This is a genomic window from Streptomyces sp. (assembly GCF_031181555.1).
Lineage (GTDB): Bacteria > Actinomycetota > Actinomycetes > Streptomycetales > Streptomycetaceae > Streptomyces > Streptomyces fimbriatus.
Genome location: NZ_JAPSKQ010000046.1, coordinates 1 through 40,705, shown reverse-complemented (window position 1 = coordinate 40,705; position 40,705 = coordinate 1). Strand labels below are relative to the sequence as shown.

Sequence of the window (40,705 nt, the reverse complement as noted above, 5' to 3'; positions counted from 1 at the left end):
GGAGCCGCCTTCGGGATTCGAACCCGAGACCTACGCATTACGAGTGCGTTGCTCTGGCCATCTGAGCTAAGGCGGCGCGCTGCCCGCACCATGGTGCGATCGGCAACGTCGGTAAGTCTACACAGTTTCCGAGGGTGCTTCGTACCGGCCCCGGAGGCGGGCCGGAGCGCCCGCCTCCGGGGATGGCGGCACCGGTTATGAGCAGCGCTTTCCGTCCGCGGGCGGGGTACCGCGGAGCAGATAGGCGTTGATCGTGGAGTCGATGCAGTCGCTGCCCCGGCCGTAGGCGGTGTGGCCGTCGCCCTCGTAGGTGAGCAGGCGGGCCGAGGACAGCTGGCCGGCCAGGGCCTCGGCCCAGCGGTACGGGGTCGCCGGGTCGCGGGTGGTGCCGACGACGACGATCGGGGCCGCGCCCTTCGCCTCGATGCGCTGCGGCTCGCCCGTGGCCCGCACCGGCCAGTACGCGCAGTTCAGCGCCATCCACGCGAAGCCCTCGCCGAAGACCGGGGACGCCTCCTCGAAGTCGGGGAGCGCCGCCCGCACCTCGTCCGGGGAGCCGAAGGCGGGCGGGAGGTCCAGGCAGTTCACGGCCGCGTTGGCGAACATCAGGTTGGTGTAGCCGCCGTCGGCGTCGCGTTCGTAGTAGCTGTCGGCCAGGAGGAGGAGTCCGGCGCCGTCGTTCTCCTTCATCGCCGCCGTCAGCGCCTCGCGCAGCTGCTGCCAGGCGCCCTCGTCGTACATCGCCGCGATCACGCCGATGGTCGCCAGCGACTCGGTGAGCCTGCGGCCGTCGGCGTCACCGGTGGGGATCGGCCGGGCGTCGAGGTCGGTGAAGAACGCCTTGAGGTTCTTGCCGACCTGCCCGGGAGGGGTGTTCCGGCCGCCGAGCGGGCAGTCGCCGTGCCGGACGCAGTCCTTCGCGAAGGCGGTGAACGCCGTGTCGAAGCCGGCCGTCTGCTCGAGGTTGAGCCGCCGCGCGGGCAGCGAGGGGTCCATCGCGCCGTCCAGCACCAGCCGGCCCGCCCGGGTCGGGAAGAGCCCGGCGTACGTGGCCCCGAGGAAGGTGCCGTACGAGGCGCCGACGTAGTTCAGCTTCTCGTCGCCCAGCGCGGCCCGCACGATGTCCATGTCGCGGGCCGTCTCGACGGTCGACACATGGCGCAGCAGCTTCGGCGCGTCCGCTCCGCAGCCCTCGGCGAACTCCTTGTACGCCGCGACCAGCGCGTCCGTCTCCTTCGCGTCGTCCGGTGTGACGTCGGTCTGCGTGTACGCGTCCATCTCGGGCCCGTCCAGGCACTCGACGGGTTCGCTGCGGGCCACGCCCCTCGGGTCGACGGCCACCATGTCGTAGCGGGCGCGCACCCCGGCCGGGTAGCCGATCCCGGCGTACGACTGGAGGTAGCCGATCGCCGAGCCGCCGGGGCCGCCGGGGTTCACCAGCAGCGAGCCCAGCCGCTTCCCCGGGCCGGTGGCCTTCTTGCGGGCCACGGCGAGACGGACGTCGCCGGCGGACGGATCGGCGTAGTCGAGCGGGGCCTTCACCGTGGCGCACTGGAAGCCGGGGACTCCGCAGTCGCGCCAGGACGGCTTCTGCTCGTAGTACGGCGTGAGCGCCGCCGGCGTGGAGCGGGGCAGCGCGGCCAGCGCCGTCGTCCTCTCCTCCGCCGCCGAGCTGGCGGTACTCGGCGTGCTCCCGGAGGAGCAGCCGGATACCAGCAGCGCGGCGGCGAGCAGGCAGCCTGCGGTGCGGGTCCTACGGAGGGTGCGCCTTGTGTGCATGGTGCGAGCGTAACTCTGCGCGACGGAATGGGTGCCCTACGCGCACGCCGTGCCTCGTACGAGTTACGGCGTCAACCGTCGGACGGCCGTGGGGCGGGCGTCGGCCGGGGGTTCGTCAGCCCGCTCTGAGGGCCATCGTCATCGCCTCCACCGCGAGGAGCGGGGCCACGTTGCGGTCGAGGGCCCTGCGGCAGGCGGCGATCGCCTCGATGCGACGGAGCGTGGACTCCGGCGAGCTGCCGCGGGCCAGGCGCTCGAGCGCGTCCTCGGAGTCCGCGTTGGCGAGGGCGATGCGGGAGCCGAGCTGGAGCGCGAGGACGTCGCGGTAGAAGCTGGTCAGGTCGGTCAGGGCGACGTCGAGGCTGTCGCGCTGGGTCCGCGTTCTGCGGCGCTTCTGCATGTCCTCCAGGTCCTTGACCACGCCGGCCGTGCCGCGCGGCAGCCGGCCGCCCTGGGACGCGCCGAGCGCCGCCTTCAGTTCCTCGGTCTCCTTGGCGTCCATCTCCTCGGCGAGCTGCTTGGCGTCCTCGGCGGCGGCGTCGACGAGTTCCTGGGCGGCCTTGAGCGCCCCGCCGATGTCCTCGACCCGCAGCGGCAGCTTCAGCACGGCGGCGCGGCGCTCCCGGGCCGCCGGGTCCGTGGCCAGACGGCGGGCGCGGTCGACGTGGCCCTGGGTGGCACGGGCCACCGCCGCGGCGACGTCCGGCTCGATGCCCTCGCGCCGTACGAGCATGTCGGCTACGGCGTCCACGGAGGGCGTCGTCAGGTTGAGGTGGCGGCAGCGGGAGCGGATGGTCGGCAGGACGTCCTCGATGGAGGGGGCGCACAGCAGCCAGACCGTGCGGGGGGCGGGCTCCTCGACGGCCTTGAGGACGGCGTTGGCGGATTTCTCGTTCAGCCGCTCGGCGTCCTCGACGAGGATGACCTGCCAGCGGCCGTTCGCCGGCGCGGTGAACGACTTGCGCACGGTGTCGCGCATGTCGTCGACGAGGATCTGGGCGCCGACGGCGGCGACCGTGGTGACGTCGGCGTGGGTGCCGATCAGCGCGGTGTGGCAGCCGTCGCAGAACCCGCAGCCGGGGGCTCCGCCGAGCGCACGGTCGGGACTGACGCACTGCAACGCGGCGGCGAAGGCCCGCGCCGCCTGGCTGCGCCCCGCGCCGGGCGGGCCCGTGAACAGCCAGGCGTGCGTCATCTTGGACGTCTCGGGCGGGGGCGCGTCGGCCGCCGCCGCGGTGACGAGCGCGTCGGCGTCCCGGGCGGCCGCGGTGAGCTGCTCGCTCACCCGTTCCTGCCCGACGAGGTCGTCCCACACGGTCATGGGTCACGCCGCCCTTCGTTCACAGACCACAGCTCACAGCTCGCCTTCGGCTCGCGGGATCCATTGTGCGGGTGGGCACTGACACCACCGGACCGACGGGCACCACCGGACCGACGGAGGCGGGCCGGCGGGGCGGGTCGGCGGGGCGGGTCGGCAAGACGGGCCGGGCCCGCGAGGCCGTCCCACGGCCACCGGTCGCCGGTCACCGGCCCCTCATCCGTCGGGGACGGAATCGGTCCGACGCGCGGCCGCGGGATCGGCGGGGCAGGACGCGGGTCGTCCCGTGCCTGTCCCCGTACCCGGCCCGCGGCCGGAACCGCGGCCGGACCGGACCGCCCCGCGACCGGCCGTCCGATCCCGCCTCGGCCCGCAGGCCGTGTCAGCGTCCCCGGCGCCGGCCCCGGCCGCCCTCGTCGCCGTGCTCGTCCTCGTGCGGGCCGAGCAGTTCGTCCGCCAGCGTGGGCAGGTCGTCCAGCGGGGTCTCCTCGGCCCAGTCGGAGCGCTGCCGGCGCCGGCGGGGCGTGCCCTCGGGGTCGATCTGCGGCAGCTCGCGCGTGCGGTCCTCGAGGCCGTGACCGTCGGATCCGCTCGCCGGACGCTCGTCCCGGAAGTAACCGGGCGGAACCCGGTCCGCGTGCCCCCGGCTCTCCTCCCGCACCGGAGGCAGCACCGCCGTCTCGTCGGCCGCGCCCGGCGAAACCGGCGGCACCGGCAGCTCGGCCGTCACCTCGGAGTCGGAGACCCGGGACCGGCCGGACCGCTGCCCGTCGCCCGCGTCCTCGCCCGGCACCCGGGGCAGTACCGCCGTCTCGTCCACCGGCCCGCCCGACGCGTTCGTCGGCGTCACGACCGGTGTCGGCACGGTCACCGCGTCCTCGGCCGCCGACCGGGAGGCCCGGGGCGCGGAGGGACGCGCAGGACCGGGAGCACCGGGCGCGGAGGGACCCGGGGCCTCGGGGACGCCCGTCGCCCTCGGTCCCGCCTCCGCCGCGGCCGCCGCCTGTTCCGCGATCCGCCGGGCCTCCTCCGCCCGCAGCAGGGCCTCCTCGGCCTTGCGCTGCTTCTCCAGGCGCAGCGCCTCGGCCTCGGCGCGCAGCCGCGCCTCCTCCTCGGCCTGCTTGCGGCGGCGCTCCTCCTCGGCCCTGCGGCGGGCCTCCTCCTCGGCGCGTGCCCGCTCCTCGGCGAGGAGCCGCTGACGTTCCTCCTCGGCGCGCCGGCGTGCCTCCTCGGCGCGCTGCCGGGCCTCCTCCGCCTGCCGTTCCGCCTCGCGCCGCTGCGCCTCCTCCAGCTCGCGCCGCTTGCGCTCCTCCTCCTCGGCACGCAGCCGCGCCAGCTGTTCCTGGCGCTCGCGCTCCAGGCGCTCCTCCTCCGCCTTGCGGGCCGCTTCCTCCTCCGCCTTGCGGCGGGCCTCCTCCTCGGCCTTGCGGCGCGCTTCCTCGCAGGCCCGGATCTCGGCCTCGGACAGCGGCAGCACCTGGTCCAGCCGGTGCCGGATCACCGTGGTGACGGCCTCCGGTTCCTGGCCGGCGTCGACCACCAGGTACCGGCCCGGGTCGGCGGCGGCCAGGGTGAGGAAACCGGCCCGCACGCGCGCGTGGAACTCGGCGGGCTCCGACTCCAGCCGGTCCGGCGCCTCGGTGAACCGTTCCCGCGCGGTCTCCGGCGCCACGTCCAGCAGCACCGTCAGGTGCGGGACCAGTCCGTCGGTCGCCCAGCGGTTGATGCGGGCGATCTCGGTCGGCGACAGATCGCGTCCGGCGCCCTGGTAGGCCACGGAGGAGTCGATGTACCGGTCGGAGATGACGACCGCGCCGCGCTCCAGGGCGGGCCGTACGACGGTGTCGATGTGCTCGGCCCGGTCCGCCGCGTACAGCAGCGCCTCCGCGCGGTGCGACAGACCGGCGCTCGACACGTCCAGCAGGATGGAGCGCAGCCGCTTGCCGACCGGCGTCGCCCCGGGCTCCCGGGTGAGCACGACCTCGTGGCCCTTGGCCCGGATCCACTCGGCGAGCGCCTCGGCCTGGGTGGACTTCCCGGCCCCGTCGCCGCCCTCCAGGGCGATGAAGAAGCCGGAGGCGGCGGGCGTCTGCTCGGGGTCGTCGCCGCCGAGCAGCGCGTCGCGCAGGTCCTGCCGCAGCGGCACTCCGGAGCGGTCGTCGACCTTGGCCAGCACCAGCGCGGCCACCGGCAGCAGCAGCGCGCCCACCAGCATCAGCGTGAACGCGGCGCCGCCGTGCGCGAAGACGAACCGGCCGTTCTCCAGCCGGTGCGGCCCGATGGCCGCGGCCACCAGGGGGGCGATCAGCGCACCGAGCGCCACGAAGACCCGGACGACCGCGTGCAGGTGGTCCGTCGTACGGGCCCGGCGCTGGTCCTCGGTCTCCTGGTCGAGCAGCGCGTGCCCGGTGTTGGCGGCGATGCCCGCGCCGGTGCCGGCCAGCGCCATGATCAGCAGCACGCTGGTGACGTCCGGCACCAGTCCCGCGGCCAGCAGCGCGACACCGGTGAAGGCGAGCCCCAGCGCGAGCAGCCGGCGCCGGGACAGCGACGGCAGCAGGGCGGGTGCCGTACGGATGCCGACGACGACGCCGCCGGTCAGCGCGCCCACCAGCAGGCCGTAGAGCACGGGGCCGCCGCCGAGGTCCTTGGCGTGCAGCACCGACACGGCGACCGCGGCCGACACCGCGGCGGCGACGGACGCGGACGCGAGCACCAGCAGCGGCAGCGCACCGGTGCGGCCCTTGTCGGCGCCGGCGGCGGTCCTCGGGCGGCGCAGCCCCTCCAGCGGCGACCGCGCGCGGGGGGTGCGCGTCTCGGGCAGCTCCAGAAAGGCCAGCACGGACAGCGACGCGGCGAACAGCCCGGCCGCGACGTACGACGCGAGGGCCGCCTGGTGCTCGGCGAACCAGTCGATCCCCGTGCCCAGCAGGTTGTTGAACAGGGCCGCGACGACGAGCGCGACGGCCGCGAGCGGTATCGCCACGAAACCCGTGCGCAGCGACAGGCGGCGCAGCGCGTCCATGTGGTCGGGCAACGGCCGTACCGTCGCGCCCTCCGGGGGCGGTGCGGGCAGCAGCGCGGGCGCCGCGCTCTCCCGGCACACGGTCCAGAAGCGCTCGGCGACCGACGCCACGAAGGCGGTGACGAGGAGGACGGCCAGGGCGTTGTCGGGCGTCCAGTCGATCCACAGCGGCGCCACGATGAGCAGTGCGGCCCGCAGTCCGTCCGCGCCGACCATGGTCCAGCGGCGGTTCAGCGGGCCGTCCTGCGAGGTGAGCGCGGTGAGCGGGCCGAGGAGGACGGCACCGAACAGCAGGGTCGCCAGGACGCGCACTCCGAAAACGGTCGCCACTGCGAACGCCACGCCCCGGTAGCCACCGCCGAAGGAACCCTCGGCGATCGCCGCCTGAAGGGCGAGGAGCACCAGCACGAGGAGGGCGAGGACGTCGCCGACCCCGCCCACGAGCTGCGCGCTCCACAGCCGTTTCAGCCGCGGTCGGCGCAGCAGGGCGCGGACGGCGCGCTCGCGGGAGTCCGCGACCAGGGCGTCGTCGGGGGCCGGTTGGGGGGCCGTTGGCTGCTCGGCTCGCGTCATGCGTTCAGCCTATCGGCCCGTGCCGACAGCACGGGGCGACGCGCCTGACATGCACACGCCCCGGCACCGAAGTGGTGCCGGGGCGTTCGCATTCCGAACCCTGGGTGAAGATCCCGGGCGGAGGTCCCGGGGCGGAGGTCCCGGGGGGGTCCTCAGTCCTCCGTCGCGTTCGAGGCGGTCGCCTTCTTGGCGGTGGCCTTCTTCGCCGTCGCCGTCTTCTTCGCGGTCGTGGTCTTCTTCGCCGCGGTCTTCTTGGCGGCCGCCGTCTTCTTCGCCGGAGCCTTCTTGGCCGTCGTCTTCTTGGCGGTGGCCTTCTTCGCGGTCTTCTTGGCGGGGGCCTTGGCCCGCTTCTCGGCGAGCAGTTCGAAACCGCGTTCCGGCGTGATCGTCTCGACGCTGTCACCGGAGCGCAGGGTCGCGTTGGTCTCGCCGTCGGTGACGTACGGGCCGAAGCGGCCGTCCTTCACCACGACCGGCTTGCCGCTGACCGGGTCCTCGCCCAGTTCCTTCAGCGGCGGCTTGGCGGCCGCCCGACCCCGCTGCTTGGGCTGGGCGTAGATCGCCTGCGCCTCCTCCAGCGTGATCGTGAAGATCTGGTCCTCGGACTGCAGCGACCGCGAGTCCGTGCCCTTCTTCAGGTACGGGCCGTAGCGGCCGTTCTGCGCGGTGATCTCCTGGCCGTCGGCGTCGGTGCCGACGACGCGCGGCAGCGACATCAGCTTCAGGGCGTCCTGGAGGGTCACCGTGTCCAGGGACATCGACTTGAAGAGCGAGGCCGTGCGCGGCTTGACCGCGTTCTTGCCGGTCTTCGGGGTGCCCTCGGGGAGGATCTCCGTGACGTACGGGCCGTAGCGGCCGTCCTTGGCGACGATCGTGTGGCCGGTCGCCGGGTCGGTGCCCAGCTCGAAGTCGCCGCTCGGCTTGGCGAGCAGTTCCTCGGCGAGCTCGACGGTCAGCTCGTCGGGTGCCAGGTCGGCCGGGATGTCGGCGCGCTGGTGCTGCTCGGTGTCCTTCTCGCCGCGCTCGATGTACGGGCCGTAGCGCCCCACCCGCAGCACGATGCCGTTGCCCACCGGGAACGACGACACCTCGCGCGCGTCGATCGCGCCCAGGTCGGTCACCAGCTCCTTGAGGCCACCGAGGTGGTCCCCGTCGCCGTTGCCCGCCTCGGCCGCGCCGCCGTTGTGCGTGCCCTCGCCGAAGTAGAACCGCTTCAGCCACGGCACGGCCTGCGCCTCACCGCGCGCGATGCGGTCGAGGTCGTCCTCCATCCTGGCGGTGAAGTCGTAGTCGACGAGCCGCCCGAAGTGCTTCTCCAGGAGGTTGACCACGGCGAAGGAGAGGAAGGACGGCACCAGGGCCGTGCCCTTCTTGAACACGTAGCCGCGGTCGAGGATCGTGCCGATGATCGACGCGTACGTCGACGGGCGGCCGATCTCCCGCTCCTCCAGCTCCTTGACCAGACTGGCCTCGGTGTAGCGGGCCGGGGGCTTGGTCGCGTGGCCGTCGACCGTGATCTCCTCGGCCGTCAGCGCGTCGCCCTCGGCGACCTGCGGCAGCCGGCGCTCGCGGTCGTCGAGCTCGGCGTTCGGGTCGTCGGCGCCCTCGACGTAGGCCTTCAGGAAGCCGTGGAAGGTGATCGTCTTGCCGGACGCGCTGAACTCGACGTCCCGGCCGTCGGCCGCCGTGCCGCCGATCTTCACGGTGACGGAGTTGCCGGTGGCGTCCTTCATCTGGGAGGCGACGGTCCGCTTCCAGATCAGCTCGTACAGCTTGAACTGGTCGCCGGTCAGACCGGTCTCGGCGGGCGTGCGGAAACGGTCGCCCGAGGGACGGATCGCCTCGTGCGCCTCCTGCGCGTTCTTGACCTTCCCGGCGTAGGTGCGCGGCTGCGGGGGCAGGTAGTCGGAACCGTACAGCTGCGTGACCTGGGCGCGGGCGGCGGAGATCGCCGTCTCGCTCAGCGTCGTCGAGTCCGTACGCATGTAGGTGATGTAGCCGTTCTCGTACAGCTTCTGCGCGATCTGCATGGTGGCCTTCGCGCCGAAGCCGAGCTTGCGGCTGGCCTCCTGCTGCAGCGTCGTCGTACGGAACGGGGCGTACGGCGAGCGGCGGTACGGCTTGGACTCGACGGAGCGCACGGCGAACCGCGTGTTCTCCAGGGCGGCGGCCAGGGCGCGGGCGTTCGCCTCGTCGAGGTGGAGGGTGTTCGCGCTCTTGATCTGCCCCAGGGAGTCGAAGTCGCGGCCCTGCGCGACCCGCCTGCCGTCGACGGTCTGGAGACGGGCGACCAGGGACGACGGGTCCGAGGCGTCACCGGCGCGGCCGGTCGCGAAGGTGCCGGTCAGGTCCCAGTACTCGGCGGAGCGGAACGCCATGCGCTCGCGTTCCCGCTCGACCACGAGCCGGGTCGCGACGGACTGGACGCGGCCGGCGGACAGCCGGGGCATGACCTTCTTCCACAGGACCGGCGAGACCTCGTAGCCGTAGAGGCGGTCGAGGATGCGGCGGGTCTCCTGGGCGTCGACCAGCTTCTGGTTGAGCTGGCGCGGGTTGGCCACGGCCTCGCGGATCGCTTCCTTGGTGATCTCGTGGAAGACCATCCGCTTGACCGGGATCTTCGGCTTGAGGACCTCCTGGAGGTGCCAGGCGATGGCCTCGCCCTCGCGGTCCTCATCGGTGGCGAGGAAGAGCTCGTCGGACTCCTTCAGCAGGTCCTTGAGCTTCTTGACCTGGGCGCGCTTGTCCGCGTTGACCACATAGATCGGCTGGAAGTCGTGGTCGACGTCCACACCGAGGCGGCGGACCTCACCGGTGTACTTCTCCGGCACCTCCGCGGCACCGTTGGGAAGATCGCGAATGTGCCCGACGCTCGCCTCGACGGTGTAGCCAGGGCCGAGATAGCCCTTGATCGTCTTCGCCTTGGCAGGCGACTCGACGATGACGAGTCGGCGGCCGCCCTTCGCGGTCTCGCTGGTCGGGGACAACTTCGCTCTTCTCTCCGGTCGACGCTGGGGCCTCCCCAGGCGGTCTCCCCGGGGTCGGGTCATGGTGACGCTGCGGAGTGTGACGGTACATCCCGCCCCCGTGTCAAACGGGAAAAGCCCGCAACGGCCACTCGAACGGTAACCCGACTACCGCCGTTCCTGCCGCCCGGAGTGTCCAGTCCCTGCCCGCGCTTATGCGGAGCGCTATCTACCGGTTACCCGGGACCGAGGCGTCCATCCGCTCTTCAGAGGCGGGTGAGGCACCATGCGCCGAGGGCCAGGAAGATCACTGCGGCGAGTCCGGCGACGGTGGCCGATGCGACAGGGCTCACACCGTGGGCGACGGGGCGATGCTGCCGTACGCGGGTCGCGGTCCAGGCCAGCAGACCGCCTCCGAACAGGCAGAACACCAACCCCGCGAAGATCGCCGGTCCGCTCTCCATGGTCCCGCGAGCCCCTCTCCCCCGTCCGCCGGTACCGGTCCGGGGGTGACGCTGCCACGCCCGGGCGGCGCACGGGCGAACCGGAGGTGAACGCGGAGGCGACGGGTCGGTGCGAGCCGGGGCCGGCCCTGTGCGGGGCCCGTCGGGGAGATTCCGGATCGACGCGAAATGACACGGTCGCGGGACGGGACCGGCGGCCCCGCGACCCACGCGCGTCACTTCTCCACCACCGCGAACTCGCACCCCACGCCCCACGCGCACATCCGGTGCCCCGCGCCCCGATCAGTCGGCCGGCTCCAGGAATCCCTGTTCCACCAGCAGCCGGATCTGTGCGGGCGTGCGGTCGCGGAGCAGCACGGGGTCCTCGCCGAGGAGCTGGGCGATGGCGTCGAGGATGCGGCCCGCGCTCATCGTGCCGTCGCACACCCCCGCGAAACCCGCGCCGATCGTGTCCACCTTGGTGGCCCGGCGCATCCCGCGGTTCTGACGCAGCACGACGTGCTCGGGGTCCTCGGCGCCGGGCAGCCCGACCTGCTCCTGCACGACCTCGGCGGCCAGCCGGAAGCGCGCTGCGAGCAGCGCCGCGTCATCGTGCGCCCGCAGGTAGTCGAGCCGGTCGAAGTGTGCCCGGACCGTCTCGCCGAGCGGCTGCTCGACCGGGTGCGGCCACTCCTCGACCGTGACCGACGGCACGGCGGAGCCCGACCTGCGCAGGGTGATCCAGCCGAAGCCGACCGCCCTCACCTTGCGCGCCTCGAACTCGTCCAGCCACGCGTCGTACCGCGCCAGGTACTCGGCCGTGTCCCCGCGGTGGTCGCCCGCGTCCCGCAGCCACAGCTCGGCGTACTGGGTGACGTCCTGCACCTCGCGCTGCACGATCCAGGCATCGCACCCGCGAGGCACCCATGACCTGAGTCTGTCCTGCCAGTCCTCCCCCTCGACGTGCTGCCAGTTGGCGAGGAACTGCGCGAACCCGCCCTCGTTCAAGCGGTCCCCCGCCTGCTGAACGAGCGTCCGGCACAGATCGTCCCCGCCCATCCCGCCGTCGCGGTAGGTGAGCCGCGCGCCCGGCGAGATCACGAAGGGCGGGTTGGACACGATCAGGTCGTACGTCTCGTCGTCCCGGACGGGCGCGAACAGCGACCCCTCGCGCAGATCGGCGGCCGGGGCCCCGGAGAGGGCCAGGGTGAGCGCGGTGATGTGCAGCGCGCGCGGGTTGACGTCGGTGGCCGTCACGCGCGTGGCGTGCCGGGCGGCGTGCAGCGCCTGGATGCCGGAGCCGGTGCCGAGGTCGAGCGCGGAGGAGACGGGCGCACGGACCGTGATCCCGGCCAGGGTCGTGGACGCCCCGCCGACGCCGAGGACGACCCCCTCGTCGCGGCTGCCGATGCCCCCGGCTCCGCCGACCGCGCACCCCAGGTCGGAGACGATGAACCAGTCCTCACCGGCCGGCCCGCCGTACGGCCGCACGTCCACGGTCGCGGTGAGGTCGTCCGCGCCGGCACGCGCCAGCCACCCGCTCTCCAGGCAGGTGTCCACGGGCAGCACGTCCGCCACGCGCGCGTGCGGCACGGGCTGCTGCAGCAGGAACAGACGTACGAGCGCCTCCAGCGCCGTGTCCCCGCGGGTCGCCCGGAGGGCGGGAACGATCTCGCTGCGGGCCAACGCCGCGTACGCGGGGGCGCCGAGCAGTTCGAGCAGTCCGTCGGCGGTGAAGGAGGCTTCGAGCAGCGCGTCCCGCAGCCGGGCGACGGCGTCGGGACGGTCGGACGAGGGCAGGGGCGGCAGGCCGGTGTTACTCACGCCCCCATTGTGGCCGCCGCCCTCGCCCCGCGCGTGCCGCGGTCACTCCCGCCGCGCCCGCCCCGCGTCCGCGGCGGCTGCCGCTGCGTCAGCCCTTCGCGGCCGACGCCGACGCGGTGGCCGTCTTGCAGCTGGCCTGCCGGGCCATCGCCTCGCCGACCTCGCCCTCCTCCAGATCGTTGAGGGCGTCGTTGCCGCTCTTGCTGAGCTTGTCCAGCTCGGTGGCGATGTCCTTCAGACCGTCGGCGAACTTCGCCTGGTCGTCGGTGTCGAGTCCGTCGACCTGCTTCTTCAGGGAGGCGTACGACGCGGAGATGCCGTTGAGCTCCTTCACCGCGTTCGACAGCTTCTTCTCGCCGTCCTCGACGTCCGGCGCCCCGGCCCCGCTCACAGCGGCACCGATCGCCTTGTAGGCCTCGGACATGTCCTGGAAGGCCTTCGAGTCGGCCTTCTGGACCTCCTCCGGAGTGCTGTTGTCCGAGGTCTCCTTCTGGATCGCGGCGTTGGCCGACTCGATCTTCCTGGCCTGCGGCTGCACCGCGTCGCAGACCTCCTTCGCCCAGGCGTCCAGCTTCTCGTTGCCGTCGTCGCTGCCGCATCCCGTCAGCGCCAGTACCAGTACCGCACCGCCGGACAGTGCGGCCGCGAGCTTCTTGTTCACCGGATTGGTCCCTTCCATGGCTCTCGGCCCCGGAACATACACGCCAGATGGGCGACACCCACCTGCCGGACGTCCGCCAAGACACTTTTGAAGCCATTTGCACCAAGCGAGAGAAGGCTCACGCGGAGGGCCTCACAGGGAACGGGCGGACACCGCGCCAAGACGCGCCGTCCGCCCGCGTGTTGTTCCGGTTCTCGCCTCCGGTCCCTAGGAAACCACCGCCGGATCGGCCGACTTGGGTTCCGGTTCGGAGTTGCCCTCGTCCCCCATGGCGATGCCGCGCCGCTTGGACACGTACACCGCGCCGACGATCACCACCAGCGTGAGGACCGCGATCAGCACCCGCACCCCGACGCTCTTGTCGGCGCCGTAGGAGAACTTGATGACCGCGGGCGCGATGAGCAGCGCCACCAGGTTCATCACCTTCAGCAGGGGGTTGATCGCGGGACCGGCGGTGTCCTTGAAGGGGTCGCCGACGGTGTCGCCGATCACGGTGGCCGCGTGGGCCTCGCTGCCCTTGCCGCCGTGATGCCCGTCCTCGACGAGTTTCTTCGCGTTGTCCCAGGCGCCACCGGAGTTGGCGAGGAAGACCGCCATCAGCGTGCCCGCGCCGATCGCGCCCGCGAGGAACGCGCCGAGGGCTCCGACGCCGAGCGTGAACCCGATGAAGACGGGGGCCAGCACGGCGAGCAGACCGGGTGTGGCGAGCTCGCGCAGGGCGTCCTTGGTGCAGATGTCGACGACCTTGCCGTACTCCGGTTTCTCCGTGTAGTCCATGATCCCGGGCTTCTCACGGAACTGCCGCCGCACCTCGTAGACCACCGAACCCGCCGACCGCGACACCGCGTTGATCGCCAGCCCCGAGAAGAGGAAGACGACCGCCGCGCCCGCGATGAGCCCGACGAGGTTGTTCGGCTGCGAGATGTCCATCATCAGACTCAGCGGCGCGCCCTCGCCGCTGAGCGTCTCGCCCACCTCCCGCGCGCCGGTGGTGATGGCGTCCCGGTACGAGCCGAACAGCGCCGCCGCCGCGAGCACCGCCGTGGCGATGGCGATGCCCTTGGTGATGGCCTTGGTGGTGTTGCCGACCGCGTCCAGGTTGGTGAGCACCTGGGCGCCCGCGCCCTCGACGTCCCCGGACATCTCGGCGATGCCCTGCGCGTTGTCGGAGACCGGTCCGAAGGTGTCCATCGCGACGATCACACCGACCGTGGTGAGCAGGCCGGTGCCGGCCAGCGCCACCGCGAACAGCGCCAGCATGATCGACGTACCGCCGAGCAGGAACGCCCCGTAGACACCGAGGCCGATCAACAGGGCGGTGTAGACGGCGGATTCGAGACCGACGGAGATACCGGCGAGGACGACGGTGGCCGGGCCGGTGAGCGAGGACTTGCCGATGTCCTTCACCGGACGCCGGGTCGTCTCGGTGAAGTAGCCGGTGAGTTGCTGGATCAGTGCGGCGAGCACGATGCCGATGGCCACCGCGGCGAGCGCGAGGATCCGCGGATCGCCGTCCTTGCCCTGGATCGCCGCGTCGGTGACGCCGTCGAGGTCGGCGTAGGACGACGGCAGGTAGGTGAACACCGCGATCGCGACCAGCACCAGCGAGATCACCGCGGAGATGAAGAACCCCCGGTTGATCGCGCTCATGCCGCTGCGGTCGGCGCGCCTCGGGGCCACCACGAAGATGCCGATCATCGCGGTGAGGACGCCGATCGCCGGCACCAGCAGCGGGAAGGCGAGCCCCGCGTCGCCGAACGCCGCCGAGCCCAGGATCAGCGCGGCCACCAGGGTCACGGCGTACGACTCGAAGAGGTCGGCCGCCATGCCCGCGCAGTCGCCGACGTTGTCGCCCACATTGTCGGCGATGGTCGCGGCATTGCGCGGATCGTCCTCCGGAATGCCCTGCTCGACCTTGCCGACCAGGTCGGCGCCGACGTCGGCGGCCTTGGTGAAGATGCCGCCGCCGACCCGCATGAACATCGCGATCAACGCGGCCCCGAGACCGAACCCCTCGAGCACCTTCGGCGCGTCGGCCGCGTACACCAGCACCACGCAGGAGGCGCCCAGCAGGCCGAGACCGACGGTGAACATGCCGACGACGCCGCCCGTACGAAAAGCGATCTTCATCGCTTTGTGCGAGACCGCGGTGAGATCCTTTTCCGGCTCGCCCTTTGCCGGAGTGGCTTCGCGCGCCGCCGCCGCGACCCGCACATTGCTGCGCACGGCGAGCCACATACCGATATAGCCGGTGGCCGCCGAGAACGCCGCTCCGATCAAGAAGAACACCGACCGTCCGGCACGCTGATTCCAGTCGTCCGCGGGCAGCAGCATGAGCAGGAAGAACACGACCACGGCGAATACGCCGAGCGTGCGCAACTGACGGGCCAGATAGGCGTTCGCGCCCTCCTGGACCGCTGCGGCGATCTTCTTCATGCCGTCGGTTCCCTCGCCGGCCGCGAGCACCTGGCGCACCAGGAATCCGGCGACCACCAGCGCCGCCAGCGCCACGACGCCGATGACCACCACGAGCAGGCGGTTGTCGTCGGTCAGCACGGCGGCTGCGAGGGATGTGGGTTGCCCCGACTCATATGAGATGGAAAGCCCCGCCATTCGTCCTCCTTGACGCTTGGGCTGAGCTCAAGATGTGGACGGGATTGTAGGTACCGGAACCTGATCAAAACAGAGCGCGTGAAATACAAATGGCCTGCACTCGCTCTTCACCCAATGATCGCCGGGCGGCCAGGAACCCGAAAGCGGTAATGCCTTTGACGCATTCACGTGATCGCACTTCCGTGACGCAATTGATCGTGAATGAATTCACGCGATCAACCGCACGAGACCACTGTAAGCGCGGGCGCCGGCAGCCGCACATGACGAAGGGCCCCACGAGTGGGGCCCTTCGTCCGAAAGGGTCACTGTCCGGGTGAGCCGGCTCAGACCGGGAAGGTGGCCGGCGGCGTGGTGGGCCACCTCATGCGGATCGACCCGCCGTGCTCCCCGGCACTCACCTCGACGTCGTCGACGAGGCCGCTGATGACCGCGAGGCCCATCTCGTCCTCCTCGGTCCCGACGTCGGCGTCGCCGGGCCCGTCACCGGGCGCGCGCCCGCCGGGAACCGCGTGGGGCGCCTCGTCACCGACCTCGATGGAGAACTGCTTCTCCTCCTCGATCAGCAGCACCTTCACGGGTGCCGAGATTCCGCCGTTCTGGTGCAGCCCCACGGCTCGTGTGCACGCCTCGCCGACGGCGAGCCTGACCTCGTCGAGGACGGCCTCGTCCACTCCGGCCCTGCGCGCCACCGCCGCCGCCACGAGCCGGGCGGTCCTCACATGCTCGGGCAGCGCGCTGAAGCGGAGCTCAACGGTGGCCATGCATCCCCCTCGCAACTACGGGCGTGCTGTGGAGGGGCCGGGCCGCCGAAGAGCCCGGTCCCCCTCGTGCTTCACTTCTGCCGCCCGGGCGCGCCGGCCCGGGGCCGCTGGTCAGTCGGTGGCCGCCACCGCTTCCTCGACCGAGGTGTGGATCGGGAACACCTTGGTGAGGCCGGTGATACGGAAGATCTTGAGAATGCGCTCCTGGTTGCAGACCAGGCGCAGCGAGCCCTCATGGGCACGGACGCGCTTCAGGCCGCCGACCAGCACGCCGAGTCCGGTGGAGTCGAGGAAGTCCACACCTTCCATGTCGACGACAAGGTGGAAACTGCCGTCGTTCACCAGCTCGACCAGCTGCTCGCGCAGCTTGGGCGCGGTATATACGTCGATTTCGCCACCGACCCTGACGATCGTGCGATCGCCCATGGTCTCGGTCGACAGGGACAGGTCCACGGATCCTCCAGCACCTAGCTATCGAGCGGTCGCCCTTGGGGCATCTCGGCTCAGCCCCCGGGACGGTTCGCCAGCCGCGATGGCATTCAATCACTTACCGGCAGGCGTGCACGACGCCTTGGCCCCATTGTCCGTCACGCCAGTGACACACTCGGTGCCGATGGCCAAGAATCACCGATCCGATCGACCCCCGACGGACACCGCGTCCAGGCCCGCACCGGGCACGGTCCTGGACCGGCTCGCGTCCGGACCGAGCCGGGCTTCGCGCATTACTCATACGGAGCACTTGCCCCCGCGCGCGGGTCGCCATGCCGTCTGGCCGGACCGGATCCGCGCGGAGGTCGTCGCCGCCGTGCAGGCCGCGGGCATCGACCACCCCTGGGCCCACCAGGCACGCGCCGCCGAGCACGCCCTGGACGGCGAGTCGGTCGTGATCGCCACCGGCACGGCCTCCGGCAAGTCCCTGGCGTATCTCGCACCGGTTCTGTCGGCGCTCCTGGACGGTGCCGAGGCCTCGAACGGCCGCGGCACGACCGCCCTCTACCTCGCGCCCACCAAGGCCCTCGCGGCGGACCAGTGCCGGTCCGTGAAGGAACTTTCACACCCTCTGGGCCATTCGGTGCGTGCGGCGGTCTACGACGGCGACACGCCGTTCGAGGAACGCGAGTGGATCCGCCAGTACGCCAATTACGTGCTGACCAACCCGGACATGCTGCACCGGGGCATCCTGCCGTCCCACCCCCGCTGGTCCTCCTTCCTCAAGTCGCTGAAGTACGTCGTCATCGACGAGTGCCACACCTACCGGGGCGTCTTCGGCTCGCACGTCGCCCAGGTGCTGCGCCGGCTGCGGCGCCTGTGCGCCCGTTACGGGGCCTCGCCGGTGTTCCTGCTGGCCTCCGCGACCGCCGCCGAGCCCGCGGTCGCCGCCCGCCGCCTCACCGGCCTGCCGGTGGCCGAGGTCGCCGACGACGCCTCACCGCGCGGTGAACTGGTGTTCGCCCTCTGGGAGCCGCCGCTGACCGAGCTGCACGGCGAGAAGGGCGCACCCGTCCGCCGTACCGCCACCGCCGAGGCCGCCGACCTGCTGACCGACCTCACCGTGCAGGGCATCCGCTCGGTCACCTTCGTACGCTCCCGGCGCGGCGCCGAGCTGATCTCCGTGATCGCCCAGGAACGCCTCGCCGAGGTCGACCGTTCCCTCGTCCGGCGTGTCGCGGCGTACCGGGGCGGCTATCTCCCCGAGGAGCGCCGCGCCCTGGAACGGGCCCTGCACTCCGGCGAGCTCCTCGGCCTGGCCGCGACCAACGCGCTGGAGCTCGGCGTGGACATCTCCGGCCTGGACGCCGTGGTGATCGCCGGATACCCGGGCACCCGGGCTTCCCTGTGGCAGCAGGCCGGCCGCGCGGGACGGTCCGGGCAGGGCGCCCTCGCCGTCCTGGTCGCCCGCGACGACCCGCTGGACACCTTCCTCGTCCACCACCCCGAGGCCCTGTTCGACCAACCGGTGGAGTCCACCGTCCTCGACCCCGACAACCCCTACGTGCTCGCCCCGCACCTGTGCGCGGCGGCCGAGGAACTGCCCCTGACGGACGAGGACCTCGACCTGTTCGGCCCCGCCACCGGGGAACTCCTCCCGCAACTGGAGGCCGCGAAGCTGCTCCGCCGCCGGACCAGGGCCTGGCACTGGACCCGCCGGGAGCGGGCCGCCGACCTCACCGACATCCGCGGGGAGGGCGGCCGGCCGGTCCAGGTCGTCGAGGCCGGTACCGGCAGGCTGCTCGGCACGGTCGACGCGGGCGCCGCCCACACGAGCGTCCACGAAGGCGCGGTCCACCTGCACCAGGGCCGCACGTATCTCGTCCGGTCCCTCGACCTGGAGGACTCCGTCGCCCTGGTCGAGCGGGCGAACCCGACGTACACGACGGTCGCCCGTGACACGACGTCGATCTCCGTGCTGGAGACGGACACCGAGATCCCGTGGGGCGACGGCCGCCTGTGCTACGGCTCCGTCGAGGTCACCAACCAGGTGGTCTCCTTCCTGCGTCGGCGTGTCATGACCGGTGAGGTGCTGGGCGAGACGAAGCTCGACCTCCCTCCTCGTACGCTGCGCACCCGCGCGGTGTGGTGGACGGTCACCGAGGACCAGCTGGACCGGGCCCGGATCAATCCGGAGATCCTCGGCGGTGCCCTGCACGCCGCCGAGCACGCGTCGATCGGCATGCTGCCGCTCTTCGCGACCTGCGACCGCTGGGACATCGGCGGCGTCTCGGTCCCCCTCCACCCCGACACCCTGCTGCCCACCGTCTTCGTCTACGACGGCCACCCGGGCGGCGCGGGCTTCGCGGAACGCGCCTTCCACACCGCCCGCGCCTGGCTCACCGCCACCCGCCAGGCCATCGCCTCCTGCGAGTGCGAGGCCGGCTGTCCGTCCTGCATCCAGTCCCCCAAGTGCGGCAACGGCAACGACCCCCTGCACAAACGGGGCGCGGTACGGCTGCTCACGGTGCTGCTGGAGGGGGCGCCGCCGGGGATTCCGCCGGGCCCGCAGGCCCCGCCCGCGCCCTGACCTCCGCCGTGAACGGGCCCCGGCCCGACGCCACCGACACGTCCGAGACCTCGCCGACGACCACGCACCGCACGAGCCGCGTTCCCTGTGCCCGGGCCACCCGGTCCGCCCGGGCACAGGCGGCCGTACCGCCCCGCGTCCAGTGGTCCGCCGCCGCGAGCGCCGCGAGGTCCGCGCCCCCGGCCGCGCGGTGCCGGACCACCACCGCGTGCCCGAGAGCCAGGACGGCACCGAAGACGACACACAGCACGGCGATCGCCCCGACACTCCAGACGGTCGCGGATCCCCGGTCGGCGGAGCCCCGGTCGGGGGTCCGGCCGGACCGGTGATCGGGGTCCGGGCCGGGCCCTCGCCCGGACCGGCCGCACCGGGGCCCTCGCCCGGGACACCGGCCGGCCCCGGGCCCTCGCACCCGGTGTCCGGGTCTCATGGCTCCTCCCCCGCCGTCTCCTCCACCGCCGCCACGGCCTCCTCCCGTACGTCGAAGGGCAGCCCGTTCAGCAGCGGGGGCCTGGCCACGACGACCACCCGGACGCGCCCGGCCTCCCTGCTCACCGTGACCCTCGCGCCGGGCGGTGCCGCCTCGCGGGTCACCTCGACGACCGCGCCGGGCGGGTCCTGCCGGGCCGCCGCGCGAGCGCCCGTGCGCGCCGCGTCCACGCACTGGATCTGTGCCGCCACCACCAGCAGCCCGTAGACCAGCGCCGTCGCGAACATCACCAGCACGGGCAGCACCATGGCCGACTCCGCCGTCACGAACCCCCGGTCGCGGCCCCGCTCACATCCGGCCATCGAGTGCCTGCTGCACGATGTTGCGCAGTGCCGTGCTGACCGGCCCGCTCGTGACCACCTTGTAGAGCACCACGGCGAACGCCACCGCCGCCACGATGCCCATCGCGTACTCGGAGGTCACCATTCCCGCGTCCCTCCGTACCGCACGCACCTTGCACACCAGGGCACGCAGCCGTGCCCGTACCGCCTGATACATCTCAACCCCCATGAGGAAAGGTCCTGTCGGAACATCACGTGAAGCACCACGTGAAACACCACTCGTCTGCGCGGCCCGCTCACCGGCCGCCCGTCCGGTCACCGCCCGTCAGCCGGCACCACCCCCTCCCAGCACCCCGCCCGCGAGCCCGATCACCACGGGCAGCACGCCGACCGCGACGAACGCGGGCAGGAAGCACAGGCCCACCGGCGCGCTGACCATGACGGCCGCCCGCCGGGCCCGCGCCGTCGCCGCGCGGGCCCACTCCGCGCGGGCCTCGGCGGCGAGCCGGGCCACGGGGGTGGACAGGGGGAGCCCGGACACGTCGGCCCGTTCCAGCAGCCGGGCCAGGGCCACGGCGCCCGGCACCGAAGCCAGCCGCTGCCATGCCGCACCCGGCTCACCACCGAGCCGTACCTCCGCCGCGCCCCGCGCCAGCGCCTCCCCGACCGGTCCGCCCAGGGCGTCTCCGACGGCTTGGGCGGCCGTCACCGGGCCGGCGCCCGCCGCGATGCAGGCGGACAACAGGTCGGCAGCGAGGGGAAGCCGACGCGCCGCCTCGGCCGCGAGGCGCTCCCGTTCGCGTGTGCGCGGGCCGTCCGCCGTCCGCCGCCGGCGCCACCGCCACAGTCCGGCCGCGGCGATCAGCCCCACAGCGACTCCGGTAGGGCCGCCCACCAGTGCCCATCCGGCACACGCCACACACGCGTGCGGCAGCCAGTTCCGCGCGGTGCCCGGCACCGTGAGGCGCGGGGCGGCCACCGCCGGCTCCAGGGCCAGCATCCCGGCCAGCCGCCGCCGTGCCCTCCGCCCGCGTCGCGTCCGGTCCCACCACCGCACCAGCCACGCCAGCGCCGACACCGTCCCCGCCACTGCCCCCAGCCCGTGGACGACGTCCCCGTTCATCCCGCCACCTCCTCGGCGCCCCGCATGATCCGCAGCGCCCACCACAGCCCCAGTCCCTCCAGCACCCCGCCGACCGCCAGACAGCCCAGCCCGGACGGTGTGTGCAGCAGGATGCGCAGCGGGTCGGCGCCGAGGGCGGTGCCGAGCGCGAGCCCCACCGCCGGGAGTCCGGCGAGCATCACCGCCGTGGCACGGGCACCGGCCAACTGGGCGCGCAGGTCGGCACGCTGGTCGCGTTCGGCCCGCAGTGCCGCTTCCAGCCGGTCCAGTCCGTCCGCGAGCCCGGCACCCTGGTCCACCGCCACCCGCCAGCACGCGGCGAGTCCTCGCAGCCCCCCGGCGCCCGGCTGTCCCGCCGCCGCCGCGAGCGCCTCCGGAACGTCCCCGCCGAAGCGCGCCGCCGCCAGCACGGCGGCCTGTGCGTCCCCGAGCCCGCCGGAGTCCCGCGCGGCCGACAGCAGTGCCGCTCCCGGCTGCCGGCCCGCACGCACCTCCCCGGCGAGCGCGCCGCACAGCGCGATCACCGCGTCCCCCCGGCCCTCGCGCACCCGGCGCTCCCGGGCGGCCAGCCGCACACGCCGCAGCAGCGGCACCCCGGCCGCCCCCGCGACGACGGGCAGCACCGACGAACCCAGCACCGCCAGCACCACCCCGGCGGCAGGCGACCACCACTCCGCGTGCAACCGCTCACGGACCCGCTGCCACTCGCGGGCCACGCGGGGCCGTCCCGGTGGCCCGCTCCCGGCCGCTGCCCCGTCGGCCAGCAGCAACCGCGCCCGCCGGGCCCCGGACCGCCCACCGGCCAGCAGCCAGGCCGCGGCCCCCAGGCACGCCGCGGCCACGCCCGTCGACATCCCGGTGCTCATCCCGGCCGTCATCCCGATCGCCCCGTTCATCCCCCGGCCCCCTCTCGTGGTCCGCGGCCGCGGTCCGTGGTCCGGAGCAGCCCCCGCAGCCGCTCCCACCCCCGCTCGTACGCGAAGGCCTCCGGGCCCCACCGCAGCGCCGGCACCGTCCGCACCAGTCCCGACGGGTCCCGTTCCAGCACGTGCACCTCCGCGATCCGCCGCCGCCCGGCCCGGTCGCGTACGAGGTGCAGCACCACCGAGAGGGCCGCCGCCAGCTGGCTGTGCAGCGCGAGCCGGTCGAGTCCGGCGGCCGTACCGAGCGCCTCCAGCCGGGCCGGTACGTCGGCGGCGGCGTTGGCGTGGACAGTGCCGGAACCGCCTTCGTGCCCCGTATTGAGGGCGGCCAGCAGATGGACCACCTCCGAGCCGCGCACCTCGCCCACGACCAGCCGGTCCGGCCGCATCCGCAGCGCCTGCCGCACCAGGTCCTCGAGGGTGACGAGCCCGGCGCCCTCCTGGTTGGCGGGTCTGGTCTCCAGGCGCACGACGTGCGGGTGATCGGGCCGCAGTTCCGCCGAGTCCTCGGCCAGCACGATCCGCTCGTCCGGCCCGACCAGCCCCAGCAGGGCACTCAGAAGGGTCGTCTTGCCGCTGCCGGTGCCCCCGCTGACGAGGAACGACAACCGGGCGTCCAGCAGTGCCCGCAGCACGCGGTCCCCGCCCGGCGGCACCGTCCCGGCCGCCACCAGCTCATCGAGCGTGAAGGCGCGGGGCCGCACCACCCGCAGCGAGAGGCAGGCACAGCCGACGGCCACCGGGGGCAGCACCGCGTGCAGCCGTGTCCCGTCGGGGAGGCGCGCGTCGACCCAGGGCCGGGCGTCGTCCAGGCGCCGGCCGGCGACGGCGGCCAGCCGCTGTGCGAGCCGCCGGACGGCCACCGCGTCGGGGAAGGAGACGTCGGTGAGCTCCAGCCCTCCGCCCCGGTCCACCCAGACCCGGTCCGGCGCGGACACCAGCACGTCCGTCACCGACGCGTCGGCGAGGAGCCGTTCCAGCGGCCCGCTGCCGACCAGTTCGGAGCGCAACTGCTCCGCCGCTCCCAGCACTTCGGCGTCCCCGAGCACCCGCCCCTGGTCCCGCAGCGCCTGCGCCACCCGTGCGGGCGTCGGCTCGGCCCCGCTCTCGGCCAGCCACCTCCGCACTCCGTCGAGCAGACCGGGCGGCATCCCCGCTCCGGTCACCGCCGGCCTCCTCATGCCGCCCTCGCCTCCACCAGCGCCCGCTCCCAGAACTCCTTGCAGAAGCGGGCCAGGGGACCCCGGCCCGACGCCCCGGGCGGTTGCCCCGTCCCGTGCGGGCGCTGCAGGGCGGGTTCGACGGGCACGTCTCCTGCCAGGGGCAGTCCGAGCAGCCGGGCCACCTCACGGTCGTCCAGGCCGGGCGCGTACGGCCCGCGGACCGCCACCCGCAGGTCGCGCAGGACCATGCCCACGGCGGAGGCGACGCGCCCCGCCGCCGCGACGGCGCGCAGTTCCGCGGGGACCACGAGGAGCCCGAGGTCGAGCTGGGCGAGGACCTCGGCGACCCCGTCGTCGACGCGGCGCGGCAGGTCGACCACGACCGTGCCGCCCCCGCGCCGCGCCGCGGCGAGCACCGCGCGTACGGCCTGGGGCGGTACGGCGACGCAGTCGCCGCGGTCCCAGCTGAGCACCCGCAGGGAGTGCAGTTCGGGCAGCGACTCCTCCAGGGCACCGCCGCCGACCCGCCCGCGCGAGGCGGCGAACGCGGGCCAGCGCAGTCCCTCGGCCGTCTCGCCGCCGAGGACCACGTCGAGTCCGCCGCCCAGCGGATCCGCGTCCACGAGGAGTGTGCGCAGTCCCTCCCGCGCGGAGGTGACGGCGAGCGCGCACGCGAGCGTGGACGCTCCCGCCCCGCCCCGGCCGCCGATGACGCCGACCGTCAGGGCGGGCCGTCCGACGCCCTCCGCCACGTCGGCGATGCGGTCCACCAGCCACTGCTCGCCGTCGGGCAGCATCAGCACGTGGTCGGCGCCGATCTCGACGGCCCGCCGCCAGACCCCGGGATCGTCCTGGTCGCGGCCGATCAGCACCACTCCTCGTCGCCGCGGGGCCCCGCGCACGCGCCGTGCGGCGTCGTCACCGACGAGGACGAGCGGCGCGGCCTCCCAGCCGCTTTTCGGCTCCGGCACCCCGTGATGGACCTCCGGTGTGGCGCCGGCCGCCGCGCACAGGCGCAGCAGGTCGTCGAGGAGTCCGGCGTCCTCGGTGACGATCAGCGGTGCGCCCTGGCGGCCTCCTCCGGCGGCGGGCAGCGGATCGCGCGTGACGGTTCCGGCCATGTTCGTCCCCTTTGCTGCATCTCTCGCGCAGCCCCTGCGGCCCCGCGATTCCCGACGTGTGATGAGCCGGCGAGCGATCTGTCCGGGGAAGGCAGACGGAAACCGGCCATACGCGACCCGACAAACGACAAACCGGGCGTGAACTCGCGGCGAGCGGGTCGCGTTGGAATCACGGTGCAGCGATCGGGAAAATCGCGTGGATCTTGGTCGAAAACCGTGGATACCTCGACCGTTGTGAATATCGCCGTCACCCATACCGGTGAACCCCGCACATCTCCCGCGGGAATCCCGCAGAGCAATCCTACGGCTACCCACAGTTACATCTCATGCCCATGACAATCACTTCCCGCCCGCGGCACCGGAACGGCACCCGGCCGCGGGGAAGAGTGTGGAAAACCCACCCGGACATGCGACGACCCCCGCCGGGGGGGAGAGCGGGGGTCGTCTCCACGGCCGACTCGGGGGGGGAGGAGTCGGACCGGGTTAGCACGGTCGCGAACGATCCGTGACTTCCATGGTGTACCCGAGAGGCCTCTCAGGCAAACCCACACACCCACCTTACGCCGAATGGGCTGCCCCTATGCTCAAGGGCGTGGAAAACCACTCGTCGCCCCGCACAGCCGCCTTCTTTGACCTGGACAAGACGGTCATTGCGAAGTCGAGCACGCTCACGTTCAGCAAGTCGTTCTACCAAGGCGGCCTGATCAACCGCAGAGCGGTCCTGCGTACCGCATACGCCCAGTTCGTCTTCCTGGCCGGCGGCGCCGACCACGACCAGATGGAGCGGATGCGCAAGTACCTGTCCGCGCTGTGCCGCGGCTGGAACGTCCAGCAGGTCAGGGAGATCGTCGCCGAGACGCTGCACGACCTGATCGACCCGATCATCTACGACGAGGCCGCCACCCTGATCGAGGAGCACCACACCGCGGGCCGCGACGTCGTGATCGTGTCCACCTCCGGCGCCGAGGTCGTCGAGCCGATCGGCGAACTGCTCGGCGCCGACCGGGTCGTGGCCACCCGCATGGTCGTGGGCGACGACGGGTGTTTCACCGGCGAGGTGGAGTACTACGCGTACGGCCCGACGAAGGCCGAGGCGATCAGGGAACTGGCCGAGTCCGAGGGCTACGACCTGGCCCGTTGCTACGCCTACAGCGATTCGGTGACCGATGTGCCGATGCTGGAGTCCGTGGGCCACCCGCACGCCGTGAACCCCGACCGCGCGCTGCGCCGGGAGGCCCTCGCGCGCGCGTGGCCGATCCTGGACTTCCACCGGCCCGTCCGGCTCAAGCAGCGCTTCCCGGCGTTCTCCGTGCCGCCGCGCCCCGCCCTGGTCGCGGCAGCCGCCATAGGGGCCGCGGCGGCCACCGCGGGCCTCGTCTGGTACACCAGCCGGCGCCGCGCGTCAGCGGCCTGACCGCGTCACGGCAGACGCTCCGCGCGTGGCCGGCCGCCGCCGCACGTATCGGCGCCCGTTTCGTACGTCTTTGAAGCCAAAAGTAAAGAAGCAGGGCCAGGACTTCCGCTCGCTTCACTCCTGGAGTACAAAGGACTCAACGGCCCGCGAGACCAAGGACATCCGAGAGGATCACCTTCAGAACGCATTCTGGCCCCACGGACCGAGCATGGACACCGGGCACCCACGCGACGTCGACCCGTCGATTACGGGCCAGCCGCACCAGGTGACGGGCAAAGTCCCGACCTGATGGGCACATATCGAGGACGCTTGGTACCCCGGTGGACATGCCAGCGGCGGTACGAGTCCTCGTACCGCCGCATCTCTGCACGGCCCCTTCGCGTGACCCTTCCCCTTCTCCCGCCCTCACACCACGCGCGCGCGTCACGCCGCCCCGCGCTGGAGCGCCTCGCACACCGCCGTCGACTCGCGCGCCCCGAGCTCGATCGCGCGCCCGCAGTGGACGATCCAGGCGGCCACACCCTCCGGCGTGCCGGACACATAGCCCTCCAGCGCCGCCAGATAGGCGTCGCGCCCCAGTTCGGCGTGTCCGACCTCGGCCGGGCAGACCGCCTTCGGGTCGAGGCCACTGCCGATCAGGACGATCCGTTCGGCGGTCCGTGCGACCAGGCCGTTGTGGGAGACGAAGGGGCGCAGAGCGAGGAGCTCGCCGTGGACGACGGCGGCCGTCACCAGCGCCGGGGCGGAACCGCCCGCGATGATCAGCTCGGACAGCCCTTCCAGCCGGCCGTGCGCCTCCGCCGCGCTCGGCAGCCCGAGCCCGATCAGGGGCTCGTCGACCGCCTCGCCCTCCTTCCGGGGCCGCCCGACCTCCTCGGCCTTGTCGGCCGCCGCCACCAGGTGCAGCCTGGCCAGCACCCTCAGGGGCGACTGCCGCCAGATGGACAGCAGCTGGCCCGCCTCGGCGGTCAGACGCAGGGCCGCGCCCATCGTGCGCGCTTCGGCGTCGCCACCGAAGTCGCTGCGCCGGCGCACCTCCTCCAGGGCCCAGTCCGCGCCCGAGAGCGCCGCCGAGCCGCGGGCGCCGCGCAACGCCGCCTCGGAGGTGATCTCGTTGCTCCGCCGCCGCATGACCCGGTGTCCGTAGACCCGGTCCACGGCCTTGCGCACGGACTCCACGGAGTCGGCCACTCCAGGCAGGGAGCCCAGGGCCGCGAGGGGGTCACCCTTGCTCGCGTTCTCCCGGGAGCTCGGGGGAGGATCGGCGGTCGCGCCAGTCGTACTCATGAGTACGACACTACGCACCCCCGGCGCCGGCTCCACGATGGAGTGGTCTTCTTCACGCCCGGCTGCCACACACCGTCACAACTCAACTACCTTTAGTGAACATGAAAGTTGCTTTCGTGGGGAAGGGCGGCAGCGGAAAGACGACCCTGTCCTCCTTGTTCGTCCGTCACCTCGCGGCCGAGGGTGCCCCGGTCGTCGCGGTCGACGCCGACATCAACCAGCACCTGGGAGCCGCGCTGGGCCTCGACGAGGCGGAGGCGGCCGCGCTGCCCGCGATGGGCGAGCACCTGCCGCTGATCAAGGACTACCTGCGCGGCACCAACCCGCGCATCGCGTCCGCCGAGACGATGATCAAGACGACGCCGCCCGGTGCGGGCTCCCGGCTGCTGCGGGTGTGCGAGGACAACCCGGTCTACGACGCCTGCGCACGGCCGGTGGAACTCGACGAGGGGACCGTCCGTTTGATGGTCACCGGCCCCTTCACGGACGCCGACCTGGGGGTCGCCTGCTACCACTCCAAGACCGGAGCGGTGGAGCTGTGCCTGAACCACCTGGTGGACGGCCCCGGTGAGTACGTCGTGGTGGACATGACGGCCGGCTCGGACTCCTTCGCCTCCGGCATGTTCACCCGCTTCGACATCACGTTCCTCGTGGCCGAGCCGACCCGGAAGGGGGTCTCCGTCTACCGCCAGTACAAGGAGTACGCCCGCGACTTCGGCGTCACCCTGAAGGTCGTCGGCAACAAGGTGCAGGGGCCGGACGACCTCGGCTTCCTCCGCGCGGAGGTCGGGGACGACCTGCTGGTGACGGTGGGGCACTCGGACTGGGTCCGGGCCATGGAGAAGGGCCGGCCGCCCCGCTTCGCACTCCTGGAGGAGCCGAACCGCCACGCCCTGCGCCTGCTGCACACGGCCGCCGACGCGACGTACCGGCTGCGCGACCGGGAGCGCTACACCCGCCAGATGGTGCACTTCCACCTGAAGAACGCCCGGTCGTGGGGCAACGAGCGCACCGGGACCGACCTCGCGGCGCAGGTCGACCCCGGCTTCGTGCTCGACGAGAGCGTCACGGCGACCGCCTGAGACTCACCGCTTCGCCGCCGGTGCCCCGGGCACGCCCTTGGGGGCCGGGGCGGGGGCGGCGGACAGGAAGGACTTCCAGCCCTGCTCCGGGGCCTCGCCGACGCCCAGGGTGCGCAGCTTCGCCAGCGTCTTCGGATCCTGGGCGTCCAGCCAGTCCACCAGCTGCCGGAAGGAGACGCAGCGCACCTCGGACCTGGTGCACACCGCCTCGACGACCTCCTCGACGGCGCGCATGTAGGTGCCGCCGTTCCAGGACTCGAAGTGGTTGCCGATGATCAGGGGCGCGCGGTTGCCGCGGTAGGCCCGCTCGAAGCCCTGGAGCAGGCCGTCCCGCATCTGGTCGCCCCACAGCTCGTGCTTGGCCGGGTCGCCCTGGGTGGTGGTGCCGGACTGGTTGACCATGAAGTTGTAGTCCATGGTGAGCTGCTCGAAGGAGTGCCCGGGAAAGGGCACGAGCTGCATCGACAGGTCCCACAGGCCGTGCTTCTTCTTCGGCCACACCTGGTTGTTGACGCCGCTGGTGTCATAGCGGAAGCCCAGGTCGCGGGCGGCCTTCATGAAGTTCTTCCGCCCCTCCAGGCACGGGGTGCGGGCGCCGATGAGCTCCTTGTCGTAGTCGAAGGGCAGCGGGGCCGCGTTCTTCATGCCGGTGTTGGTCTTCCAGGTCTTCACGAAACGCTTGGCCTGGGCGATCTCGTCCTTCCACTCCGCCACCGACCACTCGCCGACCCCGCCGCCGCTGCCGCAGAAGTGCCCGTTGAAGTGGGTGCCGATCTCGTTGCCCTCCAGCCAGGCCAGGCGCAGCTGCTTCACGGTGTCGGCGATGCCCTGCCGGTCGTTGAAGCCGATGTCGGAGCGGCCCGGGGAGTGCTGCGGCGGGCGGTACAGGTCGCGTTTCTCCTCCGGGAGCAGGTACACGCCGCTCAGGAAGTACGTCATGGTCGCGTTGTTCTCCTTGGCGACCTTGCGGAAGTGGGAGAAGAGCTTCTGGCTGTCCTCGCCCGCCCCGTCCCAGGAGAAGACGACGAACTGCGGGGGCTTCTCGCCCGGCTTCAACCGCTCGGGCCGGGGCAGGTGCGGCTGCGCCCCGGTGTACGCGGTGGAGCCGTCGCCGATCAGCCGGACGACGTTCTTCGGCGCGGGAGCCGGCTTGGCCTTCTCCTGACCCCTCTCCTGCTCGTCGGTGCCGTCGGCGCCGGCCCCGCAGCCGGCGAGCGAGACGACGCACACCGCGGCGACCACGGCGCCCGCGGCGATCCTGTGGGTGGCGGCCATCCGCCCACCTTCTTCCTTCTCTCGGGCCGACCTCGATGGGGCGATGTCTGGTGCTGTGCCGGTCCGGGCCGACAGCGCCGCCAACGTCGCACGGAACTGAGAAGGAATAAGTACGACAAGCCGATGAAATGCCCGCTTCCCTCGCGAGAATGATTGATTAGCCCATTTGCCCGGAAAGTCTATGCCCGCCCTTTACTCTGAATTACGATCCGTTTACTGATTGTTGATGAATCCCACTGCTTCACGCCGTGCCCCGCGGCCGCGACCCCCCGCCGCCGCGCGGGACCCACCCCTTCCGCACCGCGCAGACCCGGAGGAGACGGGAGACCATGTCAGCCTGCGTTCCCGCCCGTGCCGCCGACTCGGATCGGACCGAGCGCGCCCATCCGCCCCACAGCCCACCGCCGACCGGGCCACGGCGCTTCCGCATCGCGGGCGCCGATCTTTCGGCCTCGATCGCGGTCTTCCTGATCGCCCTTCCCCTGTCCCTCGGCATCGCCCTCGCCACCGGCGCGCCACTCCAGGCCGGACTGGTCGCCGCCGCAGTGGGCGGACTCGTCGCCGGGCGCCTCGGCGGCTCGCCGCTCCAGGTCAGCGGCCCGGCCGCCGGGCTCACCGTCGTCACCGCCGACCTCATCCAGCGCTACGGCTGGCGGACGACCTGCGCCATCACCGTCCTGGCCGGGCTCGCCCAGCTCGGCCTGGGCTGTCTGCGGGTGGCGCGCGGCGCGCTCGCCGTCAGCCCCGCGATCGTGCACGGCATGCTCGCCGGCATCGGCGTCACCATCGCCGTCGCCCAGCTGCACATCGTCCTCGGCGGCACCCCGCAGAGTTCCGTCCCCGACAATCTCCGCGCGCTCCCCGCCCAGTTGGCGAACCTGCACCCCGCGGCCCTGTCGGTGAGCGTGCTGACGCTGGCGCTGCTGCTGCTCTGGCCCCGGCTGCCCGGCCGGGCCGGACGGGTTGCCCGCACGGTCCCGGCCGCGCTCGTCGCCGTCGCCGGAGCCACCGCGGTGGCCGCCGCGGCCGGCCTCCTCCTGCCCAAGGTGGACCTGCCGTCCTGGCGCAACCACGCCCTGGCCGGGCTGCCCGACGGTCCGGTGCTCGGCCTCGCCGCCGCCGTGCTCACGACGACGCTGGTGTGCAGCGTGCAGTCGCTGCTCGGCGCGGTCGCCGTGGACAAGCTGGTGTCCGGCCGCCCCGGTCCCGCCCGCGTCGGGCGGTCCGACCTGGACCGCGAACTGCTCGGACAGGGCGCGGCCAACATCGTCTCCGGCTCCCTCGGCGGACTGCCCGTGGCCGGAGTGGCCGTCCGCAGTTCCGCGAATGTGCGCGCGGGTGCCGTGAGCCGGAACTCCACGATGCTGCACGGCGTTTTCGTAGTGATCGCCGCGCTGCTGATGGTCCCGCTCCTGGAGCTCATCCCGCTCGCCTCGCTCGCCGCCCTGGTGATGGCCGTCGGCATCCAGATGGTGTCCCTGCACCACATCCGCACGGTGACCCGTCACCGGGAAGTCCTGGTCTACGCCGTGACCACCCTCGGCGTGGTGTCCCTCGGCGTCCTGGAGGGCGTGGCGCTGGGCATCGCCGTGGCCGTCGGCGTGGCCCTGCACCGCCTCACCCGCACCCGTATCACGCACGAGGAGAAGGAGGGAGTCCACCACGTCCACGTCCGAGGCCAGTTGACGTTCCTCGCGGTGCCGCGACTCAGCCGCGCCCTGCATCTCGTCCCCCACGGGGCCGATGCCGTGGTGGCGCTGGACGGGTCGTTCATGGACCACGCGGCGTACGAGACGCTGCAGGACTGGCAGAGCACGCACATCGCGCGGGGCGGCACCGTGGAGATCACCGGCCGCCGTGCCGGGGTCCGGATCGCCGAGCCCGAGGCCCTCACCGGCCACCGCCCGGCGGACGGGACCGAGAAGGCCCGCGCGTCCGGCGCCGGCTGCCGCTGCCGCCCCTGGACGGCCTGGCGCAACCACCAGTGCGAACGCCCGCAGCCCGTGGCGGGCGGCGACGGACGGCCGAGCGCGCCCGGCGAAGGCGAGCCGGAGCCGTCCGGCACCGGCGGGCGCGAACTGGTGCGGGGCATCAGCGCGTTCCAGCGCGACACCGCTCCCCTGGTGCGCGGCGAACTGGCCCGGCTGGCGCGCGAGGGACAGCGGCCCACGCAGCTGTTCCTGACCTGTGCCGACTCCCGGCTGGTCACCTCGATGATCACGTCCAGCGGTCCGGGGGACCTGTTCGTGGTGCGCAACGTCGGCAACCTCGTGCCGCCCCCCGGCGAGGAGAGCGGCGACGACTCGGTGGCGGCCGCCATCGAGTACGCCGTGGAGGTGCTGGCAGTGCGGTCGATCACCGTGTGCGGCCACTCGGGGTGCGGTGCGATGCAGGCACTGCTCGACTCGGCGCCGGGCGGCGTCGACACACCGCTGAGACGGTGGCTGCGGCACGGACTGCCGAGCCTGGACCGCATGGGCGACGCGAGCAGGTCCTGGGCGCGACTGACCGGACGGGCGCCCACCGACGCGGTCGAGCAGCTGTGCCTGACGAACGTGGTCCAGCAGCTGGAGCATCTGCGCGCCCACCCATCGGTGGCCCGGGCCCTGAGGAACGGGACCCTGGAGCTGCACGGGCTCTACTTCCACGTGGGCGAGGCGCAGGCGTATCTCCTCACGGAGCGGGACGGGGAGGGGGTGTTCGACCGGGTGCGAGCGGTGGACCTGGCGGTGTGAGGGGCCCGTCCGGTGTGAGAGGCGTTACACCCCTTGAACCGGCTTGCTCCGGGGGCCGTGGGAACGGGTGACCAGGACGACGGCGATCCCAACACCCCTTCGCTCAACAGGTCTAAACCATTTTGCCGTCGACCCTTGTCAGCGCACCCCCAGGTCTGATGAGCTGTGGCCTGGGACACAACGGACACCCCGGGAAAGGCAGATGCCGTGAGCAATGAAAGCCTGGCCAACCTTCTGAAGGAGGAGCGTCGCTTCACTCCCCCCGCCGACCTGGCCGCGAACGCCAACGTCACGGCAGAGGCGTATGAACAGGCCAAGGCTGACAGGCTCGGCTTCTGGGCCGAGCAGGCCCGTCGGCTGACCTGGGCCAAGGAGCCCACGGAGACCCTCGACTGGTCGAACCCGCCGTTCGCCAAGTGGTTCAAGGACGGCGAGCTCAACGTCGCCTACAACTGCGTCGACCGGCACGTGGAGGCCGGTCACGGCGACCGGGTCGCCATCCACTTCGAGGGCGAGCCGGGCGACAGCCGCTCCCTCACCTACGCCCAGCTCAAGGACGAGGTCTCCAAGGCCGCCAACGCCCTGCTCGAGCTGGGGGTCCAGAAGGGCGACCGGGTCGCCGTCTACATGCCGATGATCCCGGAGACGGCGATCGCGATGCTGGCCTGCGCCCGCATCGGTGCCGCGCACTCCGTCGTCTTCGGCGGCTTCTCCGCGGACGCGCTCGCGACCCGCATCCAGGACGCCGACGCCAAGGTCGTCATCACCGCCGACGGCGGCTACCGGCGCGGCAAGCCCTCCGCGCTGAAGCCGGCCGTGGACGAGGCCGTCGGACGCGTGGAGAACGTCGAGCACGTCCTCGTCGTCCGCCGCACCGGCCAGGACGTCGCCTGGACCGAGGGCCGCGACGTGTGGTGGCACGACCTGGTCGAGCGGCAGAGCGCCGAGCACACCCCGGAGGCGTTCGAGGCCGAACACCCGCTGTTCATCCTCTACACCTCGGGCACGACGGGTAAGCCGAAGGGCATCCTGCACACCTCCGGCGGCTACCTCACCCAGACGGCGTACACGCACTGGGCCGTCTTCGACCTCAAGCCGGAGACCGACGTGTACTGGTGCACGGCCGACGTCGGCTGGGTCACCGGGCACTCGTACATCGTCTACGGCCCGCTCGCCAACGGCGCCACCCAGGTCATGTACGAGGGCACGCCGGACACCCCGCACCAGGGCCGCTTCTGGGAGATCGTGCAGAAGTACGGCGTGACGATCCTCTACACGGCGCCCACCGCGATCCGGACGTTCATGAAGTGGGGCGACGACATCCCCGCGAAGTTCGACCTGTCCTCGCTGCGGGTGCTGGGCTCCGTCGGTGAGCCGATCAACCCCGAGGCGTGGATCTGGTACCGCAAGAACATCGGCGCGGACCGCACCCCGGTGGTGGACACCTGGTGGCAGACCGAGACCGGCGGCATCATGATCTCGCCGCTGCCCGGTGTGACCGCCGCCAAGCCGGGCTCCGCCCAGACCCCGCTGCCCGGCATCTCCGCGACCGTCGTCGACGACGAGGCGAACGAGGTGCCCGACGGCGGCGGTGGCTACCTGGTGCTCACCGAGCCGTGGCCGTCGATGCTGCGCACCATCTGGGGCGACGACCAGCGGTTCATCGACACCTACTGGTCGCGGTTCGAGGGCAAGTACTTCGCGGGTGACGGCGCCAAGAAGGACGACGACGGCGACATCTGGCTGCTCGGCCGGGTCGACGACGTGATGCTCGTGTCCGGGCACAACATCTCCACCACCGAGGTCGAGTCCGCGCTGGTCTCCCACCCCTCGGTCGCCGAGGCGGCCGTGGTCGGCGCCGCGGACGAGACGACCGGCCAGGCGATCGTCGCCTTCGTGATCCTGCGCGGTACGGCGGCGGAGACCGAGGACCTCGTCGGCGAGCTGCGGAGCCACGTGGGCGCCACGCTCGGCCCGATCGCCAAGCCCAAGCGGATCCTGCCGGTGGCCGAGCTGCCGAAGACCCGCTCCGGCAAGATCATGCGCCGCCTGCTGCGGGACGTGGCGGAGAACCGCCAGCTCGGTGACGTCACCACGCTCACCGACTCCACGGTGATGGACCTGATCCAGGCCAAGCTGCCCCAGGCGCCCAGCGAGGACTGAGCGGGCACGGGACGGTCACCGAACCGATCACGCGTCTGACCACCGTCCGACGGGGCACTCGGCACACGCCGGGTGCCCCGTGTGGTGTGCCGGTGGGACGCGACCGGGAGTGCTCCTGGTGCGCCCCAGGAGCACGTTAGATAGGCTAAAGATAAAATCTGCCTCATGGAGCGCCGGGAAGTCTGGTCGGCACGCGTTTCGTGCTGCCCCGACAACCAGAGGATCCACCTGTGACCGCGCCCCGCACCCCCTCCCCCGACCCCCGCAAGGTTTTCGGACGCCTCTCCCTGCCCGAGCGGACGTTCGTCACGGACGCGCTGCGCACCGAGACCGTCGGCGGCGTCCTGCTCCTCCTCGCCGCCGTCACCGCGCTGGTCTGGGCGAACGTGCCCGCGCTGCACGACAGCTACGAGAGCGTCAGCCACTTCCACTTCGGCATCGGGGCCCTCGGCCTGGATCTGTCCGTGGCGCACTGGGCGGCCGACGGACTGCTCGCGATCTTCTTCTTCGTCGCCGGGATCGAGCTCAAACGCGAACTCGTCGCCGGTGATCTCAGGGACCCCAAGGCGGCCGCGCTGCCGGTGGTCGCGGCCCTGTGCGGCATGGCCGTCCCGGCGCTCGTCTACACCTTCACCAACGTCGCCGGCGGCGGCTCGCTGGCCGGCTGGGCCGTGCCCACCGCCACCGACATCGCCTTCGCCCTCGCCGTGCTCGCCGTCATCGGCACCTCCCTGCCGAGCGCGCTGCGCGCCTTCCTGCTCACCCTCGCCGTCGTCGACGACCTGTTCGCGATCCTGATCATCGCGGTCTTCTTCACCGACGACCTGAACTTCGCCGCGCTCGGCGGCGCGGTCGCGGGCCTGGCCGTCTTCTGGCTGCTGCTGCGCAAGGGCGTCCGCGGCTGGTACGTGTACATCCCGCTCGCGCTCGTCGTGTGGGGGCTGATGTACAACAGCGGCATCCACGCCACCATCGCCGGTGTGGCCATGGGCCTGATGCTGCGCTGCCACCGTCGCGAGGGCGAGGAGCACTCCCCCGGCGAGCACATCGAGCACCTCGTCCGGCCGCTCTCGGCGGGCCTCGCGGTCCCGTTGTTCGCCCTGTTCAGCGCGGGTGTGACCGTCTCCGGCGGCGCGCTCGCGGACGTGTTCACCCAGCCCGAGACGCTCGGTGTCGTGCTCGGGCTCGTCGTCGGCAAGACGCTCGGCATCTTCGGCGGTACCTGGCTGACGGCCCGTTTCACCCGGGCCTCGCTCAGTGACGACCTCGCCTGGGCGGACGTGTTCGCCGTGGCGACCCTCGCCGGGATCGGCTTCACCGTCTCGCTGCTCATCGGCGAACTCGCCTTCGAGGGCAACGCGGCCATGACCGACAGCGTCAAGGCCGCCGTGCTGGTCGGCTCGCTGATCGCCACCGCCCTCGCGGCGGTGCTGCTGAAGATACGGAACGCGAAGTACCGCAGGCTGACCGAGGAGGAGGAGCGCGACGAGGACCTCAACCAGGTCCCGGACATCTACGAACAGGACGACCCGGCGTACCACCTGCGCATGGCGGAGATCCACGAGCGCAAGGCCGCCGAGCACCGGCGACTCGCCCGGGAGAAGGCCGCCGAGCGGGACGGGCTTGCCGAAGTGCCGGGCAGGACGGGCGAGGACCACGACGGTCCGGCATGATCTGACGAGACGGTACAAAAGACAGGACCGCGCCGGCCGGACGGAGGCAGGCGGAGGCAAGCGGTCCTGCACGGACCGTCGGACGGCAGACTGAACCGTACGCGCAGGCACGCAGAAGTACGCAGAAGAGGGAGACCGCGATGAGCGCACCCGACGGCAGCCCGGTCGGCGCCGAACGCAGCATCGGCCAGCTGTTCGCCTCGGCGACGGCGGACATGTCGGCGCTGGTGCACGACGAGATCGCGCTGGCGAAGGCGCAGCTCAAGCAGGACGTCAAGCGGGGGGCGACCAGCGGCGGCGCGTTCATGGCGGCCGGCGTGCTGCTCCTGTTCTCCCTGCCGATGCTGAACTTCGCGCTGGCCTACGGCATCCGCACCTGGAGCGACTGGAACCTCGCGCTCTGCTTCCTGCTCTCCTTCGCGGCGAACGTCCTGATCGCGCTGGTCCTCGCGCTGATCGGCGTCGCCTTCGCGAAGAAGGCCAAGAAGGGCCGGGGACCGCAGAAGGTCGCCGCCTCGGTGAAGGAGACGGCGGGCGTACTGCAGAAGGCCAAGCCGCATCCGCGTCCCGAACTGCCGGAAGACCGGGTCCCCCCGGCCCTCGAGGCTGTGGCACGCTCGTCCTCATGACGGGCTCCTCCATTCCTCCGGGACCATCCCCTTCGGCGCAGCCCGGCTCGGCCGTACGCCTCGGCATCCCCGGCGGCGCCGAGGTGACCCACCGGGACGTCGCCGCCAACGGCGCCCGCTTCCACATCGCGGAACTGGGCGAGGGACCGCTGGTCCTGCTGCTGCACGGCTTCCCGCAGTTCTGGTGGACCTGGCGGCACCAGTTGACGGCGCTCGCCGACGCCGGGTTCCGGGCCGTCGCCATGGACCTGCGGGGCGTCGGCGGCAGCGACCGCACACCGCGCGGTTACGACCCGGCCAACCTCGCGCTGGACATCACCGGGGTGGTCCGCTCCCTCGGCGAGCCGGACGCCGCGCTCGTCGGCCACGACCTGGGCGGATACCTGGCGTGGACGGCGGCGGCGATGCGCCCCAAGCTCGTACGGCGGCTGGCGGTCGCTTCCATGCCGCATCCCCGGCGCTGGCGGTCGGCGATGCTCTCCGACGCCCGGCAGACGGCCGCCATGTCGCACATCTGGGGATTCCAGCGGCCCTGGATCCCGGAGCGCCGGCTCACCGCGGACGACGGGGCACTGGTGGCCGAGCTCATCCGGGACTGGTCCGGGCCGCGGCCGCCGGACGAGGAGGCGCTGGCCGCCTACCGGCGGGCCATGTGCATCCCGTCCACGGCGCACTGCTCGATCGAGCCGTACCGCTGGATGGTGCGCTCCCTGGCCCGCCCGGACGGCATCCAGTTCAACCGCCGGATGAAGCGGCCGGTGCGGGTGCCGACGCTGCATCTGCACGGCTCGCTGGACCCCGTGGTGCGCACGCGCAGCGCCGCCGGGTCCGGGGAGTACGTCGAAGCGCCGTACCGCTGGCGGCTGTTCGACGGGCTCGGGCACTTCCCGCACGAGGAGGACCCGGTCGCCTTCTCGACCGAACTGATCAACTGGCTGAAGGATCCCGAACCGGATCGGTGAGCGAACGGACGCTCCCGGTACCGCCCGTGCCCTCGCCCTGTGTGGCCGCCGGTGCCGTCCCGGCGCGCACGCCCGAACACCCGTCCCGCACACGGCCACTTGCCCGGCGCATAGGCCAATTGGGGTCCCGTGAGGCGGTTATCGACCATGGGGCGGGGGCAGACGTCGGGGTATGGGCTGGACGCACGACTACAGTGACGCAAGCCGTACTCGCCGCTCGGCGGGCGGTATGGGTTCCCACCAGCGAGGCGGTGCACCGCAGATGGCAGGTACGGACCTCAGGGTGGGAATTCCGCGCATCCTCCGCCGCCGGGCCCGGTGGGTCTCGGTACGTCTGCGTCATCCGCGCGGCTGACCGGGCGTCCGCTCGAGCGGCCGGCGTCCGCCGACCGTCCGGCCACGGGCGTTCCCGGCGTTCCTAGAGCGCACAGCTGTCGCTGTCCACCTGCCGGTTGGCGGTGCGGCCCTTGGCGATGTCCTCCTGGATCTCGTCCACGGTGAGGGCGTACCCGGTCTCCGCGTCGTCCAGGGACTTCGCGAAGATCACGCCGTAGACCCTGCCCTCGGGAGTCAGCAGCGGGCCGCCGGAGTTGCCCTGACGGACAGTCGCGTACAGGGAGTACACGTCACGGCGGACCGTGTCCCGGTGGTAGATGTCCGGGCCGTTGGCCGTGATGCGCCCCCGCACGCGCGCGGGACGGACGTCGTACGCCCCGTTCTCCGGGAAACCGGCGACGATCGCGCCGTCGCCGCTGCTCGCGTCCTCGGTGGTGAAGCGCAGCGCGGGCGCCTTCAGGTCGGGTACGTCGAGGACGGCGATGTCGCGCCTCCAGTCGTAGAGGACGACCGTCGCGTCGTACTTCCTGCCCTCACCGCCCACCTGCACGACCGGCTCGTCGACACCGCCCACGACGTGCGCGTTGGTCATCACGCGGCGGTCGTCGAAGACGAAGCCGGTGCCCTCCAGGACCTTGCCGCAGCCGGTGGCGGTGCCCGTGACCTTGACGATGGAGCGCTGGGCGCGGGCGGCCACGGCGCTGTTCGCGAGGGCCGGGTCCGGGGGCCGGACGTCGGTGATCGGCTCGTTGGCGAACGGGCTGAAGACCTGCGGGAAGCCGTTCTGCGCGAGGACGGAGGAGAAGTCGGCGAACCAGGTGTCGGCCCGGGCGGGCAGCGCCCGGGAGACCCCGAGCAGCACCTTGGAGCCGCGGACCTCCCTGCCGAGCGTCGGCAGCGTCGTGCCGGCGAGGGCCGAGCCGATCAGCCAGGCGACCAGGAGCATGGCGACGACGTTGACCAGGGCGCCGCCGGTGGCGTCCAGCGCGCGGGCCGGGGACCAGGTGATGTAGCGGCGCAGTTTGTTGCCGAGGTGGGTGGTCAGGGCCTGGCCGACGGAGGCGCAGACGATGACCACGACGACCGCGACGACGGCGGCGGCCGTGCCGACCTCGGAGTTGTCCGTCAGGACGTCCCAGATGACGGGCAGCGCGTACACGGCGGCGAGACCGCCGCCCAGGAACCCGATCACCGACAGGATGCCGACGACGAACCCCTGCCGGTAACCGACGACCGCGAACCAGACGGCGGCGACCAGCAACAGGATGTCCAGCACGTTCACCGCTTCACGCCTCGCCTCGTCATTCCGGTCGCTCCCGCTCGGCCGGAGTCCGGGGGCGTACGGCGCAAACCGCCGCCGTCACCGGCCCCCGGAGCGCACGGCACGGCGCCCACCCTGTCACGCCTGCCAGTCCAGCGGGACCTGCCGGTCGCGGTCCCAGGGCCGCTCCCACCCGGCGAAATGCAGCAGCCGGTCGATGACCCCGGCCGTGAAGCCCCACACCAGGGCCGATTCGACCAGGAACGCCGGGCCTCGATGGCCCCGGGGATGGACCGCGGTCGCACGGTTGTCCGGATGGGCGAGATCCGCCACGGGGACCGTGAAGACCCGGGCGGTCTCCTTCGGGTCCACGACACCGACCGGGCTGGGCACGCGCCACCAGCCCAGCACGGGGGTGACGACGAAGCCGCTGACCGGGATGTAGAGCTTCGGCAGGACACCGAAGAGCTGGACACCGGACGGGTCGAGCCCGGTCTCCTCCTCCGCCTCGCGCAGGGCGGCCCGCAGCGGCCCCTCGCCCTGCGGGTCGCCGTCCTCGGGGTCGAGGGCGCCGCCGGGGAAGGACGGCTGGCCGGCGTGCGAGCGCAGCGAGCTCGCCCGCTCCATGAGCAGCAGCTCGGGGCCGCGCTCGCCCTCGCCGAACAGGACGAGGACGGCGGACTGGCGCCCCGCGCCGTCCTCCGGGGGCAGGAAGCGGCTCAGCTGCCTCGGCGCGACCGTCTCCGCCGCGTGGACCACCGGGTCCAGCCAGACGGGCAGACCCTCCTTGTCGAGCGTCACCCGGCCGCCCTGGGTATTGCTCGCACGCGTCATCGCCACCCCTGCCGTCCTGTCCCGTCCCACGTCCCGTCGCACACCACGTCCCACGGGCCCAACGCCCGGCGTCCCCGAGATCGTTCCGCGGACCGCCACGGCCGCGTGCGCCGCCCCGTCATCCGGCCCTCAGCGGCGGGGCCGGCCGGCCGCCCGCGTCCAGGTAGGCCTGCGGCGGCTTCAGGCGCTGGCCCGGGAGGCCCCCCTTCTCGTACTTCAGCAGTTTCCCCGCCTTCTCCGGGTCCGTCTCGCCCTCGCCGTACGCCGGGCAGAGCGAGGCGATGGGGCAGGCGCCGCAGGCGGGCTTGCGGGCGTGGCAGATGCGGCGGCCGTGCCAGATCACGTGGTGCGAGAGGTCGGTCCAGTCGCTCTTGGGGAACAGCGCGCCGACCGCGGCCTCGATCTTGTCGGGGTCGGTCTCCTCGGTCCAGCGCCAGCGGCGGACCAGGCGCTGGAAGTGCGTGTCCACGGTGATGCCGGGCCGGCCGAAGGCGTTGCCGAGCACGACGAAGGCGGTCTTGCGGCCGACGCCGGGCAGCTTCACGAGATCCTCGAGCCGGCCCGGCACCTCGCCGCCGTAGTCCTCCGTGAGCGCCTTGGAGAGCCCCATCACCGAGCGGGTCTTGGCGCGGAAGAAGCCGCACGGGCGCAGGATCTCCTCCACCTCCTCGGGGTTGGCGGCGGCCAGGTCCTCGGGGGTGGGGTACTTCGCGAAGAGTGCGGGGGTCGTCTGGTTGACGCGCAGGTCGGTGGTCTGGGCCGAGAGCACCGTGGCGACGAGGAGCTGGAAGGGGTTCTCGAAGTCCAGCTCGGGGTGCGCGTACGGGTACACCTCGGCGAGCTCACGGTTGATGCGGCGCGCGCGGCGGACGAGCGCGGTGCGCGACTCGCCCTTGGCCTGCTTGACGACGGTCTTCACCGGGGCGTCCTTCACGGCGACGGCGGCCTTCTCGGCTGCGACGGGGGGCTTC

At 72.5% G+C, this 40,705-nt stretch carries 31 protein-coding genes and 1 tRNA gene; 9 read left to right on the top strand and 23 right to left on the bottom strand.

Annotation, left to right across the window (positions count from 1 at the left end):
• Nucleotides 1-2 precede the first annotated feature (2 nt).
• The 11 genes from RIM90_RS12570 to bldG form a co-directional block, all read right to left on the bottom strand.
• Nucleotides 3-76 (bottom strand) — tRNA-Thr (locus RIM90_RS12570).
• Nucleotides 77-195: 119 nt separating this feature from the next.
• Entirely contained in the window at nt 196-1,779 is a 1,584-nt protein-coding gene (locus RIM90_RS12565) for an alpha/beta hydrolase (RefSeq protein WP_309060741.1), read from the bottom strand.
• Nucleotides 1,780-1,894: 115 nt separating this feature from the next.
• A complete protein-coding gene (locus RIM90_RS12560; RefSeq protein WP_309060740.1) occupies nt 1,895-3,100 on the bottom strand; it encodes a DNA polymerase III subunit delta' in 1,206 nt (401 codons plus the stop codon).
• A 379-nt stretch (nt 3,101-3,479) separates the two neighbouring features.
• Nucleotides 3,480-6,695, bottom strand: a complete 3,216-nt coding sequence (gene tmk / locus RIM90_RS12555) for a dTMP kinase (RefSeq protein ID WP_309060739.1) — start codon at nt 6,693-6,695, stop codon at nt 3,480-3,482.
• 152 nt (nt 6,696-6,847) lie between these two features.
• Entirely contained in the window at nt 6,848-9,682 is a 2,835-nt protein-coding gene (gene topA / locus RIM90_RS12550) for a type I DNA topoisomerase (protein ID WP_309060738.1), read from the bottom strand.
• Nucleotides 9,683-9,927: 245 nt separating this feature from the next.
• Nucleotides 9,928-10,125, bottom strand: a complete 198-nt coding sequence (locus RIM90_RS12545; protein WP_309060737.1) for a hypothetical protein — start codon at nt 10,123-10,125, stop codon at nt 9,928-9,930.
• A gap of 282 nt (nt 10,126-10,407) precedes the next feature.
• On the bottom strand, nt 10,408-11,928 hold the full coding sequence (locus tag RIM90_RS12540) for a class I SAM-dependent methyltransferase (protein ID WP_309060736.1): 1,521 nt from the start codon (nt 11,926-11,928) through the stop codon (nt 10,408-10,410).
• An 88-nt stretch (nt 11,929-12,016) separates the two neighbouring features.
• Nucleotides 12,017-12,607 carry a small secreted protein gene (locus RIM90_RS12535; RefSeq protein ID WP_309060735.1) on the bottom strand — a complete coding sequence of 197 codons (591 nt, stop codon included), beginning with the start codon at nt 12,605-12,607 and terminating at the stop codon, nt 12,017-12,019.
• 189 nt (nt 12,608-12,796) lie between these two features.
• The gene (locus RIM90_RS12530) at nt 12,797-15,202 is read right to left on the bottom strand and encodes a sodium-translocating pyrophosphatase (RefSeq protein WP_309060734.1); all 2,406 of its coding nucleotides are present in this window, start codon (nt 15,200-15,202) and stop codon (nt 12,797-12,799) included.
• Between the two features lie 323 nt (nt 15,203-15,525).
• Entirely contained in the window at nt 15,526-15,963 is a 438-nt protein-coding gene (locus RIM90_RS12525) for an ATP-binding protein (RefSeq protein WP_309060733.1), read from the bottom strand.
• A 111-nt stretch (nt 15,964-16,074) separates the two neighbouring features.
• Nucleotides 16,075-16,416, bottom strand: a complete 342-nt coding sequence (gene bldG / locus RIM90_RS12520; protein WP_003991900.1) for an anti-sigma factor antagonist BldG — start codon at nt 16,414-16,416, stop codon at nt 16,075-16,077.
• Between the two features lie 79 nt (nt 16,417-16,495).
• On the opposite strand from bldG, the gene RIM90_RS12515 reads away from it, so the two are divergent.
• Nucleotides 16,496-18,982, top strand: coding sequence for a DEAD/DEAH box helicase (locus RIM90_RS12515; RefSeq protein ID WP_309060732.1), 2,487 nt, complete (start codon nt 16,496-16,498; stop codon nt 18,980-18,982).
• Here RIM90_RS12515 and RIM90_RS12510 read toward each other — a convergent pair.
• The 7 genes from RIM90_RS12510 to ssd all read right to left on the bottom strand — a co-directional run bounded on the left by RIM90_RS12510 (nt 18,915) and on the right by ssd (nt 24,083).
• Entirely contained in the window at nt 18,915-19,238 is a 324-nt protein-coding gene (locus RIM90_RS12510; protein WP_309060744.1) for an Rv3654c family TadE-like protein, read from the bottom strand. The genes RIM90_RS12515 and RIM90_RS12510 overlap by 68 nt on opposite strands.
• 170 nt (nt 19,239-19,408) lie before the next feature.
• Nucleotides 19,409-19,774, bottom strand: coding sequence for a TadE family type IV pilus minor pilin (locus tag RIM90_RS12505; protein WP_309060731.1), 366 nt, complete (start codon nt 19,772-19,774; stop codon nt 19,409-19,411).
• The gene (locus tag RIM90_RS12500) at nt 19,761-19,970 is read right to left on the bottom strand and encodes a DUF4244 domain-containing protein (protein ID WP_309060743.1); all 210 of its coding nucleotides are present in this window, start codon (nt 19,968-19,970) and stop codon (nt 19,761-19,763) included. Before RIM90_RS12500 ends, RIM90_RS12505 begins: the two co-directional genes overlap by 14 nt.
• Nucleotides 19,971-20,078: 108 nt before the next feature.
• On the bottom strand, nt 20,079-20,876 hold the full coding sequence (locus RIM90_RS12495) for a type II secretion system F family protein (RefSeq protein WP_309060730.1): 798 nt from the start codon (nt 20,874-20,876) through the stop codon (nt 20,079-20,081).
• Complete coding sequence (locus RIM90_RS12490; RefSeq protein ID WP_375165434.1) at nt 20,873-21,742, bottom strand: type II secretion system F family protein; 870 nt, start codon at nt 21,740-21,742, stop codon at nt 20,873-20,875. The genes RIM90_RS12495 and RIM90_RS12490 overlap by 4 nt, the downstream gene beginning before the upstream one ends.
• Nucleotides 21,743-21,768: 26 nt before the next feature.
• The gene (locus tag RIM90_RS12485; protein WP_309060728.1) at nt 21,769-22,980 is read right to left on the bottom strand and encodes a TadA family conjugal transfer-associated ATPase; all 1,212 of its coding nucleotides are present in this window, start codon (nt 22,978-22,980) and stop codon (nt 21,769-21,771) included.
• Nucleotides 22,977-24,083 (bottom strand): septum site-determining protein Ssd, encoded by a 1,107-nt coding sequence (gene ssd, locus RIM90_RS12480; RefSeq protein WP_309060727.1) that lies wholly within the window; start codon nt 24,081-24,083, stop codon nt 22,977-22,979. The genes RIM90_RS12485 and ssd overlap by 4 nt, the downstream gene beginning before the upstream one ends.
• Before the next feature lie 580 nt (nt 24,084-24,663).
• Here ssd and RIM90_RS12475 point away from each other — a divergent pair.
• On the top strand, nt 24,664-25,497 hold the full coding sequence (locus RIM90_RS12475; RefSeq protein WP_309060726.1) for an HAD-IB family hydrolase: 834 nt from the start codon (nt 24,664-24,666) through the stop codon (nt 25,495-25,497).
• A 423-nt stretch (nt 25,498-25,920) separates the two neighbouring features.
• On the opposite strand, the gene RIM90_RS12470 is transcribed toward RIM90_RS12475, so the two are convergent.
• On the bottom strand, nt 25,921-26,784 hold the full coding sequence (locus RIM90_RS12470) for an oxidoreductase (protein WP_309060725.1): 864 nt from the start codon (nt 26,782-26,784) through the stop codon (nt 25,921-25,923).
• A 101-nt stretch (nt 26,785-26,885) separates the two neighbouring features.
• On the opposite strand from RIM90_RS12470, the gene RIM90_RS12465 reads away from it, so the two are divergent.
• Entirely contained in the window at nt 26,886-27,866 is a 981-nt protein-coding gene (locus RIM90_RS12465) for an ATP-binding protein (protein WP_309060724.1), read from the top strand.
• 3 nt (nt 27,867-27,869) lie between these two features.
• On the opposite strand, the gene RIM90_RS12460 is transcribed toward RIM90_RS12465, so the two are convergent.
• A complete protein-coding gene (locus RIM90_RS12460; protein WP_309060723.1) occupies nt 27,870-29,141 on the bottom strand; it encodes a hypothetical protein in 1,272 nt (423 codons plus the stop codon).
• 329 nt (nt 29,142-29,470) lie between these two features.
• Here RIM90_RS12460 and RIM90_RS12455 point away from each other — a divergent pair, with 329 nt between their 5' ends.
• The 6 genes from RIM90_RS12455 (at nt 29,471) to RIM90_RS12430 (ending at nt 37,658) form a co-directional block, all read left to right on the top strand.
• Nucleotides 29,471-31,876, top strand: a complete 2,406-nt coding sequence (locus RIM90_RS12455; RefSeq protein WP_309060722.1) for a SulP family inorganic anion transporter — start codon at nt 29,471-29,473, stop codon at nt 31,874-31,876.
• Between the two features lie 207 nt (nt 31,877-32,083).
• Nucleotides 32,084-34,039, top strand: coding sequence for an acetate--CoA ligase (gene acs, locus RIM90_RS12450; RefSeq protein ID WP_309060721.1), 1,956 nt, complete (start codon nt 32,084-32,086; stop codon nt 34,037-34,039).
• Nucleotides 34,040-34,269: 230 nt separating this feature from the next.
• Nucleotides 34,270-35,712 (top strand): Na+/H+ antiporter NhaA, encoded by a 1,443-nt coding sequence (gene nhaA / locus RIM90_RS12445; RefSeq protein WP_309060720.1) that lies wholly within the window; start codon nt 34,270-34,272, stop codon nt 35,710-35,712.
• A gap of 140 nt (nt 35,713-35,852) precedes the next feature.
• The gene (locus RIM90_RS12440; RefSeq protein ID WP_309060719.1) at nt 35,853-36,341 is read left to right on the top strand and encodes a phage holin family protein; all 489 of its coding nucleotides are present in this window, start codon (nt 35,853-35,855) and stop codon (nt 36,339-36,341) included.
• A complete protein-coding gene (locus RIM90_RS12435) occupies nt 36,338-37,303 on the top strand; it encodes an alpha/beta hydrolase (RefSeq protein ID WP_309060718.1) in 966 nt (321 codons plus the stop codon). The genes RIM90_RS12440 and RIM90_RS12435 overlap by 4 nt, the downstream gene beginning before the upstream one ends.
• Nucleotides 37,304-37,475: 172 nt before the next feature.
• Entirely contained in the window at nt 37,476-37,658 is a 183-nt protein-coding gene (locus RIM90_RS12430) for a hypothetical protein (protein ID WP_159534959.1), read from the top strand.
• A gap of 63 nt (nt 37,659-37,721) precedes the next feature.
• Here the strand turns inward: RIM90_RS12430 and RIM90_RS12425 are convergent, their stop codons facing one another.
• The 3 genes from RIM90_RS12425 to nth all read right to left on the bottom strand — a co-directional run.
• The gene (locus RIM90_RS12425; RefSeq protein ID WP_309060717.1) at nt 37,722-38,921 is read right to left on the bottom strand and encodes a MarP family serine protease; all 1,200 of its coding nucleotides are present in this window, start codon (nt 38,919-38,921) and stop codon (nt 37,722-37,724) included.
• Between the two features lie 117 nt (nt 38,922-39,038).
• Nucleotides 39,039-39,734, bottom strand: coding sequence for a CoA pyrophosphatase (locus RIM90_RS12420; protein WP_309060742.1), 696 nt, complete (start codon nt 39,732-39,734; stop codon nt 39,039-39,041).
• A gap of 118 nt (nt 39,735-39,852) precedes the next feature.
• Nucleotides 39,853-40,705: endonuclease III (gene nth / locus RIM90_RS12415; protein WP_309060716.1), on the bottom strand; the 853-nt coding region annotated here is incomplete at its 5' end.

What these genes read in the sequence shown, in the direction of transcription:
- RIM90_RS12565 (WP_309060741.1), bottom strand. Translation starts at nt 1,779, where the DNA reads ATGCACACAAGGCGCACCCTCCGTAGGACCCGCACCGCAGGCTGCCTG.
- RIM90_RS12560 (WP_309060740.1), bottom strand. Translation starts at nt 3,100, where the DNA reads ATGACCGTGTGGGACGACCTCGTCGGGCAGGAACGGGTGAGCGAGCAG.
- tmk (WP_309060739.1), bottom strand. Translation starts at nt 6,695, where the DNA reads ATGACGCGAGCCGAGCAGCCAACGGCCCCCCAACCGGCCCCCGACGAC.
- RIM90_RS12545 (WP_309060737.1), bottom strand. Translation starts at nt 10,125, where the DNA reads ATGGAGAGCGGACCGGCGATCTTCGCGGGGTTGGTGTTCTGCCTGTTC.
- RIM90_RS12535 (WP_309060735.1), bottom strand. Translation starts at nt 12,607, where the DNA reads ATGGAAGGGACCAATCCGGTGAACAAGAAGCTCGCGGCCGCACTGTCC.
- RIM90_RS12530 (WP_309060734.1), bottom strand. Translation starts at nt 15,202, where the DNA reads ATGGCGGGGCTTTCCATCTCATATGAGTCGGGGCAACCCACATCCCTC.
- RIM90_RS12525 (WP_309060733.1), bottom strand. Translation starts at nt 15,963, where the DNA reads ATGGCCACCGTTGAGCTCCGCTTCAGCGCGCTGCCCGAGCATGTGAGG.
- RIM90_RS12515 (WP_309060732.1), top strand. Translation starts at nt 16,496, where the DNA reads ATGGCATTCAATCACTTACCGGCAGGCGTGCACGACGCCTTGGCCCCA.
- RIM90_RS12505 (WP_309060731.1), bottom strand. Translation starts at nt 19,774, where the DNA reads ATGGCCGGATGTGAGCGGGGCCGCGACCGGGGGTTCGTGACGGCGGAG.
- RIM90_RS12500 (WP_309060743.1), bottom strand. Translation starts at nt 19,970, where the DNA reads ATGTATCAGGCGGTACGGGCACGGCTGCGTGCCCTGGTGTGCAAGGTG.
- RIM90_RS12495 (WP_309060730.1), bottom strand. Translation starts at nt 20,876, where the DNA reads ATGAACGGGGACGTCGTCCACGGGCTGGGGGCAGTGGCGGGGACGGTG.
- RIM90_RS12490 (WP_375165434.1), bottom strand. Translation starts at nt 21,742, where the DNA reads ATGAGCACCGGGATGTCGACGGGCGTGGCCGCGGCGTGCCTGGGGGCC.
- RIM90_RS12485 (WP_309060728.1), bottom strand. Translation starts at nt 22,980, where the DNA reads ATGAGGAGGCCGGCGGTGACCGGAGCGGGGATGCCGCCCGGTCTGCTC.
- ssd (WP_309060727.1), bottom strand. Translation starts at nt 24,083, where the DNA reads ATGGCCGGAACCGTCACGCGCGATCCGCTGCCCGCCGCCGGAGGAGGC.
- RIM90_RS12475 (WP_309060726.1), top strand. Translation starts at nt 24,664, where the DNA reads ATGCTCAAGGGCGTGGAAAACCACTCGTCGCCCCGCACAGCCGCCTTC.
- RIM90_RS12470 (WP_309060725.1), bottom strand. Translation starts at nt 26,784, where the DNA reads ATGAGTACGACTGGCGCGACCGCCGATCCTCCCCCGAGCTCCCGGGAG.
- RIM90_RS12465 (WP_309060724.1), top strand. Translation starts at nt 26,886, where the DNA reads ATGAAAGTTGCTTTCGTGGGGAAGGGCGGCAGCGGAAAGACGACCCTG.
- RIM90_RS12460 (WP_309060723.1), bottom strand. Translation starts at nt 29,141, where the DNA reads ATGGCCGCCACCCACAGGATCGCCGCGGGCGCCGTGGTCGCCGCGGTG.
- RIM90_RS12455 (WP_309060722.1), top strand. Translation starts at nt 29,471, where the DNA reads ATGTCAGCCTGCGTTCCCGCCCGTGCCGCCGACTCGGATCGGACCGAG.
- RIM90_RS12440 (WP_309060719.1), top strand. Translation starts at nt 35,853, where the DNA reads ATGAGCGCACCCGACGGCAGCCCGGTCGGCGCCGAACGCAGCATCGGC.
- RIM90_RS12435 (WP_309060718.1), top strand. Translation starts at nt 36,338, where the DNA reads ATGACGGGCTCCTCCATTCCTCCGGGACCATCCCCTTCGGCGCAGCCC.
- RIM90_RS12430 (WP_159534959.1), top strand. Translation starts at nt 37,476, where the DNA reads ATGGGCTGGACGCACGACTACAGTGACGCAAGCCGTACTCGCCGCTCG.
- RIM90_RS12420 (WP_309060742.1), bottom strand. Translation starts at nt 39,734, where the DNA reads ATGACGCGTGCGAGCAATACCCAGGGCGGCCGGGTGACGCTCGACAAG.